This window comes from Microbacterium gawkjiense (assembly GCF_031932225.1).
Taxonomy (GTDB): Bacteria; Actinomycetota; Actinomycetes; order Actinomycetales; family Microbacteriaceae; genus Microbacterium; species Microbacterium gawkjiense.
Window position 1 is genome coordinate 1,179,226 of record NZ_JAUZVV010000002.1, and the last position, 56,413, is coordinate 1,235,638.

General features: G+C 70.3%; 58 protein-coding genes and 1 riboswitch (2 of these 59 running past the window's edge). Of the genes, 34 read left to right on the forward strand and 24 right to left on the reverse strand.

What is annotated here, in order from left to right:
* Window positions 1-222 carry the 3' portion of a phospho-sugar mutase gene (locus Q9S71_RS13905; protein ID WP_311862965.1) on the forward strand. Its footprint begins 1,443 nt before the window's first position, so only the last 222 of its 1,665 coding nucleotides appear in the window; its start codon lies off the left edge, out of view; its stop codon occupies window positions 220-222.
* On the forward strand, window positions 219-797 hold the full coding sequence (locus tag Q9S71_RS13910; RefSeq protein WP_311862966.1) for a GNAT family N-acetyltransferase: 579 nt from the start codon (window positions 219-221) through the stop codon (window positions 795-797). Before Q9S71_RS13905 ends, Q9S71_RS13910 begins: the two co-directional genes overlap by 4 nt.
* Here the strand turns inward: Q9S71_RS13910 and Q9S71_RS13915 are convergent, their stop codons facing one another.
* Window positions 798-2,690 (reverse strand): BglG family transcription antiterminator, encoded by a 1,893-nt coding sequence (locus Q9S71_RS13915; RefSeq protein WP_311862967.1) that lies wholly within the window; start codon window positions 2,688-2,690, stop codon window positions 798-800.
* A 141-nt stretch (window positions 2,691-2,831) separates the two neighbouring features.
* Here Q9S71_RS13915 and Q9S71_RS13920 point away from each other — a divergent pair, with 141 nt between their 5' ends.
* The 8 genes from Q9S71_RS13920 (at window position 2,832) to Q9S71_RS13955 (ending at window position 10,408) form a co-directional block, all read left to right on the forward strand.
* Complete coding sequence (locus tag Q9S71_RS13920) at window positions 2,832-3,161, forward strand: PTS sugar transporter subunit IIB (RefSeq protein ID WP_064001365.1); 330 nt, start codon at window positions 2,832-2,834, stop codon at window positions 3,159-3,161.
* Window positions 3,158-3,433 carry an HPr family phosphocarrier protein gene (locus Q9S71_RS13925; RefSeq protein ID WP_064001364.1) on the forward strand — a complete coding sequence of 92 codons (276 nt, stop codon included), beginning with the start codon at window positions 3,158-3,160 and terminating at the stop codon, window positions 3,431-3,433. The genes Q9S71_RS13920 and Q9S71_RS13925 overlap by 4 nt, the downstream gene beginning before the upstream one ends.
* Before the next feature lie 7 nt (window positions 3,434-3,440).
* On the forward strand, window positions 3,441-5,108 hold the full coding sequence (gene ptsP, locus Q9S71_RS13930; RefSeq protein WP_311862968.1) for a phosphoenolpyruvate--protein phosphotransferase: 1,668 nt from the start codon (window positions 3,441-3,443) through the stop codon (window positions 5,106-5,108).
* 29 nt (window positions 5,109-5,137) lie between these two features.
* Entirely contained in the window at window positions 5,138-6,763 is a 1,626-nt protein-coding gene (locus tag Q9S71_RS13935; RefSeq protein ID WP_253035481.1) for a PTS mannitol transporter subunit IIBC, read from the forward strand.
* An 83-nt stretch (window positions 6,764-6,846) separates the two neighbouring features.
* The gene (locus tag Q9S71_RS13940) at window positions 6,847-7,287 is read left to right on the forward strand and encodes a PTS mannitol transporter subunit IIA (protein ID WP_217531063.1); all 441 of its coding nucleotides are present in this window, start codon (window positions 6,847-6,849) and stop codon (window positions 7,285-7,287) included.
* Window positions 7,284-8,447 carry a mannitol-1-phosphate 5-dehydrogenase gene (locus Q9S71_RS13945; RefSeq protein ID WP_311862969.1) on the forward strand — a complete coding sequence of 388 codons (1,164 nt, stop codon included), beginning with the start codon at window positions 7,284-7,286 and terminating at the stop codon, window positions 8,445-8,447. Before Q9S71_RS13940 ends, Q9S71_RS13945 begins: the two co-directional genes overlap by 4 nt.
* Window positions 8,444-9,202, forward strand: coding sequence for an alpha/beta hydrolase (locus tag Q9S71_RS13950; protein ID WP_311862970.1), 759 nt, complete (start codon window positions 8,444-8,446; stop codon window positions 9,200-9,202). The genes Q9S71_RS13945 and Q9S71_RS13950 overlap by 4 nt, the downstream gene beginning before the upstream one ends.
* A gap of 573 nt (window positions 9,203-9,775) precedes the next feature.
* On the forward strand, window positions 9,776-10,408 hold the full coding sequence (locus tag Q9S71_RS13955) for an endonuclease domain-containing protein (protein ID WP_311862972.1): 633 nt from the start codon (window positions 9,776-9,778) through the stop codon (window positions 10,406-10,408).
* Between the two features lie 99 nt (window positions 10,409-10,507).
* On the opposite strand, the gene Q9S71_RS13960 is transcribed toward Q9S71_RS13955, so the two are convergent.
* The 8 genes from Q9S71_RS13960 to Q9S71_RS13995 all read right to left on the reverse strand — a co-directional run bounded on the left by Q9S71_RS13960 (window position 10,508) and on the right by Q9S71_RS13995 (window position 19,945).
* The gene (locus Q9S71_RS13960; RefSeq protein WP_311862974.1) at window positions 10,508-11,623 is read right to left on the reverse strand and encodes an adenosine deaminase; all 1,116 of its coding nucleotides are present in this window, start codon (window positions 11,621-11,623) and stop codon (window positions 10,508-10,510) included.
* 24 nt (window positions 11,624-11,647) lie between these two features.
* Window positions 11,648-12,940, reverse strand: coding sequence for a thymidine phosphorylase (locus Q9S71_RS13965; protein ID WP_311862975.1), 1,293 nt, complete (start codon window positions 12,938-12,940; stop codon window positions 11,648-11,650).
* On the reverse strand, window positions 12,937-13,443 hold the full coding sequence (locus tag Q9S71_RS13970; protein ID WP_374209375.1) for a cytidine deaminase: 507 nt from the start codon (window positions 13,441-13,443) through the stop codon (window positions 12,937-12,939). Before Q9S71_RS13970 ends, Q9S71_RS13965 begins: the two co-directional genes overlap by 4 nt.
* Window positions 13,385-14,668, reverse strand: a complete 1,284-nt coding sequence (locus Q9S71_RS13975; protein WP_374209374.1) for an ABC transporter permease — start codon at window positions 14,666-14,668, stop codon at window positions 13,385-13,387. Before Q9S71_RS13975 ends, Q9S71_RS13970 begins: the two co-directional genes overlap by 59 nt.
* On the reverse strand, window positions 14,665-15,882 hold the full coding sequence (locus Q9S71_RS13980; protein WP_311863315.1) for an ABC transporter permease: 1,218 nt from the start codon (window positions 15,880-15,882) through the stop codon (window positions 14,665-14,667). The genes Q9S71_RS13975 and Q9S71_RS13980 overlap by 4 nt, the downstream gene beginning before the upstream one ends.
* A gap of 56 nt (window positions 15,883-15,938) precedes the next feature.
* Window positions 15,939-17,459: an ABC transporter ATP-binding protein gene (locus Q9S71_RS13985; RefSeq protein WP_311862977.1), complete on the reverse strand. Its 1,521-nt coding sequence runs from the start codon at window positions 17,457-17,459 to the stop codon at window positions 15,939-15,941.
* A gap of 90 nt (window positions 17,460-17,549) precedes the next feature.
* Window positions 17,550-18,659, reverse strand: a complete 1,110-nt coding sequence (locus Q9S71_RS13990) for a BMP family lipoprotein (protein WP_311862979.1) — start codon at window positions 18,657-18,659, stop codon at window positions 17,550-17,552.
* 173 nt (window positions 18,660-18,832) lie between these two features.
* Window positions 18,833-19,945: a mannose-1-phosphate guanylyltransferase gene (locus Q9S71_RS13995; RefSeq protein WP_311862980.1), complete on the reverse strand. Its 1,113-nt coding sequence runs from the start codon at window positions 19,943-19,945 to the stop codon at window positions 18,833-18,835.
* A gap of 232 nt (window positions 19,946-20,177) precedes the next feature.
* Between Q9S71_RS13995 and sdhC the strand changes: the two genes are divergently transcribed.
* From sdhC to Q9S71_RS14035, 8 genes are read left to right on the forward strand one after another with little or no spacing between them, the layout of a single operon-like run.
* Window positions 20,178-20,612 (forward strand): succinate dehydrogenase, cytochrome b556 subunit, encoded by a 435-nt coding sequence (gene sdhC, locus Q9S71_RS14000; protein ID WP_082886046.1) that lies wholly within the window; start codon window positions 20,178-20,180, stop codon window positions 20,610-20,612.
* Window positions 20,612-21,073 carry a succinate dehydrogenase hydrophobic membrane anchor subunit gene (locus tag Q9S71_RS14005; RefSeq protein ID WP_311862981.1) on the forward strand — a complete coding sequence of 154 codons (462 nt, stop codon included), beginning with the start codon at window positions 20,612-20,614 and terminating at the stop codon, window positions 21,071-21,073. The genes sdhC and Q9S71_RS14005 overlap by 1 nt, the downstream gene beginning before the upstream one ends.
* A 47-nt stretch (window positions 21,074-21,120) precedes the next feature.
* Entirely contained in the window at window positions 21,121-22,947 is a 1,827-nt protein-coding gene (gene sdhA, locus Q9S71_RS14010) for a succinate dehydrogenase flavoprotein subunit (RefSeq protein ID WP_064001350.1), read from the forward strand.
* Entirely contained in the window at window positions 22,947-23,714 is a 768-nt protein-coding gene (locus tag Q9S71_RS14015; protein ID WP_253035475.1) for a succinate dehydrogenase iron-sulfur subunit, read from the forward strand. Before sdhA ends, Q9S71_RS14015 begins: the two co-directional genes overlap by 1 nt.
* Before the next feature lie 20 nt (window positions 23,715-23,734).
* Entirely contained in the window at window positions 23,735-24,898 is a 1,164-nt protein-coding gene (locus tag Q9S71_RS14020; protein ID WP_311862984.1) for a YihY/virulence factor BrkB family protein, read from the forward strand.
* 10 nt (window positions 24,899-24,908) lie between these two features.
* Entirely contained in the window at window positions 24,909-25,748 is an 840-nt protein-coding gene (locus Q9S71_RS14025) for an exodeoxyribonuclease III (protein ID WP_311862986.1), read from the forward strand.
* A gap of 47 nt (window positions 25,749-25,795) precedes the next feature.
* The gene (trpS, locus tag Q9S71_RS14030) at window positions 25,796-26,800 is read left to right on the forward strand and encodes a tryptophan--tRNA ligase (protein WP_311862987.1); all 1,005 of its coding nucleotides are present in this window, start codon (window positions 25,796-25,798) and stop codon (window positions 26,798-26,800) included.
* Window positions 26,793-27,242, forward strand: a complete 450-nt coding sequence (locus Q9S71_RS14035) for a hypothetical protein (RefSeq protein ID WP_311862989.1) — start codon at window positions 26,793-26,795, stop codon at window positions 27,240-27,242. Before trpS ends, Q9S71_RS14035 begins: the two co-directional genes overlap by 8 nt.
* Window positions 27,243-27,354: 112 nt before the next feature.
* Here Q9S71_RS14035 and Q9S71_RS14040 read toward each other — a convergent pair whose 3' ends face one another.
* Window positions 27,355-28,218: a DUF559 domain-containing protein gene (locus Q9S71_RS14040; protein WP_311862990.1), complete on the reverse strand. Its 864-nt coding sequence runs from the start codon at window positions 28,216-28,218 to the stop codon at window positions 27,355-27,357.
* Between the two features lie 201 nt (window positions 28,219-28,419).
* Here Q9S71_RS14040 and Q9S71_RS14045 point away from each other — a divergent pair, with 201 nt between their 5' ends.
* Entirely contained in the window at window positions 28,420-28,977 is a 558-nt protein-coding gene (locus tag Q9S71_RS14045; protein WP_311862992.1) for a GNAT family N-acetyltransferase, read from the forward strand.
* A gap of 43 nt (window positions 28,978-29,020) precedes the next feature.
* A complete protein-coding gene (locus Q9S71_RS14050) occupies window positions 29,021-29,884 on the forward strand; it encodes an Fpg/Nei family DNA glycosylase (protein WP_217531047.1) in 864 nt (287 codons plus the stop codon).
* 1 nt (window position 29,885) lies between these two features.
* On the opposite strand, the gene glpK is transcribed toward Q9S71_RS14050, so the two are convergent.
* Together glpK and Q9S71_RS14060 are read right to left on the reverse strand one after the other, a co-directional pair.
* Entirely contained in the window at window positions 29,886-31,418 is a 1,533-nt protein-coding gene (gene glpK / locus Q9S71_RS14055) for a glycerol kinase GlpK (protein WP_311862993.1), read from the reverse strand.
* Window positions 31,419-31,472: 54 nt separating this feature from the next.
* The gene (locus tag Q9S71_RS14060) at window positions 31,473-33,170 is read right to left on the reverse strand and encodes a glycerol-3-phosphate dehydrogenase/oxidase (protein WP_311862994.1); all 1,698 of its coding nucleotides are present in this window, start codon (window positions 33,168-33,170) and stop codon (window positions 31,473-31,475) included.
* A 130-nt stretch (window positions 33,171-33,300) separates the two neighbouring features.
* Between Q9S71_RS14060 and Q9S71_RS14065 the strand changes: the two genes are divergently transcribed.
* The 8 genes from Q9S71_RS14065 (at window position 33,301) to Q9S71_RS14100 (ending at window position 41,160) form a co-directional block, all read left to right on the forward strand.
* A complete protein-coding gene (locus Q9S71_RS14065; protein ID WP_253034795.1) occupies window positions 33,301-34,260 on the forward strand; it encodes a sugar-binding transcriptional regulator in 960 nt (319 codons plus the stop codon).
* Window positions 34,261-34,329: 69 nt separating this feature from the next.
* A riboswitch (FMN riboswitch) is annotated at window positions 34,330-34,469 on the forward strand.
* A gap of 69 nt (window positions 34,470-34,538) precedes the next feature.
* Window positions 34,539-35,558, forward strand: a complete 1,020-nt coding sequence (gene ribD, locus Q9S71_RS14070; protein WP_311862995.1) for a bifunctional diaminohydroxyphosphoribosylaminopyrimidine deaminase/5-amino-6-(5-phosphoribosylamino)uracil reductase RibD — start codon at window positions 34,539-34,541, stop codon at window positions 35,556-35,558.
* Complete coding sequence (locus tag Q9S71_RS14075) at window positions 35,558-36,205, forward strand: riboflavin synthase (RefSeq protein WP_311862996.1); 648 nt, start codon at window positions 35,558-35,560, stop codon at window positions 36,203-36,205. The genes ribD and Q9S71_RS14075 overlap by 1 nt, the downstream gene beginning before the upstream one ends.
* The gene (gene ribA, locus Q9S71_RS14080; RefSeq protein ID WP_217531041.1) at window positions 36,202-37,482 is read left to right on the forward strand and encodes a GTP cyclohydrolase II; all 1,281 of its coding nucleotides are present in this window, start codon (window positions 36,202-36,204) and stop codon (window positions 37,480-37,482) included. The genes Q9S71_RS14075 and ribA overlap by 4 nt, the downstream gene beginning before the upstream one ends.
* A complete protein-coding gene (gene ribH / locus Q9S71_RS14085; protein WP_311862997.1) occupies window positions 37,479-37,952 on the forward strand; it encodes a 6,7-dimethyl-8-ribityllumazine synthase in 474 nt (157 codons plus the stop codon). Before ribA ends, ribH begins: the two co-directional genes overlap by 4 nt.
* A gap of 118 nt (window positions 37,953-38,070) precedes the next feature.
* On the forward strand, window positions 38,071-38,421 hold the full coding sequence (locus Q9S71_RS14090) for a hypothetical protein (RefSeq protein WP_060915675.1): 351 nt from the start codon (window positions 38,071-38,073) through the stop codon (window positions 38,419-38,421).
* Window positions 38,422-38,591: 170 nt separating this feature from the next.
* Window positions 38,592-40,040 carry an MFS transporter gene (locus tag Q9S71_RS14095; RefSeq protein WP_311862998.1) on the forward strand — a complete coding sequence of 483 codons (1,449 nt, stop codon included), beginning with the start codon at window positions 38,592-38,594 and terminating at the stop codon, window positions 40,038-40,040.
* A 127-nt stretch (window positions 40,041-40,167) separates the two neighbouring features.
* Window positions 40,168-41,160 carry an NADP-dependent oxidoreductase gene (locus tag Q9S71_RS14100; protein ID WP_311863000.1) on the forward strand — a complete coding sequence of 331 codons (993 nt, stop codon included), beginning with the start codon at window positions 40,168-40,170 and terminating at the stop codon, window positions 41,158-41,160.
* Window positions 41,161-41,163: 3 nt separating this feature from the next.
* Here Q9S71_RS14100 and Q9S71_RS14105 read toward each other — a convergent pair whose 3' ends face one another.
* From Q9S71_RS14105 to Q9S71_RS14115, 3 genes are read right to left on the reverse strand one after another with little or no spacing between them, the layout of a single operon-like run.
* Complete coding sequence (locus Q9S71_RS14105; RefSeq protein WP_311863003.1) at window positions 41,164-41,985, reverse strand: ABC transporter permease; 822 nt, start codon at window positions 41,983-41,985, stop codon at window positions 41,164-41,166.
* Entirely contained in the window at window positions 41,982-42,863 is an 882-nt protein-coding gene (locus tag Q9S71_RS14110) for an ABC transporter permease (RefSeq protein WP_311863004.1), read from the reverse strand. The genes Q9S71_RS14105 and Q9S71_RS14110 overlap by 4 nt, the downstream gene beginning before the upstream one ends.
* On the reverse strand, window positions 42,860-43,801 hold the full coding sequence (locus Q9S71_RS14115; protein ID WP_311863005.1) for an ABC transporter ATP-binding protein: 942 nt from the start codon (window positions 43,799-43,801) through the stop codon (window positions 42,860-42,862). Before Q9S71_RS14115 ends, Q9S71_RS14110 begins: the two co-directional genes overlap by 4 nt.
* Before the next feature lie 106 nt (window positions 43,802-43,907).
* Between Q9S71_RS14115 and Q9S71_RS14120 the strand changes: the two genes are divergently transcribed.
* Together Q9S71_RS14120 and Q9S71_RS14125 are read left to right on the forward strand one after the other, a co-directional pair.
* Window positions 43,908-44,120 (forward strand): AsnC family protein, encoded by a 213-nt coding sequence (locus Q9S71_RS14120; RefSeq protein ID WP_311863006.1) that lies wholly within the window; start codon window positions 43,908-43,910, stop codon window positions 44,118-44,120.
* A 4-nt stretch (window positions 44,121-44,124) separates the two neighbouring features.
* On the forward strand, window positions 44,125-45,999 hold the full coding sequence (locus Q9S71_RS14125) for an ABC transporter ATP-binding protein (protein ID WP_311863007.1): 1,875 nt from the start codon (window positions 44,125-44,127) through the stop codon (window positions 45,997-45,999).
* 31 nt (window positions 46,000-46,030) lie between these two features.
* Here Q9S71_RS14125 and Q9S71_RS14130 read toward each other — a convergent pair whose 3' ends face one another.
* Window positions 46,031-47,920, reverse strand: coding sequence for a phosphoenolpyruvate carboxykinase (GTP) (locus Q9S71_RS14130; RefSeq protein WP_311863009.1), 1,890 nt, complete (start codon window positions 47,918-47,920; stop codon window positions 46,031-46,033).
* A 110-nt stretch (window positions 47,921-48,030) separates the two neighbouring features.
* On the opposite strand from Q9S71_RS14130, the gene Q9S71_RS14135 reads away from it, so the two are divergent.
* The 4 genes from Q9S71_RS14135 to efeB all read left to right on the forward strand — a co-directional run bounded on the left by Q9S71_RS14135 (window position 48,031) and on the right by efeB (window position 53,086).
* A complete protein-coding gene (locus Q9S71_RS14135; protein WP_311863010.1) occupies window positions 48,031-49,464 on the forward strand; it encodes a helix-turn-helix domain-containing protein in 1,434 nt (477 codons plus the stop codon).
* A 153-nt stretch (window positions 49,465-49,617) separates the two neighbouring features.
* Window positions 49,618-50,556, forward strand: a complete 939-nt coding sequence (gene efeU, locus Q9S71_RS14140) for an iron uptake transporter permease EfeU (protein ID WP_311863013.1) — start codon at window positions 49,618-49,620, stop codon at window positions 50,554-50,556.
* Window positions 50,553-51,791 carry an iron uptake system protein EfeO gene (gene efeO / locus Q9S71_RS14145; RefSeq protein WP_311863015.1) on the forward strand — a complete coding sequence of 413 codons (1,239 nt, stop codon included), beginning with the start codon at window positions 50,553-50,555 and terminating at the stop codon, window positions 51,789-51,791. The genes efeU and efeO overlap by 4 nt, the downstream gene beginning before the upstream one ends.
* Entirely contained in the window at window positions 51,788-53,086 is a 1,299-nt protein-coding gene (gene efeB, locus Q9S71_RS14150; protein WP_311863017.1) for an iron uptake transporter deferrochelatase/peroxidase subunit, read from the forward strand. Before efeO ends, efeB begins: the two co-directional genes overlap by 4 nt.
* Before the next feature lie 98 nt (window positions 53,087-53,184).
* Here efeB and Q9S71_RS14155 read toward each other — a convergent pair whose 3' ends face one another.
* The 8 genes from Q9S71_RS14155 to Q9S71_RS14190 all read right to left on the reverse strand — a co-directional run.
* A complete protein-coding gene (locus Q9S71_RS14155; RefSeq protein WP_018188814.1) occupies window positions 53,185-53,361 on the reverse strand; it encodes a CsbD family protein in 177 nt (58 codons plus the stop codon).
* Between the two features lie 59 nt (window positions 53,362-53,420).
* A complete protein-coding gene (locus Q9S71_RS14160; RefSeq protein ID WP_311863019.1) occupies window positions 53,421-54,035 on the reverse strand; it encodes a hypothetical protein in 615 nt (204 codons plus the stop codon).
* Window positions 54,032-54,616 carry a DUF6286 domain-containing protein gene (locus Q9S71_RS14165; RefSeq protein WP_311863022.1) on the reverse strand — a complete coding sequence of 195 codons (585 nt, stop codon included), beginning with the start codon at window positions 54,614-54,616 and terminating at the stop codon, window positions 54,032-54,034. The genes Q9S71_RS14160 and Q9S71_RS14165 overlap by 4 nt, the downstream gene beginning before the upstream one ends.
* Window positions 54,613-55,008, reverse strand: a complete 396-nt coding sequence (locus Q9S71_RS14170) for a hypothetical protein (RefSeq protein ID WP_311863024.1) — start codon at window positions 55,006-55,008, stop codon at window positions 54,613-54,615. Before Q9S71_RS14170 ends, Q9S71_RS14165 begins: the two co-directional genes overlap by 4 nt.
* Window positions 55,008-55,196 carry a DUF2273 domain-containing protein gene (locus Q9S71_RS14175; protein ID WP_311863026.1) on the reverse strand — a complete coding sequence of 63 codons (189 nt, stop codon included), beginning with the start codon at window positions 55,194-55,196 and terminating at the stop codon, window positions 55,008-55,010. The genes Q9S71_RS14170 and Q9S71_RS14175 overlap by 1 nt, the downstream gene beginning before the upstream one ends.
* Window positions 55,193-55,666 (reverse strand): Asp23/Gls24 family envelope stress response protein, encoded by a 474-nt coding sequence (locus Q9S71_RS14180; protein WP_311863029.1) that lies wholly within the window; start codon window positions 55,664-55,666, stop codon window positions 55,193-55,195. Before Q9S71_RS14180 ends, Q9S71_RS14175 begins: the two co-directional genes overlap by 4 nt.
* A gap of 140 nt (window positions 55,667-55,806) precedes the next feature.
* Window positions 55,807-56,124, reverse strand: a complete 318-nt coding sequence (locus Q9S71_RS14185; RefSeq protein ID WP_311863031.1) for a hypothetical protein — start codon at window positions 56,122-56,124, stop codon at window positions 55,807-55,809.
* Between the two features lie 2 nt (window positions 56,125-56,126).
* Window positions 56,127-56,413, reverse strand: the final stretch of a protein-coding gene (locus tag Q9S71_RS14190) for an Asp23/Gls24 family envelope stress response protein (protein ID WP_311863032.1). 298 nt of this gene lie beyond the right edge of the window; the window shows 287 of its 585 coding nt (coding positions 299-585); the start codon falls outside the window, past its right edge; it ends in the stop codon at window positions 56,127-56,129.

Here is a 56,413-nt window from a genome sequence, read left to right on the forward strand (position 1 = left end):
CGCATCGAGGACCTGCTCACCGCTCCCGAGGGCTCGCCGCGCGGCGACGTGCTGCGGGTGTGGCTGACCGACGGATCGCGCGTCATCGTGCGCCCGAGCGGGACCGAACCGAAGCTCAAGGCCTACCTCGACGTCCGCGGCGACTCGGCGGAGGATGCGGCGGCCCGGCTGGCGGCGGTGGACGCCGGCGTCCGGGATATCCTCGCGGCGGCGCAGACGTGACGGCGACTCCGCTCACGGAGCCGGTCGTCCTGAGCCGCGGTCGCGTGCAACTGGTCCCGCTCGATGCCGCGCACGCCGACGACCTCGCGGCGGCCCGCGAGGGCCTCGAGTACGCCTGGTACACCGCCATCCCGGCATCCGTCCCCGACGAGATCAGCTGGCGGCGTGCCGAGCACGCAGCCGGGCGGATGAACCCGTTCGCGGTCCTCGTCGACGGCACTCCGAGCGGGATGACGACCTTCTGCGGCATCGACCAGGTCAACCGCCGGGTCGAGATCGGCTACACGTGGTTGTCGCCGAGCGTGCAGCGGACAGACGTCAACACGACCGCGAAGCTGCTGCTGCTCGGGCACGCGTTCGAGGCGTGCGAAGCGATCGCGGTGGAATTCCGCACGTCGTGGCACAACCGGCAGTCGCAGGCCGCGATCGAACGTCTCGGCGCGCGCCGAGACGGCGTCCTGCGCAACCACCGCATCGGCCCCGGCGGCACGCTGCGCGATACCGTCGTGTACTCGATCCTCCCCCACGAGTGGCCCGGGGTGAAGATGGGGCTCGAGGCGCGCCTGGCGCGCTGATCAGCCGTCGACGACGGCGACGAGCTCGTCGAGGAACGCGGCGAACGTCGTGCCGCGGCGCAGGATCCGCTGCACGCTGTCGCGTTCGCTGAACACCTCGACGAGCTGCTCGAACACCGTCTGGAAGGCCTCGCGGTCGGACTCCGAGAACGCGACCATCGTCACGACCTGCACCCGTCCGTCGCCCCAACGGATCGACGGGTCGGCCAGGCCCACGGCGATCGCGGTGCGGGTCGCGGTCATCCCGATGGCGTGCGGGACGGCGAGCGCATCGGTGAAAGCCGTCGAGGAGATGCGCTCCCGCTCGAGCGTGCGGGTGACGTAGTCCTCGGTGATGACGCCCTGGGCCGCCAGCAGTCCGCCGAGCCCGCGGATCACGGTCTCCTCGTCCGCATCGGCGGGCAGGCGGGGCACGAAGGCCTCGGCGGAGAAGTACCGCTCGAGCTCCGCGCGCAGGCCCGCCAAGCGTCGCGCGCGGCGGGCGCGAGCCGCCGCGCCCTGGACGCGCTCGACGTCGGGTTCGGTGAGGAAGGGCTGCACCCGGACGATGCGGTCGGACGGCGCGGGCGGATCGATCGTCGTGAGGACGAGATCGGTGTCGAGCCCCGCCCAGTCCGGATCGACGCGCGTCTCGACGGCGACGACCTCGATCTCGCGACCGAGCGCGCGGTCGATGCTCGCCCGCAGCAGCTCGTGCATCTCGTAGTACCCCGGGCACACGAGCGTCACCGTCAGCAGACGAGCCGACTGGCGGGACCGCTCGAGCCGGCCGCCGACGTGCATCGCGATGTAGGCGATCTCGTCCTCGTACAGAGGTGCGCCGACGACGTCGCGCAGCTGCTCGGCGATGAAGACGGCGACCTCGAAGATCATCGGGTAGCTGGACTTGAGCGAACGGGTGAGCGCGTTGCGCGACCAGGCCTGGTCCTGCGCGCGCTGACGCAGGTTCTGGACGTGGAGGGCGAGGCGCAGGATGAAGTCGTCGTGATCGATGTCGACGAGGAACTCGGATGCCGCCTGCGCGACGATCCCGCGCACGGCGGTCTCGACGTCCGCATCGAGCCGGCCCCGGATGACGGTGTCGGGTTCGGCCGCGCCCGGCGCCACGACGCGGGTCTGCACGAGCGCGGCGAGGTGGTCGCGGTCACCGTCGCCCAGGCGGACGCCGAGGTGCGCGACGGCGAGGCGATCGAGCAGGTCGGCGATCCGCGCACGCGCGGGCGCGTCGTCGACCGGAGGGCCGTCGAGTCCGCGTCCGCGCCCCACCCGGTCGGCGGCGATCGCGATGTGCATCATGACGTCGCCGATGCCGAACTCGTTGACGAGGTATCCCAGGTCGCCGAGGCCCGCGACCAGGTCGTCCTTGAACGCCCCGAGCGCGGATGTCTCGGCGGTGCTCTCGCCGAGGGCGCGCCGCAGGGCGCGCAGGTCGAAGGCGCCCTGCTCCATCTCGTCGTGCGCCAGTCGGCTGAGCAGGCGCCGCTGGGCCATCTCCGTCCCCACCAACCGCACGCGCTCCGCGGAGCGCTCGAGGGTCAGCTGCGTGCCGCTCAGCAGCGCGCGCACGCGTCCGAGATCGGCTTCGAGGGTGGCGTCGCTCACGTGGAAGCGCTGCGCCGCGGCGTACACGTCGATGCCGTCCGGCGCATCGAGGATGTCGCGAACGAGCCGGTGCAACCGGTCGCGAGGAGTCTCCTCGGATGCCGGCTGCAGCGCCCCCGCCGCTCCGGCACCCGCGCGGTAGCCGGACGGACCTGACTCGACGGCGTCGCCGCCGGGCACCCGCGCGTTGAGGGCGGCCACGTACGAACGGATGCTGCGGGGCGTCACCCCGACGAGGTCGGCGAGCTCGCCGGCGGTACGCCACCCGGCATCCCTCGCCAGGAGCGCCATGACGCGATCCTGCCTCGTCCGACTCACGGGTCCAGTCAACCATCCGCCGGACCACCGGGGTTTCCTCCCCCGCGGAAGAAGGCCTGGTTGTCGCTTCCTGGGAGTCGGATGAGAATTGCGGGGAGACAAGGAGGCGGATCGATGAAGATCCTCGTCGTCTGCGGCGCCGGCGCGTCGAGCACGTTCGTCGCCCAGCGTCTGCGGCAGGCCGCACAGCGCGAAGGCAGGGAACTGCTCGTCCACGCGGGTGTCCCCGGCATGGTTGCCACGGGGACGGATGCCGGCGACGTGGTGCTCGTGGGTCCGCATCTTGCCTCCGCCCTCCCCGACATCGAGCGGGATGCCGCCACCCGACAGGCGCGTGTCGTTCTGCTCCCGGAGGACGTCTTCGACGATCGTGACGGAACCCGCACGCTCGCCCTCGTCACCACCGCGACCGCCGCCGACCGCATCGAAAGGACCCCGCGATGAGCGCACCGGCCAGCCGTACGGTGAGGATCGGTTCCTCCCACGGCCTGCACGCCCGCCCCGCGAAGCTCTTCGCGCAGGCGGCGAAGGATGCCGGCATCCCGGTCACCATCTCGAAGGGGGCCGGCGGCGCGGTCAACGCGGCGAGCATCCTGAGCGTCATCTCGCTCGGCGCGGAGAGCGGCGATTACGTCACGCTCACCGCGGACGGGCCGGGCGCGGAGGACGTCCTCGACACCCTGACCGAACTTCTGACCACCGACCACGACGCCTGAGGGACACATGACTGATCTTCGAGGAGTAGGAATCGGCCTGGGCGTGAGCCACGGCCCCGTCGCACGGATGGCCGAGCCGCTGCCCGCGCCGAAGGATGAGAAGAGCACGCTCAACGCCGAGGAGGAGAAGGCCCGCGTCGCCGCGGCGATCGAGGCGGTCGCCCGCGAGCTCGAGCAGCGCGGCGCCACCGCCGGCGGAGCCGCGCAGGAGGTGCTCGAGGCGCAGGCCATGATGGCCGAGGACCCCGCCCTCGAGGACGAGGTCGCCACCCGTCTCGCCGCCGGCGCGACCGGCGAGTTCGCCGTCTTCGACGCGTTCGCCTCGTTCCGCGATTCCCTCGCCGCCATGGGCGGCTACCTCGGCGAGCGCGCCGCGGACCTCGACGACGTCGCGCAGCGCGTCATCGCCCACCTGCGTGGGGTGCCGGCACCGGGCGTGCCCGACCCCGGGCATCCGTTCGTCCTCGTCGCGAAGGATCTCGCCCCGGCCGACACCGCCCTGCTGGACCTCGACAAGGTGCTCGCCCTCGTCACGACCGAAGGCGGCCCGACCTCGCACACGGCGATCCTCGCGCGCGAGAAGTCGATCGTCGCCGTCGTGGGCGTGCACAGCGCCTCGGGTCTGACCGAGGGCGAGACGGTCATCGTGGACGCGGCCGCCGGCATCGTCACGACCCTGCCCACGGACGACGAGATCGCGCAGGCCGAGCGCCGCGAGGCCGACCGCGCCGCCGCCGCGGACGCGCCGATCACGCCCGGCGCGCTCGCGGACGGCACGACGGTGCCGCTGCTCGCGAACCTCGGCAAGCCCGCCGACGCCGCCAAGGCCGTCGAGCTGGGCGCAGAGGGTGTCGGGCTCTTCCGCACCGAGTTCCTCTTCCTCAGCTCGTCGCAGGCTCCCACCGTCGAGGAGCAGACGACGGCGTACACCGAGCTGCTGCAGGCGTTCCCCGGCAAGAAGGTCGTCGTCCGCGCCCTGGATGCCGGCGCCGACAAGCCGCTCGCCTTCCTCAACGACGCGCACGAGGAGAACCCGGCCCTCGGTCTCCGCGGCCTCCGCGCACTCCGCGCCAGCGAGGACATCCTGCGCGAGCAGCTGACCGCCCTTGCGAACGCGGATGCCGCCACCGACGCCGACCTGTGGGTCATGGCCCCCATGGTGTCGACCGTCGAGGAGACGGAGTACTTCGTCACCCTCGCGAAGGAGTACGGGATCAAGACGGCCGGTGTCATGGTCGAGGTCCCGTCGTCGGCCCTCCTCGCCGACCGGGTGCTCGCCCACGCCGACTTCGCCTCGATCGGCACCAACGACCTCACCCAGTACACGCTCGCGGCCGACCGCCTGCTCGGTTCGGTCGCCTCGTTCCAAGACCCGTGGCATCCCGCCGTCCTGCAACTGGTGAAGCTCACCGGCGACGGCGGCCGTGCCCACGGCAAGCCGGTCGGCATCTGCGGCGAGGCCGCCGCCGACCCGCTGCTCGCGGTCGTCCTCGTCGGCCTCGGCGCGACGACGCTCTCCATGGCCCCGACGGCGCTCGCAGACGTGCGCGCCACCCTCTTGCACCACAGCCTCGACGACGCGAAGCGCATCGCCGAAGCAGCCCTCGCCGCATCCGATGCGGCATCCGCCCGAGCCGCGGCCCAAGAAGCCGCAGCACAGCACACCGCCGCATGACCCGCGGCACACCAAAGGAGAACCAGCACATGTCAACGGCGACAACAGCCACCCGCGCACCGAGCCGCGCACGCGTCGGCGTGCAGCGATTCGGGACGTTCCTGTCCGGCATGATCATGCCGAACATCGCAGCGTTCATCGCATGGGGTTTCATCACCATGCTCTTCATCCCCGACGGCTTCTTCGGTGCCCGCAGCCCGTTCGGCTGGCACTGGTTCCCCGTCGCCGAGATCCTCGGCGGCGGCGGAGATGTGGCCCAGATCGGGTGGCAGGGTGCCCGCACCGCGCTCACCGAAGGTGACGCCGGGACCTACACCGGGTACATCGGCCTCGTCGGCGCGATGGTGACGTACCTCCTGCCGCTGCTCATCGCCAACACGGCAGGTCGCATGGTCTACGACGCCCGCGGCGGCGTCGTGGCGACGATCGCCGTCATGGGTGTCATCGTCGGCACCGACATCCCGATGTTCCTCGGCGCGATGATCATGGGTCCGCTGGCGGCCTGGATCACCAAGCAGATGGACAAGTTGTGGGACGGCAAGATCAAGCCCGGCTTCGAGATGCTCGTCAACAACTTCTCCGCCGGCATCCTCGGCATGATCCTCGCGATCATCGGGTTCTTCGCGTTCGGCCCGATCATGCTCGGCGTCAGCGCGTTCCTCGGCGGCATCGTCGACTGGCTCGTCTCGCTCAGCCTGCTCCCGCTGCTGTCGATCTTCGTCGAACCCGCGAAGGTGCTCTTCCTCAACAACGCCATCAACCACGGCGTGTTCACCCCGCTGGCCCTGCAGCAGGTGGAGGACACCGGCAAGTCGATCCTGTTCCTCATCGAGGCCAACCCCGGCCCCGGCCTGGGCCTGCTGATGGCCTTCACCTTCTTCGGTGTCGGTCAGGCCAAGGCGTCCGCCCCCGGTGCGGCGATCATCCAGTTCCTCGGTGGCATCCACGAGATCTACTTCCCGTACGCCCTGAGCAAGCCGGCTACGATCCTCGCCCTCATCGCGGGTGGTGCGAGCGGCGTGACCGTCAACATGCTCTTCAACGGCGGACTCCAGTTCCCGGCGGCTCCCGGCAGCATCATCGCGGTCACCGCCGCCGCGGTCGGCGCGGGTGTGCCGAACCTGCTCGTCGTCTACCTCTCGGTGATCGTCGCGGCCGTCGTGACGTTCCTCATCACCGCGGTCATCCTGCGGGCCTCCCGCAAGCGGGACCTCGCCGCCGAAGGCGACACGTTCGGCGCCGCGATCGCGCAGACCGAGGCGAACAAGGGGAAGTCGTCGTCCGCGATGGACGCGCTGCGCGGCTCCGGCACGGCGGCGGCTGCGGCATCCGCTCCGGCCGGCACGGCCGTGGCCGACCGCGAGATCTCGAACATCGTGTTCGCGTGCGACGCCGGCATGGGGTCGTCCGCGATGGGTGCGAGCGTCCTGCGCAACAAGTTCAAGAAGGCGGGCGTCGAGGGCGTCACGGTCACCAACAAGGCGATCGCCAACCTCGACCCGTCCGCCGACCTGGTCATCACCCAGGCGCAGTTGACCGATCGTGCCCGCGGGGTCACCCCCGGCTCCGTGCACGTCTCGGTCGACAACTTCATGAACTCGCCGAAGTACGACGAGGTCGTGGAGATGGTGCGCCGCCAGCGCGGCGACGCCTGATGCGGTCCGCTGCGGGGTCGGAGACAATGGTCCCGGCCCCGCAGCGCTTTTTTTCCACACACAGTCCCCAGAAGGAGAAAGTCATGGCTCGCGACGTCCTCACCCTCGGTCAGATCCGCATCCACTCCGGCTCCGTCAGCCAGGAGCAGGCGATGAAGGAGGCGGCCGACATCCTCGAGGCCGCCGGCGCCGTCACCGGCGCCTACTTCGACGCCATGCAGCAGCGCGAGGTCGCGGTCTCGACCTACATGGGCAACGAACTCGCCATCCCCCACGGGACGAACGAGACGAAGGACGCGATCCTCGACTCCGCGCTGTCCTTCGTCCGCTACGACGGCGGCGTCGACTGGGGCGGCGAGCACGTCACGTTCGTCGTCGGCATCGCCGGCAAGGGCGACGAGCACCTCGAGATCCTGTCGCAGATCGCGCTGCTGTTCTCCGAGGACGACGAGGTCGCGAAGCTGAAGGCCGCGCAGACCCCCGAGGAGCTCTACCAGCTGCTCTCGACGGTGAACAACGCATGAAAGCCGTCCACTTCGGCGCCGGCAACATCGGCCGCGGCTTCGTCGGACTGCTCCTGCACGAGGGCGGGTACGACCTCGTCTTCTCCGACGTCGCCCCCACCCTCGTCGAGACGATCAACGCGGCATCCGCCTACACCGTCCACGAGGTCGGACCGGGCGGCGGCGACAAGACGGTCACCGGTTTCCGCGCCCTCGACAGCCGGGCCGACCCCGACGCGGTCGCCGACGAGATCGCGACGGCGGACGTCGTGACGACGGCGGTCGGGCCCAACATCCTGCCCTTCGTCGCGCCGCACATCCTCGAAGGGCTCGCCCGTCGAGCGGCGGACGCGAAGCCCCTACAGGTCATGGCGTGCGAGAACGCGATCGGCGCGACCGACACCCTCCGCGCCGAGATCGAGAAGTTCGCCGGCGATGCCTGGGGCGACCTCCAGGCCCGCGCGGTCTTCGCGAACACCGCGGTCGACCGCATCGTCCCGGGCCAGCCCGAGGGCGCCGGCGTCGACGTCACCGTCGAGCCGTTCTTCGAGTGGGCGATCGAGCGCGGTCCCTTCGGCGACGACCTGCCGAACATCCCCGGCGCGCACTTCGTCGACGACCTCGCTCCCTACATCGAGCGCAAGCTCTTCACGGTCAACACCGGCCACGCTGCGACCGCCTACTTCGGGTACGTCGCCGGGATCACGCGCATCTCGGACGCCCTCGCCGACCCCGGCATCCGCACCAAGGTCGAGCGGGCCCTCGAGGAGACGTCCGCCTTCCTGTCGGCCGCCCACGGCCTCGATGCCGGCGAACTGGCCGACTACCGCGCGACCATTCTCGACCGGTTCTCGAACGAGTCGCTCCCCGACACCGTCCAGCGCGTCGGCCGGCAGCCGCTGCGCAAGCTCTCGCGCCACGAACGTTTCATCGGACCGGCAGCCGCTGCCGCCGAGCGCGGACTCCCGGTGGACGGTCTCGTCGCCGCTATCGCCGCCGCTCTGCGCTTCGAGGACGCCGCGGATCCGCAAGCGGTCGAGTTGCAGGAGCGCATCCGGACAGAGGATGCCGCGGCCCTCACCACCTCCGTCACGGGCCTCGACGCGGAGCATCCGCTCTTCGCGCGCGTGCACGAGCAGGTCGCGCAGCGGCAGACCGAGCTCGGCGTCTACCGCGCGTGAGCGCGGCGAAGCGGCCCCGGTCGCGCGCACGGCGCGTCCTCACGATCGTCGCGCTGTCGCTGGCGGGGCTGCTCGTCGCCGGTGTCGTCGGCATCGTGGTCTGGAGCCAGGTCGGGGTGATGGATGCCGAGGCCGGCCCGCTCGCCTCGGTGCGCGAGGACGACCGGATCGTCGTCGCCGCCACCGGCGGGAACGTCGTGATGTCGCCGGCGTCCGGCGAGAGCACGGTCGGTCTCGTCTTCATCCCGGGAGCCAAGGTCCAGGCCGAGGCCTACGAGGCGAAGCTGTCGGGTCTCGTCGCCGAAGACGGGATGACGGTCGTCATCACCCGTCCCTGGCTGAACCTCGCGTTCTTCGACCCGCGGCCGCTGTCGGACTTCACGTCCGCTGCACCGGGTGTGGACGCCTGGCTCGTGGGCGGCCACTCCCTGGGCGGCGTGCGCGCGTGCCAGCTCGCACCGGATGCCGACGGGCTCGTCCTCTTCGGCTCGTACTGCGCGAACGACCTGTCGGATTCCGGCCTGCCGGTGCTGAGCATCTCGGGCGCGGAGGACGGCCTGTCGACGCCCGAGAAGATCCAGGACGCCCGCGGGATGCTGCCCGCCGACGCCGCGTTCGTGGAGATCGCGGGAGCCGCGCACGCCTCCTTCGGGGACTACGGCCCCCAGGCCGGTGACGGCACCCCCGCGATCGACGGCGCCGACATGACGGCCGAGATCACGGCATCCGTCGCGGAGCTCCTCCCCCGCCTCTGAGCGCCGCCGGGGTGCCACTCCGGCCGGGTAGACGCACGCCCGGCGACAGCCGCGGAACCGGCCCTCACCGGACCTCCGGCCACAGCCGCGGAAAAATCTCTCGTCTCCACTTCCGACTGCCGCCTCTCTCCGGCGTTCCGCGCGCTCCAACCGCGGAGAAATCTCCCTCGGTCCCGTCGATCGCGGACCTGAGCGGCCGCCCGGCGACAAGACTCCTCGGATAGCGCAACACGGCCAATACCGCGCGGGGCGCAGGTAACCCGGTACGGGCCCCGAACTCCGCGCACAGGGTCGACGCCGGCTCCTCCCCGGACGCGGGATCGAGGCGCTGCTCCCCAGGTCGGACCCGCCGCGATAGGGGTCCGCGCCGGAACCGCCACCCTGGGGCGCATGTCTGCTCACACACTCCCCGCCCACGCCCTTTCTCGGCGGGAGCTCCGCGACGCCGGCATGCGACGTCGGGACATTGACGACGCCGTAGCCGCCGGCCGACTCGTACGCGTACGTCGGGACCGTTACCTCCCGGGGAACGCGCATCCCGACCTGATTCGCGCTGCTCGATCGGGTGACCGCTTGGACTGCGTATCGCTGCTGCGGACGCTCGGCGTGTACGTCCTCTCGGATACGCGATTGCACGTCCAGGTGACGCCGCACCGCAGCAGCCTCGCGCCGGCTGAACCCGACGTCGTCCGACACTGGCGGCCCGCATCGCTGCCGACAAGCGCGACGGCCGTCGACATCGTCAGCGCGGTCGTGGCTGCCGTCCGGTGCCAGGAACCTCGAGCCGCCGTCGCGACCCTCGACAGCGCCTGGCACCTGGGTCTCATCGACGAGACCGCCATCGCGGAGGCCTTCCGCCGGCTACCCCAGAGGCATCGCAGCCTCAGATCCCTCATGGACCCATCGGCAGAGTCCGGACCGGAGACCCTGATGCGACTGATCCTCCGCTCGCTGGGTTGCCGATTCGAGACGCAGGTCAGGATCCCGACCGTCGGGCGGGTCGACTTCGTCGTGGAGGGATGGCTGATCATCGAATGCGACAGCCGCGCCCACCACGAGGGGTGGGAGGCGCAGAAGCGCGACCGCAGACGGGACCTCGCGGCCGCCGCGCTCGGCTACGCCACGGTGCGCCCGCTCGCGGAGGACATCCAGTACCACCGTGATCGCGTCCGAACGTCGATCAGTTGTGCCCTCGCCCGGCACTGACCGCGGAGAATCGGAGGGTGCGTCCCCGCTCCGGACCGAATTGCGGGCCAGGACCCGGAGAACTCCGCGGATAGTGCCGGCGCGCCGGTGCAGCAGCCGTCAGGCCGAGAAGCCCTCGCCGATGAGCTCGATGAGTTCCTCGCGCTCCTCGATCGTGAGGAAGGCGGCCGCGGCCGCGTTCAGCTGGAACGCCTCGAGGTCTTCGAGCGTGTACTCGAACGCGTCGGCGAGCAGCGAGAGTTCGCGCGTGAGCGACGTGCGGCTCATCGTGCGGTTGTCGACGTTCACCGTGACAGCGAAGCCGAGCTGGTAGAGCAGGTCGAAGGGGTGGTCCTCGAGCTGCGTCCCCCACGCGGCGATCGCACCGGTCTGCAGGTTCGACGACGGCGAGAGCTCCAGCGGGATCTCGCGGTCGCGCACCCAGCGGGCGAGGTCGCCGAAGCGCACCTGCACCTCCTCGCCCTTCTGCTCGACGACGTCGAGGTCCTCGGCGATGCGCACGCCGTGCCCGAGGCGCAGGGCGCGGCCGTCGATGAGGGCCGAGCGGATCGAGTCCAGACCTGCGGCCTCACCCGCGTGCACCGTGGCGGGGAAGAAGGCGGATGCCAGGTAGTCGAACGCCGGGCGCAGGTTCGACGGCGGGAACCCGGCCTCGGGACCGGCGATGTCGAATCCGACCGCGCCGCGCCCACGGTGGCGGACGGCGAGCTCGGCGATCTCGAGCGACCGGTCGGTGTGGCGCATCGCGCTGATGAGCTGGCCGACCCGGATGTCGCGGCCCGACGCCTCGACGGCGTCCTCACCCTCTTCGATGCCCTCCTGCACGGCCTCCACGACCTCGTCGAGGCTCAGACCGCCCTGCAGGTGCTGCTCGGGAGCCCAGCGGACCTCGCCGTAGATCACGCCGTCGGCGGCGAGATCCTCGACGAACTCCTTCGCGACACGGCGCAGGCCGTCGCGGGTCTGCATCACGGCGATCGTGAGATCGAAGGTCTTCAGGTACTCGACGAGCGAGCCGCTGTCGGACTGGTCCTCGAACCAATCGGCGAGGTCGTCGGCGGCCGCCTCGGGAACCTCGACGCCGACCTCGTCGGCGATCTCGATGATCGTCTGCGGGCGCAGCCCGCCGTCGAGGTGGTCGTGCAGCGAGACCTTGGGGAGCGAGCGGATCGAGACGCCCTCGAGCTTCGCGTCGCCGTGCTGGTCGATGGCCATGGGTGCAGTCCTGTCGTGAGGGGGTCAGGCGGTGATGCGCTCGAGGACGAGCGGAGTGGATGCCGGTGCCTCGGCACCGATCTCCCAGGCGCCCTCGAGCGCCTCGGTGGCCCGCGCGAAGCGGTTCGCATCGTCGGCCAGCAGGGTGAACAGCGGCTGTCCGGCCGTCACGGTGTCGCCCGGCTTCACGTGCAGGTCGATGCCGGCGGCGTGGATGACGGGGTCCTGCGCACGTGCCCGGCCCGCCCCGAGGCGCCACGCGGCGATCCCGAAAGGCAGGGCCTCGAGGCGCGTGATCACGCCGGACTCGGTCGCGGTGACGGTGTGCGTCTCGCGCGCGGTCGGGAGCGCGGCATCCGGGTCACCGTCCTGCGCCTGGATCATGCGGCGCCAGGAATCCATGGCGCGGCCGTCCTTCAGAGCAGCCTCGACGTCGGCATCGGGCTGACCGGCGAGGGCGAGCATCTCGCGGGCGAGGGCCACGGTGAGTTCGACGATGTCGGCGGGGCCGCCGCCGGCGAGCACCTCGACCGATTCGCGGACCTCGTTCGCGTTGCCGATGGCGAGGCCGAGCGGCGTGTTCATGTCGGTCAGGAGGGCCGTCGTGGCGACACCCGAGTCGGTGCCGAGCGCGACCATCGTGCGGGCGAGCTCGCGCGCCTTGTCGACGTCCTGCATGAACGCGCCGGAGCCGAATTTCACGTCCAGGACGAGCGAGTCGGTGCCCTCGGCGATCTTCTTGGACATAATGCTCGAGGCGATGAGCGGGATCGCCTCGACGGTTCCGGTGACGTCACGCAGCGCGTACAGGCGCTTGTCGGCGGGGGCGAGCCCCGATCCGGCCGCGCAGATGACGGCGCCGACGCCCTGCATCTGCGCGATCATCTCGTCGTTGCTGAGGGCTGCTCGCCAGCCGGGGATGGCCTCGAGCTTGTCGAGCGTACCGCCGGTGTGGCCGAGGCCGCGGCCCGAGAGCTGCGGCACCGCGACACCGAACGACGCGACGAGGGGGGCCAGCGGCAGGGTGATCTTGTCGCCGACACCGCCGGTGGAGTGCTTGTCGACGGTCGGCTTGCCGAGACCGGCGAAGCTCATCCGCTCACCGGAGGCGATCATCGCGTCGGTCATCACGCGGATCTCGTCGCGGCTCATGCCGTTCAGCAGCACCGACATAGCGAAGGCCGCCATCTGCGAGTCCGCGACGTATTCGCGCGTGTAGGCGTCGATCATCCAGCGCAGGGCGTCCTCGGGAACCGCTCCCCCGTCGCGCTTGGTGCGGATGACGTCGACGGCGTCGAACGCCTCGACCCCGCTCACCGGGCGGCCTCCAGATCGCGCGGACCGAAGGCGTCGGGGAGCACCTCGTCGATCGTGCGGATTCCCGACACGGTCTCGAGCAGCATCCCGGGGATCGCGAACTCGTTGAGCAACTGCCGGCACCGTCCGCACGGCATGATCGTCTCGCCGTCGTTGTTGACGCAGACGAACGCCACGAGCTCGCCGCCGCCAGTCATGTGCAGGTTCCCGACCAGGCCGCACTCGGCGCACAGGCCGACGCCGTACGACGCGTTCTCGACGTTGCAGCCGGTCACGATCCGTCCGTCGCTCACGAGCGCCGCAGCGCCCACGCGGTAACGGGAGTACGGCGCGTACGCCTTCTCCATGGCCTCGACGGCTGCCGAACGCAGCTCGTCCCAATCGATGTCGGTCACGACTTCTTCCTCTGTAGTTGAGCGGATGCCGCGGGTCGCGGCATCCCGGTCAGCCCTTGATGTAGGGCTTGCCCGACGCGGCGGGTGCCCGCGACTTGCCGACGACACCGGCCACGACGAAGATCGTCACGACATATGGCACCATCAGCATGAACTCGCTGGGCACGGGCGCGCCGATCACGCTGAGCGTGTTCTGCAGGTTCGACGCGAAGCCGAACAGCAGCGCGGCGAGGGTGGCGCGGATGGGGTTCCACTGGCCGAAGATGACGGCGGCGAGGGCGATGAAGCCGGCGCCGGCGGTCATCTCCTTGTTGAACGCGATGCCGTTGCCGATCGTGAAGACCGTGCCCCCGAGGCCCGCGATCGCACCGGCGAGCAGCACGTTCCAGAACCGGGTCGCGTTGACCTTGATGCCGACCGTGTCGGCGGCCTGCGGGTGCTCGCCGACGGCACGCAGTCGCAGTCCCCACCGGGTGCGGAACATCCCGAAGAACACCGCCGCGACGACGATGTACATGACGTACACGATGATCGTCTGGCGGAACAGCACCGGCCCGAGGACGGGGATGTCGCTCAACAGCGGGATCGGGATGCGGTCGAATCGCGGCGGCTGGTTCAGCGTCGCCGCGTTGGGCTGCAGCACCTGCGAGAACAGGAAGCTCGTGAGGCCCGTGACGAGGACGTTGAGCACGACACCGACGATGACCTGGTCGACGAGGTAGCGGATCGCGAACACGGCGAGGATCGCCGCCACGAGCACACCGGCGACCATCGCCGCCACGAGACCCAGCAGGGGCTGACCAGTGACGGTGCTGACCACGGCTGCCGTGAAGGCGCCGGCGAGCAGCTGACCCTCGATCGCGATGTTGACGACGCCCACCCGCTCGCCGATGACGCCGCCGAGCGCGCCGTAGATGAGCGGCACGGCGAGGGTGAGAGAGCCCGCCAGCAGACCCACGACGGGGATCGCGGCGCCGGCAGCGGCCCAGGTCAGGAAGCCCACGACCACGAGGAGGACGTACGCGACTGTGACCCACAGCGGCGAGCGTCCCGAGGATCGCACGAGGTAGGCCGACCCGGCGGTGAGCAGGACCAGCAGCACCAGGATGCCGGTGGTCGTCGCGCCGACCGGGACGACCAGATCGGCCAGCTTGATCACGTCGGTCTGGGTCGACAGGCGGAAGGTGCTCTCACCGCCGCGAGCGGCGACGAGCACGAGCAGCGCGTAGAGGACCGTGAACACCGCGAGGGCGATCGGAGCCTTCCAGCTGCGGATGATGGTGGTCTCGGGCAGCACGTCGGCCGTCGAGGTCTGAACCACGGGGGCGCTCACGCGGCCACCTCCTGCGACTTGTCGGACTGCGCCTTGAGCTCCTTGCGGCGCGCCTTCTCGGCGCGGCGCCGGTCGCGCTCGGGCGAGGGCAGGCCGAAGATCGTGCGGACGAGCGGCGGCGCCGCGATGAAGAGGACGATGAGCGCCTGGACGACGGTCACGATCTCGATCGGCACCTGCTCGGCGGCCTGCATCGAGAATCCGCCCGCCTTGAAGGCGCCGAAGAGGATGCCGGCGGCGAACGTGCCCCACGGGGTCGACCGTCCGAGCAGGGCGACGGTGATGGCGTCGAAGCCGATGCCCGCGTCGATGTCGGACGAGAAGCCCGTCGTCACGGTGCCGAGCACCTGGTTCACGCCGGCGAGGCCCACGAGACCACCGGCGAGGAGCATGCCGTAGACGTACATGCGCGGCACGCTGATGCCCGCGACGCGCGCGGCGGCGGGGTTCTCGCCCACGGCCCGGAACTGGAAGCCGAGGCTCGAGCGGTTGAGGATCCACCAGACGACGACCGTGGCGATGATGACGAGGACGAAGCCGAGGTGCAGATTGAACTGCGGTCCGAGGAGGTCCGGCAGGATCGCCGTCTCCTTCATCGCGGGCGTCTTCGGGTTGCTGGAGCCCGGTGCCTGCAGCAGGCCCGGGGTGCGCAGCATCCACGACACGAGGTAGAACGCGACGTAGTTGAGCATGATCGTGACGATCACCTCGTGCGCACCGGTGCGGGCCTTGAGGAACCCCGCGATGCCCGCCCAGAGCGAGCCCGCCATGATGCCGGCCAGCAGCGCCACCAGCATGTGGATGACGGGCGGCAGATCCAGGCCGAACGCGACCCACCCGGCGGCGGCCGACGCCATGAGCATCTGACCGCGACCACCGATGTTGAACATGCCGATCCGGAACGCGAGCGCGACGCCGAGGCCGGCCGCGATGAGCGGCGTGGCGAAGGTGAGCGTCTCGGTGAGCGGACGGATCGCGCGGGCGAAGGTCGGCGCACCGAAGTTGAAGATCGAGCCCTGGAAGAGGGCGCCGTACGCTCCCGACACCGCCTGCCAGATGGCGACGAACGTGTCACCCGGGCGGGCGAAGAAGTAGCCGGATGCCGCCTGGACGCCGTCGTCGGTCGCCGCGATCATGATGCCGCCGGCGATGAGGGCGAGGACGACGGCCAGGACCGAGATGATCGCGCTGCCCTGCGTGATCTGCAGGAGCATCGTGTGCCACTTGGACGGCTGGGGCGCGTCGGTGCGCGCGGGTTCGGTGGCGACGCTCACGCCGCGACCCCCTCTCCGGGGGCGCTCTCGCCCGCCATCATGAGGCCGAGGACCTCACGTTCCGTGTCTCCCGGGACGATCCCGACGATGCGTCCGCGGTACATGACCATGATGCGGTCGGCGAGGGCGGTGACCTCGTCGAGCTCGGTCGAGACGACGATGACCGGCACCCCGGCATCCCGCGTGTCGACGATCCGCTTGTGGATGAACTCGATCGACCCGACGTCGACGCCGCGTGTGGGCTGGGCGGCGACGAAGAGCGACAGGTCGCGGCTGAGCTCGCGGGCGAGGACGACCTTCTGCTGGTTGCCGCCCGAGAGACGGCCGACCGGGGTGTGGATGCCGGGCGCCCGCACGTCGAACTCGGCGAACTTCTCCTGCGCGAACGCCTCGAGCACTCCGCGCTGGACGGCGCCGCCGCGGACGAACGGCTCGCCGTCGGCCCGGTCGAGCATGAGGTTCTCGGCGATCGTGAACGCACCCACGAGGCCGTCCTCGGTGCGGTCCTCGGGGACGAAACCGACGCCCTCGTCGAGGATGCGGCGGACGCTGCGTCCGACGAGCTCCGTGCCGTTGAGGGAGATCGAACCGCGCGTCTGCGGCTGGAGGCCGAGGAGCGCCTCGGTGAGCTCGGTCTGACCGTTGCCCTGCACGCCGGCGATGGCGAGGACCTCACCACCGCGGACGGTGAAGCTGACGTCGCTGACGACGACGTGGCCGAACGGGTCGACGACCGTGAGGTTCTCGACGACGAGGGCGGCGTCGTTGAGCTTCGGCGCCTCCTTCTGCACGGTCAGCTCGACGGCACGGCCGACCATCAACGAGGCGAGCTCGGCGTTGGACGCGGTCGGCGAGGCCTCGCCGACGACCTTGCCCAGGCGGATGACGGTGATGCGGTCCGCGACCTCGCGGACCTCGCGGAGCTTGTGGGTGATGAAGACGATCGAGGTGCCGGCATCCTTCAGCTGACGCATGATCGCGATGAGCTCATCGGTCTCCTGCGGCGTGAGGACGGCGGTCGGCTCGTCGAAGACGAGGACGCGCGCGTCGCGGGACAGCGCCTTGATGATCTCGACGCGCTGCTGCACGCCGACGGGCAGGTCTTCGACGAGGGCGTCGGGATCGACGTCGAACCCGAATCGTGCGGAGATCTCGCGGACCTTGTCGCGCGCAGCGGCCAGGTCGAGGAACCCACCTGCCTTGGTGGACTCGTGGCCGAGCATGACGTTCTCGGCGACGGTGAAGACGGGGATGAGCATGAAGTGCTGGTGCACCATGCCGATGCCGGCGTGCATCGCATCGCCGGGGCCGGTGAAGTTCTGCACCTGGTCGTCGAGGAGGATCGCCCCCTCGTCCGCCTGGTACAGGCCGTAGAGGACGTTCATCAGCGTCGACTTGCCGGCGCCGTTCTCACCGAGGAGACAGTGGATCTCACCGGGCTGGACGACGAGGTCGATGTGGTCGTTGGCGACGAGTGATCCGAACCGCTTGGTGATACCGCGGAGCTCGAGCTTCATAGAGCCGATCCTAAGAGAGGGGCGCGCAGAGCGCACCGGACGCAAAGAACGTGGGGGGCCGGAACTCCGGCCCCCCACGTCCGAAGGGGATTACTGGGCGAGGTAGGAGTCGACCGTGATCGACCCGTCCACGATGCCCGCCTTGATCGTGTCGAGCTCACCCTGCAGGTCGGGCGAGACCTTCGACTCGAAGTCGTGGAACGGCGCGAGGCCGACACCGTCGTTCTCGAGCGTTCCGATGAACGGGGCGGCGTCGAACTCGCCCTTGCCCGCGGCGGTGACGGCGTCCTCGACACCGACGTCGATCAGCTTGCGGATCGAGGTCAGCAGCAGCTCGGCGACGCTCGGGTCGGTCTCGTAGACGTCCGCGTCGACACCGATGAGGGCGATGTCGCGGCCGGAGTCACGGATGACGGATGCCGCGGACTGGTAGATCGGGCCGCCGACGGGCAGCAGCACGTCCACGCCCTGGTCGACGAGACCCTGGGCGGCGTTGATGGCGTCCTGGTTGGCGGTGAAGCCACCGGTGAAGACACCGTCCTTGCCGTCCCAGCCGAGAACCTCGACGTTCTCGCCCTTCTGCTCGTTCCAGTACTCGACGCCCTGACGGAAACCGTCCATGAAGACCGTGACGGTCGGGTAGGGCTGGCCGCCGAAGGTGCCGACCTTGTCGGCCTCCGAGTACGACGCGGCGGCGTAACCGGCGAGGAACGCGGCCTGCGAGGTGTCGAACAGCAGCGGCTTGATGTTCGGGGCGTCGGTCTTGCCGTCGAAGTCGTTGTCCACCGGGTCGTCGATCGAGACGTACTCGATGTCGGGATTGGCCTTCGCGGACTCACCCGCGGCGGATGCCAGGGCGAAGCCGACCGTGATGATCATGGTGCAGTTCTGGTCGACCAGGTTCTGCAGGTTGGGGGCGAAGTCGGTCTCGCTGTCGGACTGGACCGTGATCGGCTTGACGCCGAGCGCCTCGGAGGCCTTCTGCAGGCCCTCGAAACCGAGCTGGTTGAACGACTTGTCGTCGAAGCCGCCGAAGTCGGACACCATGCAGGGCAGGAAGCCGTCGACGGCTCCGCCGGGCTCAGCGCCGGCGCTGCCGGAGGGGGTGGCTTCGGGTGCGGTCCCACATCCGGCGAGGGCGACGAGAAGGCCCGCTGCGGCGGAGATGCCGACGAGCTTCTTGGGGGTCGAGAGAGTCAATGCAGCCTCCACATTGAAGGCGCCGCGGACTTCGCGGCGGCTCAACTGAAGTTACCTACTGTGACGCCGAGGACGCAGCGTGATCAGGCCGTACGCCGGAATGGTTACAAAGCCGCAATCATCCCGTCACGGGAGCGGCATCCTGCACAATTGCGAACCCCGGATGACGCCGGTCAGAGGACGTCGCCGCGACCGGTGACCTTCAGGGCGTCGACGACGCTCTTGACGCGCTGGGCGTGCTCGGCGGTGGTGACGAGCAGCGCGTCGTCGGTGTCCACGACGACGATGTCCTTCACGCCGATGATGCTGATGACGCGGCTCGTCTGCGACACCACGATGCCGCTGGCCCGGTCCGACAGCACGCGTGCGTTCTGACCGAGGATCGCCAGGTCGGTGCGGCCGCCGGAGTTGAGCTTCGCGAGACTCGCGAAGTCGCCGACGTCGTCCCAGTCGAAGTGGCCCGGCACGACGGCGAGCCGGCCCTTCTCGGCGGCGGGCTCGGCGACGACGTAGTCGATAGCGATCTTCTCGAGCGTGGGCCAGATCCGGTCGACGGCGGGCCCGCGTCGGTCGCGGTCGTCCCAGGCCTCCGCCAGCTCGATGAGCCCGGCGTGCAGGGCGGGGTTGTTGGCCTCGATCTCGGCGAGCAGCGCGTCGGCGCGCGAGATGAACATGCCCGCGTTCCAGAGGTAGGAGCGGTCGGCGACGTAGGCCTTGGCGGTCTCGAGGTCGGGCTTCTCGACGAACCGCTCGACCAGCGAGGCATCCCGGGCGCCGTCGACGATCAACTCGCCGCCCCTCTTGATGTAGCCGAAGCCCACGGCGGGCTCGGAGGGCTGGATGCCGATCGTGCAGATGTACCCCTCGCGGGCGACTTCGACGGCGTCGCGCACCGCGAACTCGAAGACGCGAGATCCGCGGATGACGTGGTCGGCGGCGAAGGAGCCGATGACGACGTCGGGATGCCGGCGGTGCAGGATCGCCGCTGCGAGACCGATCGCCGCGGCCGAGTCCCGCGGCTCGGACTCGAGGATGACGTTCTTGTCGGGGATGCCCGGGAGTTGCGCCTCGACCGCGGCACGGTGGGCGCGCCCGGTGACGACGGCGATCCGGTCGGGACCGGCGAGGGGCTCGAGCCGGTTCCAGGTGTCGCGCAGCAACGAATGCCCCGAGCCGGTGAGGTCGTGGAGGAACTTCGGCGCATCCGCCCGCGAGAGCGGCCACAGCCGCGAACCGACGCCTCCGGCGGGGATCACGGCGTAGAAGTCCTCGATGTGTTCGGCCATGCTCCGAACCCTACCGGCCGCTCGTGACGCGCCCGTTCCGGACGCATGACGACGACGGTCGGCCGAGGCCGCGCCCGTGACCAATATGTTCTAAGGCTCCCCTTCCTCGCCCGGCACCTTCAGGGCCGCCTAGGATGGACGCTGCGCCCGCTTGCGACGATGGGCGACATTCCCTCGGGATGCCGTGACCTCGCCGCGCAGCGCGACCCATCTCACCCAAGGGAGGACGACCGTGTCTGCACCAGCACGCGTCACGCCGTCGGTAGCTGAGACCACGTCCAAGACCCCGCGCGGCACGCTGTACCGCGGCAACGAGGGCATGTGGTCGTGGGTGCTGCACCGCATCACCGGCATCGCCATCTTCTTCTTCCTGCTCGTGCATGTGCTCGACACGGCCCTCATCCGGGTCTCCCCCGACGCATACAACGCAGTCATCGGCACGTACAAGAACCCGATCATGGGTCTCGGCGAGGTCGCGCTGGTCGCCGCCATCGTGTACCACGCGTTCAACGGGCTCCGCATCATCGCGGTCGACCTGTGGCCGTGGGCCACGCGCCACCAGCGTCAGCTGTGGTGGGGCGTCCTCGCCGTCTGGGCCGTCACGCTCGTCGGGTTCTCCGCCCGCCACCTTCCGAACGTCTTCTCGCACATGGGAGGCGAGCACTGATGACCGCCGACACCCTCGTCGCGCCCCGCACCCCGCAGGGCAAGGCCGCCGTCCGCAAGAAGGGCCCGAACCTCGAGAAGTGGGGCTGGGTCTTCATGCGCGTCTCGGGCGTGCTGCTGATCGTGCTCATCTTCGGTCACCTCTTCGTCAACCTCATGGTCGGCGACGGCATCTCGGCGCTCGACTTCGCCTTCGTCGCGGGCAAGTTCGCGAACCCGTTCTGGCAGTGGTGGGACGTCCTGATGCTGTGGCTCGCCTTCATCCACGGCACCAACGGCATGCGCACGATCGTCAACGACTACGTCACCAACGCGAAGGTGCGGAAGGTGCTCGTCACCAGCCTGTGGGTCGTTGCCGGATTCATGATCCTGCTGGGCACCCTCGTCGTCTTCACCTTCGACCCCTGCATCCCGAACCTCGACGGCAGCATCGTCGCCGAGGTCTGCAAGGCACAGGGCTGAGCCGGTCCGACCGGCCCGCATACGGATAGAACAGAGGCAATCGTCACGTGAGCACTCAGACCGCGGACTCCGTCGTCAAGGACGGCGTCCACTACCACCAGTTCGATGTCGTCATCGTCGGCGCCGGCGGCGCGGGCATGCGCGCCGCGATCGAGGCGGGTCCCGGGGCCAAGACCGCCGTCATCACGAAGCTCTACCCCACGCGCAGCCACACCGGCGCGGCGCAGGGCGGCATGGCTGCGGCACTGGCGAACGTCGAAGAGGACTCGTGGGAGTGGCACACCTTCGACACCGTCAAGGGCGGCGATTACCTCGTCGACCAGGACGCGGCCGAGATCCTCGCGAAGGAGGCCATCGACGCGGTCATCGACCTCGAGAACATGGGCCTGCCCTTCAACCGCACGCCCGACGGCAAGATCGACCAGCGCCGGTTCGGCGGCCACACCGCCGAGCACGGCAAGAACCCGGTCCGCCGCGCCTGCTACGCCGCCGACCGCACCGGCCACATGATCCTGCAGACGCTGTTCCAGAACTGCGTCAAGCTCGGCATCAACTTCTTCAACGAGTTCTACGCGCTCGACCTGATCACGGTGAAGGATGCCGTGGGTCGCACCGGCATCGCGGGTGTCGTCGCCTACGAGCTCGCCACCGGCGACCTGCACGTCTTCCACGCGAAGGCCGTCATCTTCGCCACCGGCGGCTTCGGCAAGATCTTCAAGACCACCTCGAACGCGCACACCCTGACCGGTGACGGCGTCGGCATCGTGTGGCGCAAGGGCCTGCCGCTCGAGGACATCGAGTTCTTCCAGTTCCACCCGACAGGCCTGGCGGGCCTCGGCATCCTCCTCACCGAGGGTGCCCGCGGCGAGGGCGCGATCCTCCGCAACGCCTCGGGTGAGCGCTTCATGGAGCGCTACGCCCCCACCATCAAGGACCTCGCCCCCCGCGACATCGTCGCCCGGTGCATGGTCAAGGAGGTCCTCGAGGGCCGCGGCGCCGGCCCGAACAAGGACTACGTCTACCTGGACTGCACTCACCTCGGCGCAGAGGTCCTCGAGACCAAGCTCCCGGACATCACCGAGTTCGCCCGCACCTACCTGGGTGTCGACCCGGTCGTCGAGCCGGTGCCGGTCATGCCGACCGCGCACTACGCGATGGGCGGCATCCCGACCAACACCAAGGGCGAGGTCCTCGCCGACAACGACACCGTCGTCCCCGGCCTCTACGCCGCCGGCGAGTGCGCGTGCGTGTCGGTGCACGGCGCGAACCGCCTCGGCACGAACTCGCTGCTCGACATCAACGTCTTCGGCAAGCGCTCCGGTCAGAACGCGGTCGAGTACGTGAAGACGGCCGAGTTCATGCCCCTCCCCGAGGACCCCGCGAAGGAGGTCCGCGAGATGATCGAGGGCCTGCGGAACAACACCGGCACCGAGCGCATCTCCACCCTCCGCAAGAAGCTGCAGGAGGAGATGGACGCCAATGCCCAGGTGTTCCGCACCGAGGAGACGCTCACCAACGTCATGGGCACGATCAACGACCTGCGCGAGCGGTACAAGAACGTCCACGTCGACGACAAGGGCAAGCGGTACAACACCGACCTGCTCGAGGCCGTCGAGCTGGGCTTCCTGCTCGACATCGCCGAGATCGTCGCCTACGCCGCCCGCAACCGGCGTGAGAGCCGCGGCGGTCACATGCGCGAGGACTACCCCGACCGCGACGACGAGAAGTACATGCAGCACACGATGGCCTACCTCACGGGCGACCCGCACTCCGCGAACCCCGAGGACCACATCCGCCTGGACTGGAAGCCGGTCGTGTTCACCAAGAACGAGCAGGGCGAGTACAACTACCCGCCGATGGAGAGGAAGTACTGATGACCATCGTCGATTCCGACGCTCCGACCGGCACGAAGGAGTCCACCGACTCCGGCATCCAGTCGTACCTGGTCACCTTCATCATCCGGCGCTTCGACCCCGAAGTGGATGCGGAGCCCCGCTGGGTGGACTACGACGTCGAGATGTACCCGACCGACCGCGTGCTCGACGCGCTGCACCGCATCAAGTGGGACGTCGACGGCACGCTCAGCTTCCGTCGCTCGTGCGCCCACGGCATCTGCGGCTCGGACGCCATGCGCATCAACGGCCGCAACCGCCTCGCCTGCAAGACGCTGATCAAGGACCTCGACATCTCGAAGCCGATCTACGTCGAGGCGATCAAGGGCCTGCCGCTCGAGAAGGACCTCATCGTCGACATGGACCCGTTCTTCGAGTCCTTCCGCGACGTGCAGCCCTTCCTGCAGGCGAACACCGCGCCCGAGCCGGGCAAGGAGCGCATCCAGTCCATCAAGGACCGCGCCGTTTACGACGACACCACCAAGTGCATCCTCTGCGCCGCGTGCACCTCGTCGTGCCCCGTGTTCTGGACCGACGGTCAGTACTTCGGCCCCGCCGCGATCGTCAACGCGCACCGCTTCATCTTCGACTCGCGCGACGACGCGGGCGACGTGCGCCTCGACATCCTCAACGACAAGGAGGGCGTGTGGCGCTGCCGCACGACCTTCAACTGCACCGAGGCCTGCCCCCGCGGCATCGAGATCACGAAGGCCATCGCCGAGGTCAAGCAGGCGGTCCTGCGCGGCTGACCGCCCGATACCCTCGAGGCGTGACCTCGGACGACACGACGCCTCCCCTGCGCGAGCGGTGGGAGGCGTCTCGTCTGCGGGAACGCCTCGACCAGCCGATCGAGCGCGCGACGCAGATCACCCGCCGGACGGTCGCCTCGTTCCCGGTGCGGGTGTGGCGACACTTCCTGCAGCGGAACGGGTTCCTGCTGGCGGCATCCATCAGCTACCAGTCCCTGTTCGCGCTGTTCGCGACGCTGTACTCGGCGTTCGCCGTGGTCGGCCTGTGGCTCGGCGGGTCGCAGGCGGCGATCGACGGCCTCATCCGGGTCGTCAACTCCTACATCCCGGGCTTCATCGGTGAGGCGGGGCCCGTCGATCCCGACGACGTGGCGTCGATCGCCCGCGACAGCGGCAGCCTGCTCGCCGTCACCGGAACGATCGCCCTCGGTGTCGCCGTGTGGACCGCCATCGGGTTCGTCACCTTCACCCGACGGGCCGTCCGCGACATCTTCGGGCTGCCGTTCGACACCCGCAGCTTCGTGCTGCTGAAACTCGGCGACCTCGTCGCGGCGATCCTGTTCGGCGCCGCGCTCGTCCTCGGCGCCGGCCTGGGGCTGGTCGCCGGCGGTGTCCTGACGCAGGCGTTGCGGTGGCTGGAGGTCGACGTGCCCTCATCGGCCGCCGAACTCGCCAGCCGGATCGGGTCGGTCGTCGTCAGCGTCGCACTCAACTCCGCCGCTCTGACGCTGCTGATCCGCTTCCTCACCGGGACCTCGCTGCCGTGGCGCTCCATCATCCCCGGGGCGACCGCCGGCGGCGCGGCGCTCGCGCTCCTGCAGCTGGGCTTCGGTTTCCTCGCCGCCTACTCCCCCACCAACCCCCTGCTCGCCACCTTCTCCGTCGTCGTCGGTCTGCTGCTGTGGCTGCGTCTGGCCGGGATCGTGATGCTCGTCGCGGCATCCTGGATCGGGGTCGCGGCTCGGGATGCCGACATCCCCCTCGCGCCCCCGACCGCCGAGCAGCAGCGCGCCGCAGAGCGCGAGGCGCTGCGGGTCGTCGCCGAGGCGGGCGTGCGCGAGGCCCGGTCGGCGCTCGCCCGCGCGCGCTGGTGGGAACGCCCCGGCGCGCGCCGGGACGTGCGCCGCGCCGAGGACCTGCTCGCGCAGACCCGCGGCACGACCGGTGTCGGCGGCCCCGCTTAGGCTGAAAGGCGTGCCTCGAACCGTCCGCATCGCCTCCGTCAACGTCAACGGCATCCGCGCCGCCGCCCGGAAGGGCATGCACGGCTGGCTCGAAACGGCGGGGGTCGACATCCTCACGCTGCAGGAGGTGCGGGCCGAGGCCTCCGATCTCGCCGCCGCCCTGCCCGGCTGGCACATCGTGAACGACGAAGCCCTCGCGAAGGGGCGCGCCGGCGTCGCCATCGCCGCCCGCGAGCCGCTGGACGTCTGGCGCATCGAGCTCGGCGACGACACGCTCGACTCGAAGGGACGCTGGGTCGAGGCGGACGTCGAGGTCGAGGGCGAGACCCTCACGGTCGTCAGCGCCTACGTCTTCACCGGCGAGGCCGGCACCGAGAAGCAGGACGCCAAGTACGCGTTCCTCGACGCGATGGAAGAGCGGATGCCGCACCTCGGCGACCTCGCGCTCATCACCGGCGACCTCAACGTCGGCCACCGTGAGCTCGACATCCGCAATTGGAAGGGTAACGTCAAGAAGGCGGGCTTCCTCCCCCGTGAGCGGGCGTACTTCGACCGGTTCACCGCACCCGCGGGCGAGACCGTCACCTCGGTCGACGGCGAGACCGGCCGCGGCCTCGGCTGGGTCGACGTCGGGCGCTCGTTCGCCGGAGAGATCGACGGGCCGTACACGTGGTGGTCGAACCGCGGCAAGGCGTTCGACAACGACACCGGCTGGCGCATCGACTACCACCTCGCGACCGCCGAACTCGCGACCCGCGCGACCGATTACCACGTCGTCCGGGCGCCCTCCTGGGACACGCGCTGGAGCGACCACGCGCCCGTCGTGGCCGACTACACGCTCGGCGGCTGAAGCCGGCGGCGAGGGGCGCGGCATCCGTTCGCGCCTAGGATCGTAGGGTGAGCAAACCCCGCCTGTACTCCGGAATGCAGCCCTCCGCCGACTCCCTCCAGATCGGCAACTACATCGGGGCGCTCATGCAGTGGCGGGACCTGCAGGAGTCCTACGACGCGTTCTTCTCCGTCGTCGACCTGCACGCCCTCACCCAACCGAACGACCCCGCCGAGCTGCGGGAGAAGACCCGGCGGACTGCGGCGCAGTACATCGCCGCGGGCATCGAGCCGTCGAAGTCGACCCTGTACGTGCAGTCGCATGTGCGTGCGCACGCCGAGCTCGCCTGGGTGCTGTCGACCGTGACCGGCTTCGGCGAGGCGAACCGGATGACCCAGTTCAAGGACAAGTCGGCCCGCTACGGCACCGATGCCACGAACGTCGGCCTGTTCACCTATCCGATCCTCATGGCCGCCGACATCCTGCTGTACCAGACCGACATCGTGCCCGTCGGCGACGACCAGAAGCAGCACGTCGAGCTCACCCGCACGCTGGCGGAGCGCTTCAACGCCCGCTACGGCGAGGCGTTCCGCGTGCCGATGCCCGTGATCCAGAAGGACACCGCCCGCATCTACGACCTGCAGAACCCGACGTCCAAGATGTCGAAGTCCGCCGAATCGGATGCCGGTGTGCTCTGGCTCCTGGACGACCCGGCGAAGTCCGCGAAGAAGGTCATGCGCGCCGTCACGGATTCGGAGGGTGTCGTCCGGTACGACCGCGAGGCCAAGCCCGGGGTGTCGAACCTGCTCGTGATCTACGCCGCTCTGACGGGGCGGCAGATCCCCTCGATCGAGGACGAGTACGCCGGCCGCGGCTACGGCGACTTCAAGAAGGGGCTCGCCGAGATCGTGGTGTCGGAGTTCGGTCCCGTGCGCGAGCGGGCGCTCAAACTGCTCGACGACCCGGCCGAGCTCGACCGGGTGCTCGCCGCCAACGCGGCGCGGGCCGACGAGGTCGCCGACCGCACCCTGAACGACGTGTACGACAAGCTCGGACTGCTGCGACGTGTCTGAGGAACCGAGGCTCAGCCCCGCGCCGGAGCTCGTCGCCGCGATCGACGCGGCGGCCGGCCCGTCCATGGCCGCGCCCGACGACCGCGCCGCGCAGGAACGCCTGTGGCGCGCGGTGTTCGCGCTCGAGAAGTGGATCTTCATCGCCCGCGGCACCGACCAGGAGCCCACGCCGTTCGCTGCCTCGACCGAGCAGGGTCCGGCGATCTTCGCCTTCTCGACGCCGGAGCGTGCACAGGCCGCTGCGGCGGGCTTCGGCATCCCGCCCGAGGAGACCGGCAGGCTGCTGGCCGTGCCGTTGCCGGATGCCGCCGGATGGGTCGCCTCCTACGCCGAGGCCGGCGTCGCCTCGATGGTGTTCGACGCCCCCGCGATCGGCGCCATGGCCCCGCTGGCGAACCTGGCCGCGATGGCGGTCTGGATCCAGCAGCACCCCGAGGGCTGACGCCGCACGAGCGCGGAGTGCACGACGATTCGCGTACCGGATGCAGGTTCAGACGCGCATTCAGGACGTTTCCGACCGCATCACCGACGCTGAACCTGCGTTCGGCACAGCGTCAGCGTCGTCGCGCGCGCAGCAATCCCCTCACCGCTGCAACCACCCGGTCGGGATTCCACATGATGTCGGCCGCCATCGGCCGGAGCGTCGTGTAGCCGAGTGCAGCGAGCGCCAGGTCGCGGCCTCGGTCGACCCGGTGGGCGAGCGGACCGGAATGGTGCGCATCACTGTCGCACTCGACGACAAGCCATCCGTCGACGAGCAGATCGACCCTCCCCACGCCGTCGATCCTCACCTGCAACTCCACCCTCACGCCGAGGCGACGCAAGATGAGGCGCATCAACGACTCCGGCCCGGACTCGGCTCGGCCGTCGAGCAGATTCCGGATGACGCGGTACTTCCGAGGCACGGCGGCGAAGACGAGATCGAGCTCAGACGGAGCGACCAGGCCCCGGTGCAGGGCACTGTCGAGGGTCGCCACAGCCGCCGCGGGTGGCTGGCAGACGATCGCGTGGGCGAGGAGGTCCCATGGGTGAGAAATGCCGGCGCCGGAAGGTCGCTGCCCGATCGGTGGCGACCAGTGCCGGAAGGCTCCCTCCTGCGGTATCCGGAGGCGAGCCGCGTGCGGCGGGACGTGCACATGCAGATCCTCCGACGCGAGGGTGAAGATCCCCAAGAGCCGGAGCGCGCTCACGCAGGTCAGCCGACCGCCGACGCGCGCGGCGCGGATGACATCGACCGGCGCGTCCGAGGCGACGTACCGGCCGCGACGGACCGCCAGGATCATGCCATCCGCCGCAGCCCGCGCGATCGACCGTTTCGACATCCCTGCCGAACGGAGTTCGTGCGCGGTCTGTGACCGGACGGCGAGGAGGGTTTCTGCTTCGGCGGCGAAGGCACGCCGATCGTGCGACGAGGTCATGCGACGACGCTCCCCGACACCGCCCAGTGCGCAGCCGGCCTCGGCGGGGAATGTGGTCGGTCGTTCCGAAGACGACCTCGGGGAGGAGTCTCCGTGCCGAATGCAGGAGGAGAAGGCGAATGCGTCGACGAGCGCCGTCCACGGCGCATCTGCACCTGCATCCGGAACGGGAGACGGCACGTGCGTGGATAGGGTCGGAGGATGGAACCGGTGACCCTGCGGACGGAGCGGCTCGAGCTGTCGGTGCCGACGGCGGACGACGTCGATGCGATCACCGCCGCGGCGCAGGACCCGGAGGTGCCGCGGTGGACGACGCTCCCTGCGCCGTACGAGCGTCGCGACGCCGAGGAGTTCATCGCCAAGGCGGCCGCCTGGTGGGACGAGGAGAGCGAGCTTACCTGGGGCATCCGCCTCGAGGGCCGCTGGATCGGCATGATCGGGCTGCACCGGTTCGAGAAGCAGGGGTCCGCCGAGATCGGGTTCTGGATGGATGCCGCGGCCCGCGGCCACGGCTACCTCACCGAGGCGGCGACCACCGTCATCGACGCGGGCTTCGCCGAACCGCTCCGGCTCGCGCGCATCCAGTGGCGCGCGATCGTCGGCAACGTCCCGTCGGCGCGCGTCGCTCAGAAGCTCGGCTTCCGGTACGAGGGCCTCCTCCGGCAGGGTCTGAACGACCCCCGCGGACGCCACGACGGCTGGATCGCAGGGCTCCTGCCGACCGACGACCGCACCCCGGTGCCCTGGCCGGTGATCTGACAACCCCCTCACCGCCGTCGGACCGGGGTGGCAGGATGACCGCATGCCTGAGATGCCCGAGGTGCAGGGACTGGTCGACTTCCTCCGCGAGCGCGCGACGGGACTGACCGTCACGAAGGTGTCGGTCGCGAACATCGCCGCGCTGAAGACGTACGACCCCCCGATCGACGCGATGACGGGCGCGACGGTGACGGGTGCGCAGCGGCACGGCAAGTTCGTCGACCTCGAGACGGATGCCGGTGCCCACCTCATCTTCCATCTCGCCAAGGCGGGCTGGTTGCGGTGGTACGACCAACTGCCGGCGACGGTCATCCGGCCGGGTAAGACCCCGATCGCGCTGCGGGTGGGTTTCGACGACGGCTCCGGGTTCGACCTGACGGAGGCCGGCACCAAGAAGTCGCTCGCGTACTACGCCGCGCGTTCCCCCGCCGACGTCCCGGGGATCGCACGCCTCGGTCCCGATCCGCTCGACGACGGATTCACCCGCGACACGCTCGCGGAGCTCCTCGCCGGACGCCGGACGCAGATCAAGGGCGTCCTGCGCGACCAGTCGATCATCGCCGGCATCGGCAACGCCTACTCCGACGAGATCCTCCACGCCGCGAAGATGTCTCCCTACGCCCTGGCGGCAACGCTGACGGATGCCGAGATCGATCGGCTCTACGCGGCGATGCAGCAGACGCTCGCCGAGGCGGTGGCCGCGGCATCCGGCAAACCGCCCGCCGACCTCAAGGACGCCAAACGGCGCGGGATGGCCGTCCACGGCCGCCGCGGCGAGGCGTGCCCGGTGTGCGGCGACGAGGTGCGGTCGGTTTTCTTCGCCGACAACAGCCTCGAGTACTGCCCGACGTGCCAGACCGGCGGCAAGATCCTCGCCGACCGCCGGCTGTCGCGGCTGCTGAAGTAGCTCAGACGGTCCCGGCGAGCACGCGCGCGTCGTCGTCGACCCATCCCATGGACTTCTCGACGGCCTTCGCCCACAGGCGGCAGCGGCGGTCCCGCTCGTCGGGATCCATCTGCGGCTCGAACCGGCGGTCTTCCTGCCAGTAGCCGCGCAAGGCGTCCTTTCCCGACCAGACGCCGACGGCCAGTCCCGCGGCGTACGCGGCGCCGAGGGCCGTGGTCTCGACGACCTTCGGGCGGACGACGGGGATGCCCAGGATGTCGGCCTGGAACTGCATGAGAAGGTCGTTGCGCGTCATCCCGCCGTCGACGCGCAGCTCCTCGAGTTCGCGACCGGTGTCGGAGACGACGGCCGCGATGACGTCGCGCGTCTGGAAGGCGGTGGCCTCGAGAGCGGCCCGCGCGATGTGGGCCTTCGTGACGTAGCGGGTGAGGCCGACGAGCGCGCCACGGGCGTCGGGGCGCCAGTACGGCGCGAACAGGCCCGAGAAGGCGGGCACGAAGTAGGCGCCGCCGTTGTCCTCGACGGTGCGGGCGAGCCGCTCGACCTCGGTGGACTCGGAGATGATCCCGAGGTTGTCGCGCAGCCACTGCACGAGCGAACCGGTGACGGCGATCGAGCCCTCGAGCGCGTAGTGCGGCGGCTCGTCCCCGAGGCGGTAGGCGACCGTGGTGATGAGGCCGGCATCCGAGCGCACCAGCTCGGTACCGGTGCCCACGAGCAGGAAGTTGCCGGTGCCGTAGGTGTTCTTGGACTGCCCGGCGTCGAAGGCGGCCTGACCGAAGGTCGCCGCCTGCTGGTCGCCGAGGATGCCGGCGATGCGGATGCCGCGCGCGACGCGCGGCTGCACGACCTCGCCGTAGACCTCGGACGACGAGCGGATCTCGGGCAGCATCTCGCGAGGGATGTCCCACACCTGCAGCATCTCGTCCGACCAGTCGAGGGTGGCCAGGTCCATGAGCAGGGTGCGGCTCGCATTGGTGACGTCGGTGATGTGGATGCCGCCGTCGCTGCCGCCCGTGAGGTTCCAGACGACCCAGGTGTCGGGCGTCCCGAAGAGCAGGTCGCCGCGGCGTGCCGCCTCGCGCGCCCCGTCGACGTGGTCGAGGATCCACGCGATCTTCGACGCCGAGAAGTACGACGCGAGCGGGAGTCCGGTCACCTCGGCGAAGGCGTCGACCCCGCGCGCCTCGATGAGGCGGTCGATCGCGGGCTGCGTGCGGGTGTCCTGCCACACGAGGGCGTTGTGGATCGGGCGGCCGGTGCGACGGTCCCAGACGATCGCCGTCTCGCGCTGGTTGGTGACACCGATCGCGGCGACGTCGGCGGCCGACAGGCCCACCTGCCCGAGCGCGTTGGCGAGCACCCACTCGGTGTTCGTCCAGATCTCCACCGGGTCGTGCTCGACCCTGCCGGCTCGCGGGAAGATCTGCTCGTGCTCCCGCTGCGCGGTCGCGACGAGGGTGCCCTCCCCGTCGAACACGATCGCTCGTGTCGAGGTCGTTCCCTGGTCGATGGCGATCACGTGATCGGTCACGTCTCGTCTCCTCTTCGAGTGCTCATCGCCGGTGCGGCGACGGGGATGCCGGCGTCAGACGGCGACGGGATCGGCGGCGTGCACCGCGGCGAGTGCCCGATCGATCTCGGTGCCGCGCGTCGCGGCATCCCAGCCCATCACATCCGCGACGGCGTCGGCCACCTCTTCGACGACCTCGGGGGTCGCCTCGCCGCGGAACGCGATGTTGGTGCGGCGCAGCAGGATGTCCTCGAGGTGCACGATCGATTCGGTGCGCGCGATGTGGCGGAACTCGCCCGAGCTGAAGCGGGGCAGCGAGCTGAGGGGTGCGTCCTGCGCGTCCTGCCGGAGCGAGGCGGCCACGGCGAGGGCGTGCGTGCCGTAGCGGTGCAGCAGACGGGTGCCGCGCTCGGCACCGAAGTCCGACAGGTGGTGGTGCACCCAGGCGTCGCGCTCGGCGTCGGTGCGGGGGAAGCCGACGGCGCCGCCGATGGGGAGCCCCTTGGTCGAGCGGACCCGCGTGCGTCCGATCCGGGACATCAGCTCGTCGGCCAGGCGTGCGGCGACGGCGCGGAACGTCGTCCACTTGCCGCCGACGAGGCTGAGCACCGGCACGCCGTCGGAACCCGGCAGCGTCGCCTCCTCGATGCGGTAGTCGCGCGACACGAAACCGGCGGCCATGTCGCCGTGACCCGGGAGCGGGCGGACGCCCGAGTAGCGGAACACGATCTGGGACCGGTCGACCGGGATCGACGGGAAGACGTGGCCGATGAGGTCGAGGAAGTAGTCGACCTCCTCCTCCGTGCAGACGGCGGGCTCGGACATGTCGTGCTCGAGGTCGGTCGTGCCGACGAGGACTCGACCGTTGAGCGGGTAGATGAGCACGATGCGACCGTCGGAGTGCTCGAAGAAGATCTCCCGACCACCGGTCGCCTGCATCAGCTCGGGGTGGTCGAGGACGATGTGCGAGCCCTTGGTGCCGCCCATGTACCGGGTCGCGTCGCCGAGGGCTTCGTTGGCGAGGTCGGTCCACGGGCCGGCCGCGTTGAGGACGACGGATGCCGCGAACGGGAACTCCTCGCCGGTGACCTCGTCGCGGAGGACGATCTTGCCGCCGTCGACGCCGACCGCGGAAGTGTAGTTCGCGGCGCGGGCGCGGCTGCCGCCGAGGGCGACGCCGTCACGGACGAGGTCGAGGCCGAGGCGCTCCGGCTCGCGGAGGGAGGCATCCCAGTAGGTCGCCGTGTACTTCACGTCGGCGTTCAGGTCCGGGAGCTCCCGCAGCGAGCGGCGCCGACCGCGGAAGGTGTGCCGCGGCACGCGGCCGCCGCCGCGCGAGAACGAGTCGTAGATGATGAGGCCGACCTTGATCAGGAGGGCGCCGCGCTCGGTGGAGGCGGTCTTGCGGTGGAGCACCATGCGCAGCGGCGCGGAGAGCAGACCCGAGAACGTCGAGAAGATCGGCACGGTGGTCCGCAGCGGACGCACGTAGTGGGCCGCCGTCGTCAGGAGGTCGTTGCGCTCGGTGACCGCTTCGTGGACGAGACGGAGCTCGCCGTTCTCGAGGTAACGGATGCCGCCGTGGATCATGTGGCTCGAGGCCGCCGACGCACCGGAGAGGAAGTCGCTGCGCTCGACGAGAGCCACGTCGACGCCCTGCAGCGCCAGGTCGCGGAAGGTCGCGACGCCGTTGATGCCGCCGCCGATGATGAGCACGTCCGCCTGCGGCCGCTCGCGCAGCGCCGTCGTCGCCTTACGGGTCTCGGTGTCCACGTCACACTCCCACTTCTGCCGGGCTCTCGCCCCGCTCGCCTCAGACCGCTTCCGAAGAAGCCGATGGGACCATGATGACAGCGGTGGACGGGATTGCAGTCCGGTTGCACATACGTGCACACTGTCATCCGTGGACGAGACCCTGGACCCCGACGACATCCGACGCGCGCTCACCGCGGCGCACCTCTACTACGTCCAGGACCGCACGATGGAGGCCATCGCCCGGGAACTCGGCACCTCGCGGTCGACCGTCTCGCGCCTGCTGTCGCGCGCTCGCGCGACGGGCATCGTCGACATACGCATCCGCTCCCCCTTCGCCGCCCCGCAGTTGCTGGAGCAGGAGCTCGCCGATCGCTACGGCATCACCGCCCACGTCGTCCCGGTCCCCGACGACGCGAGTGAGGTGGAGCGACTGGAGCGGGTCGCGACCGCCGCGGCGCACCTGCTCGGCGACCTCATCGAAGCGGATGCGACGGTCGGCGTCGCGTGGGGATCCACCACCGCCGCGGTCAGCCGCCGCCTCGTCCCCAAGGCCGTGCACGGCACGACCTTCGTGCAGCTGAACGGCTCCGGGAACACCCGCACCACGGGCCTGCTGTACGCGAGCGACATCCTGAGCCGCTTCGCCGTCGCCTACGGCGGCAGCGCCCAGCAGTTCCCCGTGCCCGCGTTCTTCGACGATCCGCGCACGAAGCAGGCCATGTGGCGCGAGCGCAGCACCACCCGCATCCTGGCCATGCAGGCGGCGATGGACCTCGTCGTCTTCAGCGTCGGAGCGGCGGATTCGCGCGTCCCCAGCCACGTGTACTCCGGCGGCTACCTCGAACCCGAGGAGCTCGCGGCGCTCGACCGCGAGGGCGTGGTGGGCGACGTCGCCACGGTCTTCTACCGCCTCGACGGGTCGACCCGCGGAATCGAGTTGAACGACCGGGCGACCGGGCCCCGCTTCGAGGTGCTGCGTCGCGTGCCGAGCCGGGTGTGCATCGTGTCGGGCGTCGACAAACGCGACAGCCTCCGCGGTGCGCTCGCGGCGCGGCTGGTCACCGAGCTCGTCGTCGACGAGGCCACCGCCCGCGCGTTGACCGGATGAGCGTCCGCGTCAAGAGCTGACGGGGAATGAATCCGCGTCATCCCGGTTGAGTACACTTCGAGAGCAAGAAACGTGCTCCGGGGTCGGTGGGAATCCGAACCGGCGGTGACAGTCCGCGAGCGGGACCCGAGGTCCTGCTGATCCGGTGGAAATCCGGAACCGACGGTGATGCGACGCGAGTCGCTAGTCCGGATGGGAGGCAGCACGGGCGCCCGCAGTGACCCTGCGGGACCGCCTGACGCGCCCGCGCCCCGGAACACCCCATCGTGAGGATCCGGATGAGTGCCACCGACGCAGAGCGCGCCGCGCTCCGCCACGCTTTCGCGCTCGCTCAGCGCGGACCGCGGGGGGTCAACCCGCAGGTCGGCGCGGTCATCCTCTCCCCCGCGGGCGAGGTGCTCGCCGAGGGCTGGCATCACGGCGCGGGGACGCCGCACGCCGAGATCGACGCCCTCTCGACGCTCGGACCGGATGCCGCGCGCGGCGCGACGGCCGTCGTGACCCTCGAGCCGTGCAACCACACCGGGCGCACCGGCCCCTGCGCGGTCGCGCTCATCGAGGCCGGCGTCGCCCGCGTCGTGTACGCCGTCGACGACCCGGGCGAGGTGTCCTCCGGGGGCGCCGCGCGGCTCCGCGACGCCGGCGTCGAGGTCGAGGGCGGCGTGCTGCGCGACGAGGGCGAGACGCTCATCGCGTCGTGGCTGACCGTGCAGCGTCTCGGGCGGCCTCACGTGACCCTGAAGTGGGCGCAGTCGCTCGACGGGCGGGCCGCGGCATCCGACGGCACCAGCCAGTGGATCACGGGACCCGAGGCCCGCGCCGACGTGCACCGCCGACGCTCGCTGGCGGACGCGATCGTGGTGGGGACGGGAACCGTCCTCGCGGACGATCCCGCGCTGACCGCGCGGCGCGAGGACGGCGGACTCTACGAAGACCAGCCCCGACCCGTCGTGGTCGGCGTCCGCGCCGTGCCGCAGGAGGCGCGGGTGCGGAAGCACCCGCGCCCGTTCATGCAGGACGAGGGCGAGGACTTGCGGGACCTGCTGGACCGCCTCCGCGAGCTCGGCGACCAGCGTGTGTTCATCGAGGGCGGCCCGACACTGGCGGCATCCTTCCTGCGCCAGGGGCTCGTCGACGAGCTCCTCGTCTACATCGCACCGACGCTGATCGGCGGCGACCGTCTCGCGGTCGGCGACATCGGCGTCGCGACCATCTCCCAGCAGCGACGCCTCGACATCGCGGGCGTCGACCGACTCGGCGACGACATCCTCGTCACCCTCACCCCCCAGGAGGCCTGATGTTCACCGGCATCATCGAAGAACAGGGCGTCATCACGGCGATCGAGCCCTCCGGCGACGGCGTGCGACTCACCGTGCGCGCGCCCCTCTCCGTCTCGGACGCGCAGCGCGGCGACTCGATCTCGATCAGCGGCGTCTGCCTGACGGTCACCGACCAGACCTCCGAGGGGTTCACGGCCGACGTCATGAAGCAGACGCTCGACATGTCGACGCTCGCCACCCTCGAGGTCGACTCCCGAGTGAACGTCGAGCGTGCCCTCGCCGCGCACACGCGCCTCGGCGGACACATCGTGCAGGGACACGTCGACGGCACGGGCGAGGTCCTCGAGGTCCGCCCCGGCGAGCAGTGGCGCGTCATCCGCGTCTCGCTGCCGGCCGACCTCGCCCCGCTCGTCGTCGACAAGGGGTCCATCACGGTCCAGGGCGTCTCGCTCACCGTCTCGGACGTGTCCGAGCCCGACGGCGCGTCGCACTGGTTCGAGATCTCCCTCATCCCCGAGACGCTCGAGGTGACCACCCTCGGCACGCTCGCCCCCGGCGACCGCGTCAACCTCGAAACCGACATCCTGGCGCGGCACGTGCAGCGCCTGCTCCGATTCGCCTCACCCGACGGCATCCCGTCCGCAGAAGAAGGAGGCTCCCGATGAGCCTTTCGTCCATCCCCGACGCCCTGGCAGCCCTCAAGGAAGGCCGACCGATCCTGGTCGCCGACGACGAGAGCCGCGAGAACGAGGGCGACATCATCCTGTCCGCCGAGCTCGCCTCGCCGGAGTGGCTCGCGTGGACCATCCGCTGGTCCAGCGGGTTCCTGTGCGCCCCGATGCCAGCCGACTGGGCCGACCGCCTCGACCTGCCTCCCATGGTCGAGCAGAACCAGGATGCCCGGAGCACGGCATACACGGTGAGCGTCGACGCCGCGGAGGGCGTCACGACCGGCATCAGCGCCTCGGACCGCGCCCGCACGGCCAACGTGCTGGCCGACCCGGACTCGGTGCCGTCCTCGCTCATCCGCCCGGGGCACGTACTCCCCTTGCGCGCCGTCGACGGCGGCGTGCGCGAGCGCGCCGGCCACACCGAGGCCGCCGTCGAGCTCATGCAGCTCGCGGGCCTGCAGCCGGTCGCCGTGATCGGCGAGGTCGTCGCCGACGACGGCAGCATGATGCGGATGCCGGGGCTCCTCGAGATGGGCGAGCGCGAAGGCATCCCCGTCATCACGATCGAGCAGCTCATCGCGCACGTCAGCGCAGCCGACGGCGACGGCACCGCCGCCCACACCGACCACACCGCCAAGCGCCGCGTGAGCCTGCGCGCCGAGGCGACGGTCCCCACCTCGCACGGCCAGTTCCGCTTCCTCGCCTACAAGGACCGGATCACCGGCACCGACCACATCGCCGTCGTCTCGGGCGACCTCACCGAGGAGGCACCGCTCGTGCGCGTGCACTCCGAGTGCCTCACGGGTGAGGCGTTCGGCTCGCTCAAGTGCGAGTGCGGACCGCAGCTCGAGGCGGCGCTCGACGCGATCGAGCAGGACGGCGGAGTCGTCATCTACATGCGCGGCCACGAGGGCCGCGGCATCGGCCTCATCAACAAGCTGCGCGCGTACAGCCTGCAGGAGCGGGGCCTCGACACCGTCGATGCGAACCTCGCGCTCGGCCTGCCGGCCGACGCCCGCGACTACGCGGCGGCCGCCGGCATCCTGTCCGACCTCGGCGTGAAGCAGATCCGTCTGCTGACCAACAACACCGACAAGGTCGCGCAGCTGCGTGCCCTCGGTCTCACCATCGTCGACCAGGTGCCTCTGCTGGTCGGGGTCGGCGCGAACAACCACCAGTACCTGGCGACGAAGGCCGACCGCATGGGCCACATCATCGACGCCGACGAACTGCGCGAGGCCCTCGCGCACAGTGAGGAGCACACCGCATGAGCGGACACGGAGCACCCCGGGCCGAAGCGGTCGACGCGAGCGGCCTGTCCGTCGTCGTGATCGCCGGGCAGTGGCACGACACGATCACCGACGGCCTCATCGCGGGCGCGAAGCGCATCCTCGACGCCTCGGGCGCCACGTGGCGCCTCGTGCGCGTACCGGGCTCGTTCGAGCTGCCCGTCGCCGCCAAGGCGGCGCTCGACGCCGGCGCCGACGCGGCCGTCGCGCTGGGCGTCATCATCCGCGGCGGCACCCCGCACTTCGACTTCGTCTCGTCGGCCGCGACCGACGGCCTCACCCGTGTCGCCCTCGACACCGGCAGGCCCGTCGGCTTCGGCGTGCTCACACTGGACGACGAGCAGCAGGGCCTCGACCGCGCCGGCCTCGAAGGCTCGAAGGAGGACAAGGGCGCAGAAGCAGCGGATGCCGCCATCCGCACCGCGCTCGTCCTGCGGGACCTCCGCGGCTGACGCGCGACGCGCACACCATCGCGAGACGGCATGACGCGCCCGAGACGGTTCGCCGTTTCGGGCGCGTCATACCTTCTCGATGCTGCGCGGGGCCTCAACCTTCAGGTAGCCTGAGGGCATGGAGATCCTGCGCAGCATCGTCGTCCTCGTCCACCTCGTCGGTTTCGCGACACTCTTCGGGGCCTGGGTGGTCGAACTCGTCGGACAGCGCCGAGTGACGCGCATCATGCACTGGGGCCTCGGCATCGCGCTCGTCGCGGGCCTCGCGCTCTCGGCGCCGTGGGGTCTCGATCACGACCTGAACTACGCCAAGATCGGCATCAAGCTCGTCGTCCTCGTCCTCATCGGCGGCCTCCTCGGCGCCGGCGCGGGACGCCTGCGGAAGTCGGGGTCGGTGCCCGCCGGGATCTTCTGGCCCATCGGCATCCTCACCCTCCTCAACGCGGGGCTCGCGGTCATCTGGCGCTGACCGGCCGATCCCGCCGGATGACGCGGGAGTAGGGTGGAGGTTTGGCGTCGGCGACTCCGTCGGCGCCTCGGTGATCCCAGAGCTGTGACGCCCTCGCATCACCCCTGCGAGGACGTCCGCCGCCGACGCGTCCCATGAGGACCCACCGCTTCGTTCCGAAGGTCCCCCGCATGTCATCCGCAGCACCCGCGGCATCCACCGCACCCGCCAATCCCCGCTCCCGCGTCATCACGGCGAGCCTCATCGGCACCACGATCGAGTTCTACGACTTCTACGTCTACGCGACCGCCGCCGTCCTCGTCTTCCCCATCCTGTTCTTCCCCGCCGGCAACGACACCACGAACCTGCTGCTGTCGTTCAGCATCTTCGGCGCCGCCATGGTCGCCCGCCCCGTCGGCGCCGTCGTCTTCGGCCACTTCGGCGACAAGTTCGGACGCAAGGCGACCCTCGTCGGGTCGCTGCTCACGATGGGTGTCGCCACCTTCCTCATCGGCCTCCTGCCGACGTTCGACCAGGTCGGCGTGCTCGCCCCGATCCTGCTGCTCGTCCTCCGCCTCGCGCAGGGCTTCGCCCTCGGCGGCGAGTGGTCGGGTGCCGCACTCGTCGCGACCGAGAACGCCCCGAAGGGCAAGCGCGCCTGGTACGGCACGTTCCCGCAGCTCGGCGCGCCGATCGGCTTCATCATCGCCAACACGGTGTTCCTGGTGATCTACTTCCTGCTGCCGCACCCCGACGGCCCCGCGCAGCGCAGCGAGGAGTTCCTCGCCTGGGGCTGGCGCGTGCCGTTCCTGTTCTCGGCGGTCATGGTGATCGTCGGCCTGTACGTGCGTCTCAAGCTCGTCGAGTCCGAGACGTTCGCCAAGGCCGAGAAGACGGGCGCGATCCGCAAGTTCCCCCTCGGCGAGGTCGTCCGTCGCCACTGGAAGCAGCTGATCCTCGGCACGTTCATCATGCTCGCGACGTACGTGCTCTTCTACCTGATGACGAGCTTCACCCTCGCCTACGGCACGAAGGCTACGACCGAGGGAGCCGCCGCCGCGGCAGAGGCTGCGGGCGCGGCGTTCGACGCGGCCACTTATGTGCCGGGCCTCGGGTTCGGGTACACGGACTTCGTCATCATGCAGATCGTCGGTGTCGTCTTCTTCGGCGTCTTCACGCTGCTCTCGGGACCCGTCGCCGACACGATCGGCCGTCGCCGCCTGCTGCTGTGGATCACGGGGGCGATCGCCGTCTTCGGTCTGCTCTTCAACGTCTTCCTCCTGCCCCAGCTCGACCCCAAGTTCAGCGGCGCCCTCGTGCAGGCCTTCCTGATCTTCGGGTTCATGCTCATGGGTGCGACGTTCGGTCCGATGGGCGCCGTGCTCCCCGAGCTGTTCCCGACGAACGTCCGCTACACCGGGTCGGCGATCTCGTACAACGTGTCGTCAATCCTCGGCGCCGCGCTCGCCCCGATCGTCGCGACCGCCCTCTGGGCCGCCGCCGGCGGATCGCCGTGGCTCGTCGGCGTCTACCTGTCGGGCTCGGCCGTCCTCACCTTCATCGCCCTGTGGCTGTCGAAGGAGACAAAGGACGTCGAGTACGAGACGAACATCGGACACGTCGACCTCGGCGCACGCTGACACGACCCTGACGAGCGGATGCCGCGCCCCACCCCACCGGGAGGGTCGCGGCATCCGTCTGTCAAGAGCTCCCCTCCGTCCGGGCGCAGGGCTATCGTCGGCCCCACAGGCACGTGAGGAGTGGACGATGGCCATCAAGAAGGTCACACAGGCATCGGTCGTCGAGTACGACGAGACCGGCGGACCCGAGGTGCTCCACCTCGTCACCCGCCCGCTTCCGGAGCCCGGCGCGGGCGAGGTGACCGTCGAGGTCATGACGATGGGCCTCAACCACATCGACGGCTTCGTCCGCTCGGGCGCCGAGCAAGAATGGGACGACCCGTTCCCCCGCCGATCAGGCAGCTGCTTCGCCGGCACCGTGATCGCCGTCGGCCCCGACACGGCGGGCTTCCCCGTCGGCAGCGACGTCGTCGGTCACGTCCGCTCGGGAGCGCAGGCCAGCCACCTCACGGTGTCGACCGACCGGCTCGTGCGCAAGCCCAAGAACGTCACGTTCGAGACCGCGGGCGGTCTGTACCTGGCCGGCACGACGGCCCTCGACATCCTCGACGAACTCAAGGTGGGCGCCGGCGACACGGTGGTCGTCTCAGCCGCGGCGGGCGGTGTCGGCAGCGTCGAGGCGCAGATCGCCATGCACCGCGGTGCTCGCGTGATCGGGACGTGCGGCGACCGCAACTTCGACTACCTGCGTCAGCTCGGTGTGAAGCCGGTGCGCTACGGCGAGGGGATCGTCGACCGAATCCGCGCCCTCGCCCCCGACGGGGTCAGCGCGTACATCGACAACTTCGGGCAGGACGGACACGAGATCGCCGAGGCCCTCGCCGTCCCCGCGAGCAAGTTCCGCTCGAGCGCCGACCGTCGCGAGCGCGAGGTCGCCCTGCTGTCGGACGACCCCGCGGCCGTCGCACATGGCACCGACCAGCTGCGCAAGGTCGTCGAGCTCGCCGAGAAGCGGGCGGTCAACGTCCTCGTGTCGGGCTTCTACCCGCTCGCCGACGTCGCCGAAGCATACGACGACCTGCAGAAGCTGCACTCGCGCGGCAAGGTCGTGCTCGCGACGCATCCGGTCAACCCCCGCCGCATCCGCAAGGCGCGCGAGGTCATGGAATCGGGACGCTGACCCTCAGTCGAGGAACAGCGCGCGCAGGCGCTTCGTCGTGAAGACGAGTCCGACCGCGATCATCACGAGGTAGTACAGGACGTGCCACAGCATGCCCGCCGACAGGATGCCGGTGGTCAGCCCGCGGATCAGTTCGACGCCGTGCCAGAGCGGCAGCGCCATGACGATCGACTGCACCCATTCGGGGTAAACGGTGATCGGGTAGAACGTCGCCGAGAACAGGAACATGGGCAGCAGGACGAAGTTGATCCAGTCCATGTGCTGGAACGTCTTCATGTAGCTCGTGACGGCCATGCCGAGACTGGCGAAGCCGAACGCGATGAGGAGTACCGCCGGGATCGCGAGGATCGCCGTCCACGCCAGGTTCAGCCCGAGAATCTGCATGACGATCATGAACCCGGTGGCATAGAGCAGGCCACGCAGGAGCGCGTAGAGGATCTCGCCGAGCGCCACGTCGAGCGGGCCGAGCGAGGTCGCCAGCATCCCCTCGTAGAGCTTGCCGTAGTTGAGCTTGAAGAAGACGTTCCAGGTGGAGTCGTAGATCGCGCCGTTCATCGCCGAGACGGCGAGAAGGGCGGGAGCGATGAACGCGGCGTAGCTGACCGGGACTCCCTGGGAGGTCTCGACGTCGCCGATGAGCGCGCCGAGCCCCAGCCCCATCGACGCGAGGTAGAACACCGGCTCGAAGAAGCCGGAGAGGACGACCGCCCAGCTCGACGACCGGGCGGCGAGGAAGCCGCGCTGCACGACCGCGCCGGGGTTGCCCGCCCACAGCGCCCGCACTCCCCCGCGACGCGCGGTGGCCTCGACGGTCGCGGCGCTCACTTCGCGAGCCTCTCGACGAAGACCTTGCGGCTCCACAGGTAGCCGACGCCCGCGAGCACGACGAGGTACGCGAGGTGGACGGCGATCATCGCCGGCGGCACGGCGGCACCGTACGTCGCCAGTCGGCCGAGCTCGGCGCCGTGCCAGAGCGGCGAGACCCAGCCGATCCACTGCAGCCAGACCGGCAGGGTCTCGAGCGGGTAGAAGGTGCCCGAGAACAGGAACATCGGCATGAAGATGAACCGCTGCACGAGCGCGAATTGCCCCTTGTCGTCTTCGATCGACCCCGCGTACGCCATGAGCGGGATGCCGAAGGCGAGGCCCGCGAGCAGACCCGCCGGGATCGCGAGCCAGCCGGTCTCGGGATGCGGCACGGTCGTCCATCCGATGCCGAGGGCACCCAGGAGCCAGATGAAGAGGTAGTACGCCGCGACCGCGAAAGCCATGCGGGCGGCGGCGCCGATGACGACGCCGTTCGCGATCTGCGGGCTCGACAGGGCGGACGCGTTGAACCCGAAGAAGTAACGCCGCCACTTGAACCCGGCCATGACGGGGTAGGTCATCTCCTCGGAGGCGACCGAGATCGCCGCAGTGACGAGGAGAGCAGGGGCGACGAACACGAGGTAGTCCACCTGCACGCCGCGGTCGTCGATGGGCGCCTGGATGAGGGCGGCGAGACCCGCCGCGAGGCCCAGGAGATACAGCACCGGCTGTCCGAGGGCGCCGACGACGATCGTCCAGCCGTACGCGCGCATCGCGCGGACCATGTGCTCGGTCACGTACCAGCTGCCGTGCCGGCGCGGCTTGCGGCCCCACTCCAGGGCCTCGGCGCGCAACTCGTCGAGCGTCGGCTGCACCGACGGGGTCGTCTCACTCATTCGATCAGTGACCGTCCGGTGAGACGGAGGAAGACGTCCTCGAGACTCGAGCGGCGCACGAGACTCGTGAGGGGCTGCAGGCCCGCGGCCGTGACGCGCTCGAGCGCGGCCTCGCCGTCGTGCGCGTACACGAGGATGCGGTCGGGCAGCACCTCGATACGGTCGCCGATCCCCTGCAGCTGCGCCGCGACCTGCTCGTTGCGGTCGGACCCGAAGCGCACCTCGAGCACCTCGCGGCTGGAGTGCTCGCGGATGAGGGAGGCCGGGCTCCCCTCGGCCATGATGCGCCCCTTGTCCACGACGACGAGCCGGTCGCAGAGCTGTTCGGCTTCGTCCATGTAGTGCGTCGTGAGGACGAGGGTCGTCCCGCGTTCCTTGAGGCGGAACAAGCGATCCCACAGGACGTGCCGCGCCTGCGGGTCGAGGCCGGTCGTCGGCTCGTCGAGGAGCAGGATGCGGGGGTCGTTGATGAGTCCGCGGGCGATCGTGAGGCGACGCTTCATGCCGCCGGAAAGCTGGTCGACCTTGCTCTTGGCTTTGTCCTCGAGCTGCGCGAAGGCGAGCAGCTCGTCGGCCTTCTCTGCGCACACCTTGCCGGGCAGCCCGAAGTACCGGCCGTAGATGTAGAGGTTCTCGCGGGCGTTGAGCTCACCGTCGAGGTTGTCCTGCTGCGGGACCACGCCGAGCCGGGAACGGATCTCGGGTCCGTAGCGGTCGGGGTCGAGCCCGAGGATCGAAAGATCGCCGCTCGTGCGAGTCGAGACGGCGCCGATCATCTTCATCGTCGTCGACTTTCCCGCGCCGTTCGGGCCGAGGAGTCCGAACGACTCGCCTGGCGCGACCTCGAACGACAGGCCGTCGACGGCGACGAAGTCGGGCTTGCCCTTGGTCTTGTAGGCCTTCACGAGGCTCTCGGCGCGGATCACGGCTTCTGGCACCGCACCACCCTACCGACGGGCTCGGACACCGCGGGCGGTTCGTCAACTCGTGTTGACGAACCGCCGGAGCGTCAATTAGTGTTGACGCGCACAGGAGGCTGACGCCATGACCACCGACATCCGCACCCTGATCGGTTCCGCCCCGGAGGGGGAACCCATCGCCGAGCTCCACCGCCTCGCCGAGATGCGACGCGAGCTCGCGCGCGCCGAGGAGGCGCAGGTGCGACGCGCACGTGTCCAGGGCTACTCCTGGCAGGCGGTGGCGAGCGCGCTGGGCGTGAGCAGGCAAGCTGCTCACAAGAAGTACGGGGGAAGATAGAGGGATGTCCACGCCCCGCCGCGGTCTGCGTCGCCCCTCGAAGGACGACGGCCCCCGCGCCAGCCTCCGCCAGCTCCTCCCGTTCCTGCTCGAGCACAAGGGCGTCCTCGTCGTCGTCGCCGTCCTGAGCGTCCTCGAGGCGGTCGCCACCCTCGTGCAGCCGCTCCTCGTCGGCGACGTCATCGGGCGCGTGCAGGCCGGCCAGGCCCTCGGCATCCTCGTCTGGGTCCTCGTGGGCCTCGTGGTCGTCTCGTCCTTCATCGGCGGGTTCCAGCACTACCTCCTGCAGCGCACCGGCACCGCGGTCGTCTACTCGAGCCGGCGGCGTCTGATCGCGAAGCTCCTGCACCTTCCGGTGCAGGAGTACGACGCGCGGCGCACCGGCGACCTCGTCTCGCGCGTGGGCACCGACACGACACTGCTCTATGCCGTCCTCACGCAGGGCTTCGCGGACTCGATCGGCAACGCGCTCATCTTCGTCGGCGCGATCGTCGCGATGCTCGTGATCGACCCGGTGCTGCTGCTGCTCATCGTGGTCGTGATCGGCGCCTCGGCCGCCGTCGTCGGCGTCCTCAGCGGACGCATCCGCCGAGCGACGTCCGTGCAGCAGGAGAAGGTCGGCGCACTCGCCTCGGGTGTCGAACGCGCGATCGGCTCGATCCGCACGATCCGGGCATCGGGCGCCGAGTCCCGCGAGCAGGCCGCCATCTCCGCCACCGCGAGCGAGGCGTACGACGCCGGCGTGTCGGTCGCGAAGGCGTCGGCGGTCGTCGTCCCCGTCGCGGGTATCGCGCTGCAGGTGTCGCTCCTCGTCGTCCTCGGCGTGGGTGGGTTCCGCGTCGCGTCGGGCGCGATCGAGATCGCCCAGCTGGTCGTGTTCGTGATGTTCCTCTTCTTCCTCGTTCAGCCCCTCGCCTCGTTCTTCGGGGCCATCACGTCGGTGAACCAGGCCCTCGGCGCGCTCGGCCGCATCCAGGAGGTCCTCGACCTGCCGGGCGAGACGGCAGAGGATGCCGCGATCGCCGCATCCGCCGTCGCCCCCTCCCCCGACGGCGCGGCCGCGATCGAGTTCCGCGACGTGCACTTCTCCTACCCCGATGCGGTCGTCCGCGCCCGCCGGAGCGCGCAGGACGAGGCGCTGAAGACCCTCGCGGACGCGCGCGCCCCCCTGCCCGAGGACGCCGAGCCGGAGCCCGAGGCCACGGTGCTGCGGGGCGTCTCGTTCCGGGTGCCGCGCGGGTCCCGCGTCGCCCTCGTCGGCCCGTCCGGCGCCGGGAAGTCGACGACCCTCGCACTCATCGAGCGGTTCTACGACCCGACGAGCGGCGCCGTGCTCATCGACGGGGTCGACGCCCGCGCGCTCGACCGGCTCTCGCTGCGCGCCCGACTCGGCTACGTCGAGCAGGACGCCCCGACCCTCGCGGGCACGATCGCCGACAACCTGCGGCTCGCGTCACCCGACGCGTCCGATGCGGACTGCGAACGGGTTCTGTCCGCCGTCAACCTGACGGACGTGCTCGAGCGGTCGCCGCTGCGGCTGCAGGCGCCGGTCGGCGAGGCGGGCGTCATGTTGTCGGGCGGCGAGCGCCAGCGCCTCGCGATCGCCCGGGCGCTGCTGGCCGCTCCCCCGATCCTGCTGCTCGACGAGTCGACGTCGTCGCTCGACGGGCTCAATGAGCAACGGATGCGGGAGGCGATCGACGCCGTCGCGGCCGGCCGCACGCTCGTCGTGATCGCGCACCGCCTCTCGACCGTCGTCGACAGCGACCTCATCGTGGTGCTCGACCACGGCCGCGTCGTCGGCCAGGGGACGCACGACGAACTCATCCGCGGCGTACCGCTCTACCGCGACCTCGCCGCCCGCCAGCTGCTCGTCTGACCCGAACGCACCGTCGACGACCGCGGGCGCGTCAGGCGCGCTGCAGGCGGTAGCGGAGGGCGGCGAGCTCGGCGTACAGGGCCGCGGGGACCTTACCGCCGAAGGTGCGGTAGAACTCCTCGGTGAGGTCGGCTTCGGCGAGCCAGGATGCCGGGTCCACCGCGAACAGCTCGTCGAGATCCGCCTGCGGCACTTCGATACCCGCGAGGTTGAGGTCTTCGGTGCGCGGCAGGCGTCCGACGGGGCTGTCGACGGCGCCGACGGACCCGTCGATCCGGCGGATGATCCAGTCGATGACGCGCGCGTTGTCGCCGAAGCCCGGCCACAGGAAGCGTCCGTCGGATCCCTTGCGGAACCAGTTGACCTGGAAGATTCGCGGAGCGCGGTCGAACCGCAGCTGCTGCCCGACCTTCAGCCAGTGGGCGAAGTAGTCGGCCATGTTGTAGCCGCAGAACGGCAGCATGGCGAACGGGTCGCGGCGCAGCTCGCCGACGAGTCCCTCGGCGGCCGCGGTGCGCTCGGACGAGATGTTCGAGCCCATGAACACGCCGTGCGTCCAGTCGGTCGCCTCGACCACGAGCGGCACGTTGGTCGCGCGGCGCCCGCCGAAGAGGATCGCGTCGAGCGGCACGCCCTCGGGGGCATCCCAGTCCTCGGCGATCTGGGGGCACTGACCGGCGCTGACGGTGAAGCGCGAGTTCGGGTGGGCGGCGGGACGACCGGATGCCGGGGTCCAGGGCTTGCCCTCCCAGTCGGTGAGCTCGGCGGGCGCCTCGTCGGTGAGACCCTCCCACCAGACGTCGCCGTCGGGGCGCAGCGCGACGTTCGTGAAGATCGTGTTGCCCCAGAGCGTGTCGACCGCGGTCACATTGGTGGACTCACCGGTGCCGGGCGCGACGCCGAAGAAGCCGGCCTCGGGGTTGATCGCCCACAGGCGTCCGTCGTCGCCCGGGCGCAGCCACGCGATGTCGTCGCCGAGGGTCTCGACGCGCCAGCCCGGGATCGTCGGGCGGAGCATGGCGAGGTTCGTCTTACCGCAGGCCGAGGGGAACGCGGCGGCGACGTGGTAGGCCTTGCCCGCCGGGTCGATGACGCGGATGAGCAGCATGTGCTCGGCGAGCCAGCCCTCGTCCCGGCCGATGACCGACGCGATGCGCAGCGCGAAGCACTTCTTCGCGAGGATCGCGTTGCCGCCGTAGCCCGAGCCGAAGGACCACACCTCGAGCGTCTCGGGGAAGTGCACGATGTACTTCTCGTCGTTGCAGGGCCAGGCGGCGTCCTGGTCGCCGGGCGCGAGCGGAGCGCCGACGGAGTGCACCGTCTTCACCCAGGGCTTGCCGTCGGCGATCTGCTCCAGCACCGACGCGCCGACCCGCGTCATGATCCCGATCGAGGTGACCGCGTAGGCGCTGTCGGTGACCTGCACACCGATGTGCGAGAGCGGCCCGCCGACGGCTCCCATCGAGAACGGGACGACGTACATCGTGCGACCGCGCATGCTGCCCTCGAACAGGGGCGTGATGGTGGCGCGGATCTCGTCGGGCGCGATCCAGTTGTTGGTGGGCCCGGCATCCTCTTCACGCTCCGACGCGATGAAGGTGCGCGCCTCGGTGCGGGCGACGTCGCTCGGGTGCGAGCGGGCGAGGTACGAACCGGGCCGCCACTCGGGGTTGAGCTTGATGAGCTTGCCCTCGTCGACCTGCTGGCGCAGGAGCGCCTCGTTCTCGGCGGCGGAGCCGTCGACCCAGTGGATGCGGGCGGGCTGCGTGAGGGCGGCGATCTCGTCGACCCAGGCGTGCAGGGCCGCCATGCCCTCACCCGTAACGGTGGGGCGGATGCCGGTGGGCGCCGCCGCGGCTGCGTGCGCAGCGGGCGTGGACGCGGTGCGGGTGGGGCGGGTGAACAGGTCTGCGATGGCCATTCGGCGCTCCTCGGTCGGGGTGGTCGTGGTTCCACTGTGCCGGGTGGATCAGGGCACTTTCCGGGATTCTCGACGTAAAGAATCCGAAATCTTTCGCTAAGCTCAAGATCATGGCGACGCCCCTCCAGCTCTCGACCCTCGGCCACCGCATCCGTCATCAGCGCCAGGCCCACGGGTACACGCTCGACGAGCTCGGGGCGATCGTCGGCATCGCCGGCAGCCAGCTCAGCCTGATCGAGAACGGCAGGCGCGAGCCGAAACTGTCGGTCCTGCAGGCGATCGCGACGGCGACCGGGACCGATGTCACCGACCTGCTCTCGAACGAGCCGCCGAACCGGCGCGCCGCGCTCGAGCTCGAGCTCGAGCGCGCGCAGCAGAGTCCGGTCTTCCGCCGCCTGGGCGTGGCTCCGGTCAAGGTCACCAAGACGATGACGGACGAGACGATCGAGGGGATCCTCGCGCTCCACCGCGAACTCGAGCGCCGGGAGCGCGAGTCGATCGCGACCCCGGAGGAGGCGCGTCGCGCCAACACGGAACTGCGACTGCGGATGCGAGAGCAGAACAACTATCTGCCCGACATCGAGAAGCTCGCGGAGAAGAAGCTGAAGGCAGCCGGCCACACGACTGGTGCGCTCACCCACCGCACCGTCAGCATCATGGCGGAACAGCTGGGCTTCGAGCTGATCTATGCGAACGACCTCCCCCACTCCGCTCGCTCGGTCACCGACCTGGAGAACGGCCGGATCTATCTGCCCCCGGCATCCATCCCCGGCGGACACGGCCTGCGCTCGATGGCCCTGCAGGCAATGGCGCACCGCCTGCTCGGGCACGCCCCGCCCACGGACTACGCCGACTTCCTGCAGCAGCGCCTCGAGATCAACTACTACGCCGCGTGCTGCCTCATGCCCGAGACGGCATCAGTCGCGTTCCTGTCGCAGGCGAAGAAGGACCGCAACCTGGCCGTCGAGGATTTCCGCGATGCGTTCGGCGTCACGCACGAGGCGGCCGGGATGCGGCTGACCAACCTCCTGACGCAGCACCTCGACATCGCGCTGCACTTCCTGCGCGTCGACGGGGCGGGTGCCATCAACCGCGTCTACGAGAACGACGGTCTCCCGCTGCCCATGGACGTCACCGGCTCGGTCGAGGGTCAGGTCGTCTGTCGCAAGTTCGCGGCGCGCTCGGCGTTCGCCGAGCAGAACCGCACGACCGAGCACTACCAGTACACCGACACCCCCGGCGGCACCTTCTGGTGCTCGAGTCAGACCGGCACGACCGCCGAGGGCGAGTTCTCGATCACCGTCGGCGTTCCCTTCGACGACGCCCGCTGGTTCCGGGGGCGCGAGACGCAGAAGCGCGCCACGTCGACGTGCCCCGACGAGGCTTGCTGCCGACGGCCGGACGCCGACCTCACCGAACGCTGGCAGGGCAAGGCGTGGCCGAGCGCCCGCGTGCACATGCAGATGTTCTCGCCGCTGCCGCGCGGGATGTTCCCCGGAGTCGACGACGGCGAGGTGTACGCGTTCCTCGACCGACACGCGTGAGCGTCGTGTTGATCGCCGCCGCGGGACGGGTGTACGCTCGCGCGAGTGAGGTTCGCCTAACCTAAGTCGCGATCAATCCGCGGCGGGTCCGCGGACGGGCTGCGACGGGGCAGCGGGCACCGGCCTCACTTCCGTACACCCGAAGAGATCCCCGTGCTCGCCACCTTCCTCATGGGCCTCCGCGAAGGCCTCGAAGCCGCGCTCGTCGTCGGCATCCTCGTCGCCTACCTCACCCGCATCGGGCGGCGCGATGTGCTCCCCCGCCTCTGGGCGGGTGTCGGGCTGGCGATCGTGCTCGCCCTGGGGATCGGCGCCGTCCTCACGTTCGGCGCCTACGCGCTCACCTTCGAGGCGCAGGAACTCATCGGGGGCGTCCTCTCGCTGCTGGCCGTCGCGATGGTCACCTGGATGATCTTCTGGATGCAGCGCACCGCGCGCACCCTGAAGTCGCACCTCGAGGGCGGCCTCGACCGCGCCCTCGCGATGAGCGGGTTCTGGGGCATCGTCGCGATCGGCTTCGTCTCCGTCGCCCGGGAGGGGATCGAGACGACGCTCCTGCTGTGGTCGATGGTGCAGTCCTTCGGCGACGCGCCGTCCGCTCTCCTCGGCGCGCTCCTGGGCCTGGCCGTCGCCGCGGTCCTCGGCTGGCTGCTCGCCCGCGGCATGGTGCGGTTGGACCTCCGCCGCTTCTTCGCGTGGACGGGAGGGTTCCTCGTGATCGTCGCGGCCGGCGTCCTCGCCTACGCCGTCCACGACCTGCAGGAGGCAGGCGCCCTGCCCGGCCCCTTCTCCGCCGCCGCCACCATCGACCCCATGACCGGTGCCGTCGGCGTCGGGTGGGCCGGCTTCCCGTTCGGCTGGGCGTTCGACGCGACCGGCCAGATCCCGCCCGACAGCACCCTCGCCGCCATCCTGCAGGCCACGGTCGGCTTCATGCCCCAGATGACGTGGCTCCAGGTCGTCGCCTGGACCGTCTACCTCGGTGTCGTCGGCTCGTTCTTCGTCCGCGGCCTCCGCCGTCGCCCGCACGCCCGCCCCGCGGCATCCACCCCGGCCGTCGCGCCCCGTCCCGCATCCCAAGGAGCATCATGATCCGCCCCCGTCGCGCCCCGGCGTCCCTCGCCGTCGCCCTCGCTGCCGTCGCCGCCGTCGCCCTGTCGGGGTGCGTCGCGAAATCGGAGGTCGCAAGCGGCGACGCCCTCACGGTCACCTCGACCGACACCTCGTGCGAGGTGTCCGCGACCGCCGCGAAGAGCGGGACGCTGACCTTCGCCGTCTCGAACACGAGCTCGCAGGTGAGCGAGTTCTACCTGCTCGCCGAGGACGGCCTGCGCATCATCGGCGAGGTCGAGAACATCGCCCCCGGCGCCGAGCGCACCCTCACCGTCGTCGCGCAGCCGGGCCGGTACAAGACCCTCTGCAAGCCCGGGATGGTCGGCGAGGGCGTCGGGCGGGCGGACTTCACCGTCAGCGGCAACGCGGTCGCGGTCACCGGCGACGACGCCGAGCAGAAGCAGAAGGCCGTCGACCTGTACGCGGCCTTCGTCAAGGACCAGGTCGAGCAGCTCGTCCCCGCGGTCGACACGTTCGCGACGGCGTACGAGTCCGGTCAGGACGACCGGGCGCGGGAGCAGTTCCCGACCGTCCGCGCGTTCTACGAGCGCATCGAGCCGGTCGCCGAGTCGCTCGGCGACCTCGACCCGCGCATCGACTATCGCGAGGTCGACGCCGTCGCGGAGGGACTCGACTGGACCGGTTTCCACCGCATCGAGAAGGACCTCTGGGTGCCGAAGAAGGACGCCCTGAACGCCGACGGCGAGACCCCCGCCTGGCAGGACTGGTCCCCCTCGACGCCCGCGCAGCGCGCCGCCTTCGGCGACCGGCTGATCGCCGACGTGGGCGAACTGAACGACTACGTGCACTCCGACGACTTCCAGGAAGCCCTCGACACGCAGGGGGTGGCCGGCATCTCGAACGGCGCCATCGCCCTCCTCGACGAGGTCGCGACCGGCAAGATCACCGGCGAGGAGGACTGGTGGTCGGGTACCGACCTCTCGGACTTCGCCGCCAACGTCGAGGGCTCCGAGATGGCGTTCTCCCTCGTCGCGGACTTCGCATCCGCGACAGGCTCCGAGGGCGCCGAGCTCACGAAGGAGATCACGCGCCGGTACGACGACCTCGAGGCCGCACTCGCCCAGCACGGCTCCCTGACGGACGGATTCGTCGCCTACCGCACGCTGACCGAGGACGACAAGCGGACCCTCACCGACCTCATCAACGCGCTCGCCGAACCGCTGTCGCGGCTGACCGCCACCGTCCTCCAGTGATCGACGAGCAGGAACCGACGCCCGACGAGACCCCGCGTCCGGGCCTCAGCCGACGGGGGCTGTTCGGCCTCGCCGCCGGGGTCGGAGCCGCAGGTCTCGCCCTGGGAGCGGGCGGCGGCGCGGTCGCGGCCACCGCGATCGCACGCTCCGGCACGGGCGGGTCGTCCGTTCACCCGTTCTTCGGCGAGCACCAAGCGGGCATCACCACCCCGATGCAGGACCACCTGCATTTCGCCGCGTTCGACGTGATGGCGGGCACGGACCGCGCCGACCTGCAGTCGCTGCTGCAGGATTGGAGCTACGCGGCGGCCCGGATGACGCAGGGCCTCGAGGTCAGCGCTACAGGCGCCGTCGGCGGCTCGCCCGAGGCACCGCCGGACGACACCGGGGAGGCGTTGGGACTGCCGGCATCCGGCCTCACCATCACCCTCGGATTCGGTCCCACCCTGTTCCGCGCCGAGGACGGGACCGACCGGTTCGGACTCGCGAACCTCCGCCCCCGGGCGCTCGAGAAGCTGCCCGCCTTCCTCGGCGACGACCTCGATCCAGCGGTCTCGAACGGCGACCTCTGCATCCAGGCGTGCGCCGACGACCCGCAGGTCGCCGTGCACGCCGTGCGCAACCTCAGCCGCATCGCGTTCGGCCGCGCCCGTCTGCGCTGGTCGCAACTGGGCTTCGGCAAGACGTCGAAGACGACCGCCGCCCAGGCGACGCCGCGGAACCTCTTCGGGTTCAAGGACGGCACCGCCAACATTCTCGCGGACGACGCCACCGCCCTCGCCGACCACGTCTGGGTCGCGGAGGACGACGAGCCCGCGTGGCTGGCGGGCGGCTCCTACCTCGTGGCCCGCAAGGTCGCCATGCTCATCGAGACGTGGGACCGCGTCCGCCTCTCGGAGCAGCAGCGCATCATCGGACGCGACAAGTCCGAGGGCGCTCCCCTGTCGGGCGGCCGCGAGGCGACGGCGCCCGATTTCGCGAAGAAGGATGCCGCCGGCACCCCCGCCATCGATGCGGCCTCGCACGTGCGCCTGGCGCATCCCGACCTCAACGACGGGATCCGCATCCTGCGGCGCGGCTACAACTACGTGGACGGCAACACCGCGCTCGGCCGACTGGACGCGGGGCTGTTCTTCCTGTCGTACCAGCGCTCCCCCGAGCAGTTCGTCACGCTGCAGCGCGCCCTGTCCGGCGACCTGATGAACGAGTACGTCCGTCACGTCGCCTCGGGCCTGTGGGCCGTCCCGCGCGGCGCGCGGGACGGCTCCTTCGTGGGTGCGGAGCTGTTCGCCTGATCAGGGAGAACCGCTCCGCACACACGGAAGGGCGGGGAACACGCCCCCACGTGCTCCCCGCATCCTCGCGCTGCCCGAATTGCGCGAGGTGGTGAAGGTCAGTCCTTCTTGAAGGCGTCCTTCACGTTCTCTCCGGCCTTCTTCGCGTCGGCCTTGGTCTGGTCGGCCTTGCCCTCAGCGACGAGCTTGTCGTTGTCGGTGGCCTTGCCGATCGCTTCCTTCGCCTTGCCGGCGATGTCCTGAGCGGCGTTCTTGATCTTGTCGTCGAGTCCCATGAGGGTCTCCTTTCTGTGTGGGTGGGTGAACCGGTGCCTGGTTCGAGGTGTGGAATGGGTCAGCTGACCCGGGGAGCGTCCGGGGCGAGCCTGCTGCGCAGTCCGCCGTGGACGGAGACGAAAGCGGGGGTCTCGGTGCCGGTCACGGCCGCGAGTCCGTCGACGAGACGGTCGACGTGGTCGACGATGCGACGCGGGTCGGCGCCCTGACGGGCGGTGACGCTCACGTGGAGGACCGGCTCGTCCTGCACGGTGTGCGCCGTGACCGACGCCGCCACGACGTCGTCCTGCCGGCTCAGCGAGTTCTTCACCGCGTCGGCGGCGAACGACTCCGTGACCGTCACCCGGCCGAGAGGGTTCTGCGCCCCGCTCGAGCGGAGCACGGTCTTGGAGCGCCGGCTGACGAGGGTCGTCAGGGCCGCGATGAGGATCACCGCGATCACGACGGCGACCGCCGTCGCGCCGATGACCGCCCAGCTGAGGCTCGTCCCGCCGATCGTGGTCGCGTCACCCGCGGCGCGGAGCGCGTCGATCGCGGCGGAGCCGGACGACGCCCAGACCTCGCCCACGGCGGGGATCGCGACGGCGGTGGCCGCCGCTCCCCCGACGACGATGAGGACGAGACCGACGAGGAAGAGCACGGTGCGGTTCAGCGCACGGTTGGTGTCGTTCATGCCGACTTCTCCTCTTCATCGGTGCGTTCGATGCGAACGCGGGTGCGGACGGGGCGGGCGAGCTTCAGCGCGGCGACCTCCGCCGCGGTGACGGTCTCGACCTGGCCCTTGTCGATCGGGATGCCGGCTCCCGGCCGGACGGTGACGTCGATGCTCCGGTGCGCCACCCCGACCGTCACGCGGTCGCGGGCGAGACCCGTCTCATCGCTCACCCGCTGGGCGAGGGACGAGGCGAGCACACCGTTGTCGATGACGGCGGCGCGGCCGCCGGCATCCACTTCGTGCTTGGACAAGCGTCCCGGCGCGAGGGCGAGGACGAGGAGCCACACACCCAGCGCGGCGACGACCAGTCCGCCCGCCACAGCGGCGGCGACGGGGACGTCGGTCGGCAGGGCGGCGACCCATGCGAGCGCCGCCATCGGCCGCACCAGCAGGGGCGGCAGCGCGGCGAGCGCGAGGATGAGTTCGACCGCGACGTAAAGGCACGCCAGGACGGCCAGGAGGACGACGAGCGCGAAGGCGACGCTGCGCGGCGAGTGTGTCTCGCGGCGCACGACGCGACGCAGCACAGGAGTGGTCATCGCACACGCTTCCTTTCCGGTGTCAGGGCACCTGTCACGGTGATGTCGACCCGGGCGATGTCACGCCCGAGCAGGTGGGTCAGTCGGTCGCGCAGCTGCTCCTGCATCCGCGCGGCGCGCTCGAGGACGGGGACGGTGCTCTGCACCGCCTCGAGGTCATCGAGGTCGGGGACCGGCAGGGGGCTCGAGACCTTCAGAGCCATGCCGTCCCGTCGATCGGCGACACCCACGGAAACCTTGCCCCGCGGGACGCCGATGACATCGGCGGACACCGCCCGCGCGATGGCGACGAGCACGCGCTCGGCGACATCGGTACGGCCGGCGACGCCGGGCTCCACGGCGGCGGGTCGCGAGGACCCGCCGACCGCGGTTCCGTCGGTGTCGATACGCATCAGGACGTACGCCGTCCCGTGAAGGCGTCGGTCACGGCCCGCAGATCGAGCTGGCCGGACACGACGCGTCCGATCACGGCACCGATCGCCATGAACAGGCCCACGAGCAGGAAGCCCCAGAACCCGAACACGAGAGCGGCGACGGCGAGTACGGCGCCCAGGACGGCGCCCTTCATCGTGGCACTCATGAGACGCGCGACTCCTCGTGCTCCTCGTCCTCGTCACCCGGGATGTGGACGTCGTCGACGGTCACGTTGACCTCGACGACCTCGAGCCCGACGAGGCGGGTGATGGCACCGGCGACGGCGTCACGCACCTGCGAGGCGACCTGGTGGACGGGCGTCGGGTACTCCACGACGATCGTGAGGTCGACGGCGGCCTGGGTCTCGCCGACCTCGACCTTCACGCCCTGACCGAGGTCGGTGGCGTTGATGGCGTTGCGGATCGCGCCGAGGGCGCGTGCTCCGCCGCCGCCCAGCGCGTGGACGCCCGGGATCTCACGGGCGGCGATCCCGGCGACCTTGGCCACGACACCGTCGGCGATGACCGTGGTGCCGTTCGTGGCGGACGAGGTCTCGTCGATCGCGGGCGTGGTGCGGTCCACGCGACCGGCGCCCGGCGTGACGGGAGCGGTGGTCTTGGTGGTCTCGGTGGCCATGGTTCTCCTCTTTCTCGAACGATCTGGCGACGCCCTTGCGGTGCGTCGTGGGCCGCTGTCTGTCGGCCTCGTACATAAGAGGGCCGGGCGTCCCGATTCGTCACAAAAAAGTTCGGAGAATCTTCGGCGGGGTTCTGAGGTCAGTGGATCCGGGCGATCTGGATGCTGATCCGCGCGTCGTCGGGCGTGTTGGCCAGCAGCGCGTCGGCGACGCGACGGGCGGCGTCCGGGGTGCTGTCCTGCGACGCGGTCGCGATCCGCGCGGCGACCAGGGGCACGCCGTCGCGCACGGTGACGGCGACCTCCGCCATCCGGTCGTCGGCCTTGCCGGCCGCGGCGGCGATGAGTCCCGGGATGCGGGTGACCGCCGATCGCGGCGAGTAGACGTCGGTCACGCCGTCGACGGCACGGACGCGGGCGACGAGGTCGGGCTGGTCGTCGGAGATCGGCTCGGACACGCTCACTCCTCCCCTTCTGTGCCGTGGAGTTCCTCGACGGCGACGTTGACGGCGGTGACGTTGAGTTCGGTGTGCTCGGCGAGGACCCGGTAGACGAGGTCGCGCAGCGCGGAGGTGAGATCGGGGATCGACCTGCCCCAGGCCACCGATGCGGTGAGATCGATGCGGACGGGGGCGCCGGGCGTCTCCGCGTCCCCGACGATCTCGGTCCGCCCCAGGTAGATCCCGTCGAGGGCGTCGGCGCTCGAGCGCACCAGCGATCGCACGGCCCCCTCGGTGACGGTGATGG

Coding starts and splice junctions, on each gene's coding strand:
- Q9S71_RS13915 (WP_311862967.1), bottom strand. CDS start 2,690: ATGGCGCTCCTGGCGAGGGATGCCGGGTGGCGTACCGCCGGCGAGCTC.
- Q9S71_RS13920 (WP_064001365.1), top strand. CDS start 2,832: ATGAAGATCCTCGTCGTCTGCGGCGCCGGCGCGTCGAGCACGTTCGTC.
- Q9S71_RS13925 (WP_064001364.1), top strand. CDS start 3,158: ATGAGCGCACCGGCCAGCCGTACGGTGAGGATCGGTTCCTCCCACGGC.
- ptsP (WP_311862968.1), top strand. CDS start 3,441: ATGACTGATCTTCGAGGAGTAGGAATCGGCCTGGGCGTGAGCCACGGC.
- Q9S71_RS13935 (WP_253035481.1), top strand. CDS start 5,138: ATGTCAACGGCGACAACAGCCACCCGCGCACCGAGCCGCGCACGCGTC.
- Q9S71_RS13940 (WP_217531063.1), top strand. CDS start 6,847: ATGGCTCGCGACGTCCTCACCCTCGGTCAGATCCGCATCCACTCCGGC.
- Q9S71_RS13945 (WP_311862969.1), top strand. CDS start 7,284: ATGAAAGCCGTCCACTTCGGCGCCGGCAACATCGGCCGCGGCTTCGTC.
- Q9S71_RS13960 (WP_311862974.1), bottom strand. CDS start 11,623: ATGGCCATCGACCAGCACGGCGACGCGAAGCTCGAGGGCGTCTCGATC.
- Q9S71_RS13980 (WP_311863315.1), bottom strand. CDS start 15,882: ATGCTCCTGCAGATCACGCAGGGCAGCGCGATCATCTCGGTCCTGGCC.
- Q9S71_RS13985 (WP_311862977.1), bottom strand. CDS start 17,459: ATGAAGCTCGAGCTCCGCGGTATCACCAAGCGGTTCGGATCACTCGTC.
- Q9S71_RS13995 (WP_311862980.1), bottom strand. CDS start 19,945: ATGGCCGAACACATCGAGGACTTCTACGCCGTGATCCCCGCCGGAGGC.
- Q9S71_RS14005 (WP_311862981.1), top strand. CDS start 20,612: ATGACCGCCGACACCCTCGTCGCGCCCCGCACCCCGCAGGGCAAGGCC.
- Q9S71_RS14015 (WP_253035475.1), top strand. CDS start 22,947: ATGACCATCGTCGATTCCGACGCTCCGACCGGCACGAAGGAGTCCACC.
- Q9S71_RS14040 (WP_311862990.1), bottom strand. CDS start 28,218: ATGACCTCGTCGCACGATCGGCGTGCCTTCGCCGCCGAAGCAGAAACC.
- Q9S71_RS14045 (WP_311862992.1), top strand. CDS start 28,420: ATGGAACCGGTGACCCTGCGGACGGAGCGGCTCGAGCTGTCGGTGCCG.
- Q9S71_RS14050 (WP_217531047.1), top strand. CDS start 29,021: ATGCCTGAGATGCCCGAGGTGCAGGGACTGGTCGACTTCCTCCGCGAG.
- ribD (WP_311862995.1), top strand. CDS start 34,539: ATGAGTGCCACCGACGCAGAGCGCGCCGCGCTCCGCCACGCTTTCGCG.
- Q9S71_RS14075 (WP_311862996.1), top strand. CDS start 35,558: ATGTTCACCGGCATCATCGAAGAACAGGGCGTCATCACGGCGATCGAG.
- ribA (WP_217531041.1), top strand. CDS start 36,202: ATGAGCCTTTCGTCCATCCCCGACGCCCTGGCAGCCCTCAAGGAAGGC.
- ribH (WP_311862997.1), top strand. CDS start 37,479: ATGAGCGGACACGGAGCACCCCGGGCCGAAGCGGTCGACGCGAGCGGC.
- Q9S71_RS14090 (WP_060915675.1), top strand. CDS start 38,071: ATGGAGATCCTGCGCAGCATCGTCGTCCTCGTCCACCTCGTCGGTTTC.
- Q9S71_RS14095 (WP_311862998.1), top strand. CDS start 38,592: ATGTCATCCGCAGCACCCGCGGCATCCACCGCACCCGCCAATCCCCGC.
- Q9S71_RS14100 (WP_311863000.1), top strand. CDS start 40,168: ATGGCCATCAAGAAGGTCACACAGGCATCGGTCGTCGAGTACGACGAG.
- Q9S71_RS14110 (WP_311863004.1), bottom strand. CDS start 42,863: ATGAGTGAGACGACCCCGTCGGTGCAGCCGACGCTCGACGAGTTGCGC.
- Q9S71_RS14120 (WP_311863006.1), top strand. CDS start 43,908: ATGACCACCGACATCCGCACCCTGATCGGTTCCGCCCCGGAGGGGGAA.
- Q9S71_RS14125 (WP_311863007.1), top strand. CDS start 44,125: ATGTCCACGCCCCGCCGCGGTCTGCGTCGCCCCTCGAAGGACGACGGC.
- Q9S71_RS14130 (WP_311863009.1), bottom strand. CDS start 47,920: ATGGCCATCGCAGACCTGTTCACCCGCCCCACCCGCACCGCGTCCACG.
- Q9S71_RS14135 (WP_311863010.1), top strand. CDS start 48,031: ATGGCGACGCCCCTCCAGCTCTCGACCCTCGGCCACCGCATCCGTCAT.
- efeO (WP_311863015.1), top strand. CDS start 50,553: ATGATCCGCCCCCGTCGCGCCCCGGCGTCCCTCGCCGTCGCCCTCGCT.
- Q9S71_RS14155 (WP_018188814.1), bottom strand. CDS start 53,361: ATGGGACTCGACGACAAGATCAAGAACGCCGCTCAGGACATCGCCGGC.
- Q9S71_RS14160 (WP_311863019.1), bottom strand. CDS start 54,035: ATGAACGACACCAACCGTGCGCTGAACCGCACCGTGCTCTTCCTCGTC.
- Q9S71_RS14165 (WP_311863022.1), bottom strand. CDS start 54,616: ATGACCACTCCTGTGCTGCGTCGCGTCGTGCGCCGCGAGACACACTCG.
- Q9S71_RS14170 (WP_311863024.1), bottom strand. CDS start 55,008: ATGCGTATCGACACCGACGGAACCGCGGTCGGCGGGTCCTCGCGACCC.
- Q9S71_RS14175 (WP_311863026.1), bottom strand. CDS start 55,196: ATGAGTGCCACGATGAAGGGCGCCGTCCTGGGCGCCGTACTCGCCGTC.
- Q9S71_RS14180 (WP_311863029.1), bottom strand. CDS start 55,666: ATGGCCACCGAGACCACCAAGACCACCGCTCCCGTCACGCCGGGCGCC.